This is a genomic window from Pedobacter sp. AC190 (assembly GCF_979258025.1).
This window is the reverse complement of record NZ_OZ409824.1, coordinates 1,211,104-1,268,774: the sequence shown is the minus strand read 5'-3', so window position 1 is coordinate 1,268,774 and position 57,671 is coordinate 1,211,104. Positions and strand designations below refer to the sequence as shown.

General features: G+C 35.7%; 46 protein-coding genes (2 of these 46 only partly in view). 19 read left to right on the top strand and 27 right to left on the bottom strand.

All coding sequences use genetic code 11. The features are described from left to right. Positions 1-2,777, top strand: the 3' portion of a protein-coding gene (gene leuS / locus ACZZZI_RS05505) for a leucine--tRNA ligase (protein WP_463488888.1). Its footprint begins 10 nt before the window's first position; the window shows 2,777 of its 2,787 coding nt (coding positions 11-2,787); its start codon lies beyond the left edge, outside the window; its stop codon occupies positions 2,775-2,777. 164 nt (positions 2,778-2,941) lie between these two features. Then, positions 2,942-4,435: an NAD(P)H-hydrate dehydratase gene (locus ACZZZI_RS05500; RefSeq protein ID WP_463488887.1), complete on the top strand. Its 1,494-nt coding sequence runs from the start codon at positions 2,942-2,944 to the stop codon at positions 4,433-4,435. 151 nt (positions 4,436-4,586) lie between these two features. Here the strand turns inward: ACZZZI_RS05500 and ACZZZI_RS05495 are convergent, their stop codons facing one another. The 4 genes from ACZZZI_RS05495 to ACZZZI_RS05480 form a co-directional block, all read right to left on the bottom strand. After that, positions 4,587-5,447 (bottom strand): anti-sigma factor, encoded by an 861-nt coding sequence (locus ACZZZI_RS05495; protein ID WP_463488886.1) that lies wholly within the window; start codon positions 5,445-5,447, stop codon positions 4,587-4,589. Between the two features lie 2 nt (positions 5,448-5,449). Beyond that, positions 5,450-6,001, bottom strand: a complete 552-nt coding sequence (locus ACZZZI_RS05490) for an RNA polymerase sigma factor (protein WP_316763353.1) — start codon at positions 5,999-6,001, stop codon at positions 5,450-5,452. Positions 6,002-6,129: 128 nt separating this feature from the next. Next, a complete protein-coding gene (gene lipA, locus ACZZZI_RS05485; RefSeq protein ID WP_344765358.1) occupies positions 6,130-7,023 on the bottom strand; it encodes a lipoyl synthase in 894 nt (297 codons plus the stop codon). A gap of 269 nt (positions 7,024-7,292) precedes the next feature. Beyond that, the gene (locus ACZZZI_RS05480) at positions 7,293-8,588 is read right to left on the bottom strand and encodes a hypothetical protein (RefSeq protein ID WP_463488885.1); all 1,296 of its coding nucleotides are present in this window, start codon (positions 8,586-8,588) and stop codon (positions 7,293-7,295) included. A gap of 389 nt (positions 8,589-8,977) precedes the next feature. On the opposite strand from ACZZZI_RS05480, the gene ACZZZI_RS05475 reads away from it, so the two are divergent. After that, a complete protein-coding gene (locus ACZZZI_RS05475; RefSeq protein ID WP_463488884.1) occupies positions 8,978-10,486 on the top strand; it encodes a malate:quinone oxidoreductase in 1,509 nt (502 codons plus the stop codon). Between the two features lie 71 nt (positions 10,487-10,557). Here the strand turns inward: ACZZZI_RS05475 and ytxJ are convergent, their stop codons facing one another. From ytxJ to ACZZZI_RS05445, 6 genes are all read right to left on the bottom strand, one after another. Continuing rightward, positions 10,558-10,920: a bacillithiol system redox-active protein YtxJ gene (gene ytxJ / locus ACZZZI_RS05470; protein ID WP_344765354.1), complete on the bottom strand. Its 363-nt coding sequence runs from the start codon at positions 10,918-10,920 to the stop codon at positions 10,558-10,560. 59 nt (positions 10,921-10,979) lie between these two features. Further along, complete coding sequence (locus ACZZZI_RS05465) at positions 10,980-11,102, bottom strand: hypothetical protein (RefSeq protein ID WP_255352363.1); 123 nt, start codon at positions 11,100-11,102, stop codon at positions 10,980-10,982. A gap of 52 nt (positions 11,103-11,154) precedes the next feature. After that, a complete protein-coding gene (gene ribH / locus ACZZZI_RS05460) occupies positions 11,155-11,646 on the bottom strand; it encodes a 6,7-dimethyl-8-ribityllumazine synthase (protein ID WP_316763339.1) in 492 nt (163 codons plus the stop codon). A 64-nt stretch (positions 11,647-11,710) separates the two neighbouring features. Further along, positions 11,711-12,385, bottom strand: a complete 675-nt coding sequence (locus ACZZZI_RS05455) for a LytR/AlgR family response regulator transcription factor (protein WP_344765349.1) — start codon at positions 12,383-12,385, stop codon at positions 11,711-11,713. Between the two features lie 277 nt (positions 12,386-12,662). Next, entirely contained in the window at positions 12,663-14,162 is a 1,500-nt protein-coding gene (locus ACZZZI_RS05450; RefSeq protein ID WP_463488883.1) for a S41 family peptidase, read from the bottom strand. 39 nt (positions 14,163-14,201) lie between these two features. Continuing rightward, positions 14,202-15,701: a sensor histidine kinase gene (locus ACZZZI_RS05445; RefSeq protein WP_344765346.1), complete on the bottom strand. Its 1,500-nt coding sequence runs from the start codon at positions 15,699-15,701 to the stop codon at positions 14,202-14,204. A gap of 239 nt (positions 15,702-15,940) precedes the next feature. Here ACZZZI_RS05445 and ACZZZI_RS05440 point away from each other — a divergent pair, with 239 nt between their 5' ends. The 3 genes from ACZZZI_RS05440 to ACZZZI_RS05430 all read left to right on the top strand — a co-directional run bounded on the left by ACZZZI_RS05440 (position 15,941) and on the right by ACZZZI_RS05430 (position 19,203). Next, complete coding sequence (locus ACZZZI_RS05440) at positions 15,941-16,288, top strand: Spx/MgsR family RNA polymerase-binding regulatory protein (protein WP_463488882.1); 348 nt, start codon at positions 15,941-15,943, stop codon at positions 16,286-16,288. A 68-nt stretch (positions 16,289-16,356) separates the two neighbouring features. Further along, positions 16,357-17,100, top strand: a complete 744-nt coding sequence (locus tag ACZZZI_RS05435) for a hypothetical protein (RefSeq protein WP_463488881.1) — start codon at positions 16,357-16,359, stop codon at positions 17,098-17,100. 102 nt (positions 17,101-17,202) lie between these two features. Further along, positions 17,203-19,203, top strand: a complete 2,001-nt coding sequence (locus tag ACZZZI_RS05430; RefSeq protein ID WP_463488880.1) for a M1 family metallopeptidase — start codon at positions 17,203-17,205, stop codon at positions 19,201-19,203. 152 nt (positions 19,204-19,355) lie between these two features. Here the strand turns inward: ACZZZI_RS05430 and ACZZZI_RS05425 are convergent, their stop codons facing one another. The 9 genes from ACZZZI_RS05425 to ACZZZI_RS05385 form a co-directional block, all read right to left on the bottom strand. Next, positions 19,356-21,107, bottom strand: coding sequence for a HAMP domain-containing sensor histidine kinase (locus tag ACZZZI_RS05425; protein WP_463488879.1), 1,752 nt, complete (start codon positions 21,105-21,107; stop codon positions 19,356-19,358). A gap of 78 nt (positions 21,108-21,185) precedes the next feature. Further along, positions 21,186-22,304 (bottom strand): sensor protein KdpD, encoded by a 1,119-nt coding sequence (locus ACZZZI_RS05420; RefSeq protein ID WP_344765339.1) that lies wholly within the window; start codon positions 22,302-22,304, stop codon positions 21,186-21,188. A gap of 94 nt (positions 22,305-22,398) precedes the next feature. Continuing rightward, a complete protein-coding gene (locus tag ACZZZI_RS05415; RefSeq protein ID WP_344765337.1) occupies positions 22,399-23,469 on the bottom strand; it encodes a porin in 1,071 nt (356 codons plus the stop codon). Between the two features lie 183 nt (positions 23,470-23,652). Then, positions 23,653-24,213, bottom strand: a complete 561-nt coding sequence (locus ACZZZI_RS05410) for a K(+)-transporting ATPase subunit C (RefSeq protein ID WP_316763313.1) — start codon at positions 24,211-24,213, stop codon at positions 23,653-23,655. A gap of 167 nt (positions 24,214-24,380) precedes the next feature. Next, positions 24,381-26,408 carry a potassium-transporting ATPase subunit KdpB gene (kdpB, locus tag ACZZZI_RS05405; protein WP_344765334.1) on the bottom strand — a complete coding sequence of 676 codons (2,028 nt, stop codon included), beginning with the start codon at positions 26,406-26,408 and terminating at the stop codon, positions 24,381-24,383. Between the two features lie 124 nt (positions 26,409-26,532). Continuing rightward, positions 26,533-28,251 carry a potassium-transporting ATPase subunit KdpA gene (kdpA, locus tag ACZZZI_RS05400; RefSeq protein ID WP_463488878.1) on the bottom strand — a complete coding sequence of 573 codons (1,719 nt, stop codon included), beginning with the start codon at positions 28,249-28,251 and terminating at the stop codon, positions 26,533-26,535. A gap of 68 nt (positions 28,252-28,319) precedes the next feature. Next, a complete protein-coding gene (locus ACZZZI_RS05395) occupies positions 28,320-28,397 on the bottom strand; it encodes a potassium-transporting ATPase subunit F (RefSeq protein WP_082468366.1) in 78 nt (25 codons plus the stop codon). Positions 28,398-28,741: 344 nt separating this feature from the next. Then, complete coding sequence (locus tag ACZZZI_RS05390) at positions 28,742-30,322, bottom strand: M1 family metallopeptidase (protein ID WP_463488877.1); 1,581 nt, start codon at positions 30,320-30,322, stop codon at positions 28,742-28,744. A 66-nt stretch (positions 30,323-30,388) separates the two neighbouring features. Next, positions 30,389-31,726, bottom strand: coding sequence for a sigma-54-dependent transcriptional regulator (locus ACZZZI_RS05385; RefSeq protein ID WP_463488876.1), 1,338 nt, complete (start codon positions 31,724-31,726; stop codon positions 30,389-30,391). A 120-nt stretch (positions 31,727-31,846) separates the two neighbouring features. Here ACZZZI_RS05385 and ACZZZI_RS05380 point away from each other — a divergent pair, with 120 nt between their 5' ends. The 5 genes from ACZZZI_RS05380 (at position 31,847) to ACZZZI_RS05360 (ending at position 37,583) form a co-directional block, all read left to right on the top strand. After that, positions 31,847-34,315 (top strand): PIG-L family deacetylase, encoded by a 2,469-nt coding sequence (locus ACZZZI_RS05380; protein ID WP_463488875.1) that lies wholly within the window; start codon positions 31,847-31,849, stop codon positions 34,313-34,315. Between the two features lie 101 nt (positions 34,316-34,416). Beyond that, positions 34,417-36,108 (top strand): sodium:solute symporter family protein, encoded by a 1,692-nt coding sequence (locus ACZZZI_RS05375; RefSeq protein ID WP_344765322.1) that lies wholly within the window; start codon positions 34,417-34,419, stop codon positions 36,106-36,108. A 35-nt stretch (positions 36,109-36,143) separates the two neighbouring features. Then, positions 36,144-36,674, top strand: coding sequence for a DUF2911 domain-containing protein (locus ACZZZI_RS05370; RefSeq protein ID WP_316763288.1), 531 nt, complete (start codon positions 36,144-36,146; stop codon positions 36,672-36,674). Between the two features lie 234 nt (positions 36,675-36,908). Further along, positions 36,909-37,100 carry a hypothetical protein gene (locus ACZZZI_RS05365; RefSeq protein WP_316763285.1) on the top strand — a complete coding sequence of 64 codons (192 nt, stop codon included), beginning with the start codon at positions 36,909-36,911 and terminating at the stop codon, positions 37,098-37,100. Positions 37,101-37,388: 288 nt separating this feature from the next. After that, entirely contained in the window at positions 37,389-37,583 is a 195-nt protein-coding gene (locus ACZZZI_RS05360) for a hypothetical protein (protein ID WP_463488874.1), read from the top strand. Between the two features lie 189 nt (positions 37,584-37,772). Here the strand turns inward: ACZZZI_RS05360 and ACZZZI_RS05355 are convergent, their stop codons facing one another. Together ACZZZI_RS05355 and ACZZZI_RS05350 are read right to left on the bottom strand one after the other, a co-directional pair. Next, the gene (locus ACZZZI_RS05355; protein ID WP_344765316.1) at positions 37,773-38,150 is read right to left on the bottom strand and encodes a DUF779 domain-containing protein; all 378 of its coding nucleotides are present in this window, start codon (positions 38,148-38,150) and stop codon (positions 37,773-37,775) included. 64 nt (positions 38,151-38,214) lie between these two features. Then, the gene (locus tag ACZZZI_RS05350) at positions 38,215-39,720 is read right to left on the bottom strand and encodes an aldehyde dehydrogenase family protein (RefSeq protein WP_344765314.1); all 1,506 of its coding nucleotides are present in this window, start codon (positions 39,718-39,720) and stop codon (positions 38,215-38,217) included. 154 nt (positions 39,721-39,874) lie between these two features. On the opposite strand from ACZZZI_RS05350, the gene ACZZZI_RS05345 reads away from it, so the two are divergent. After that, on the top strand, positions 39,875-40,801 hold the full coding sequence (locus ACZZZI_RS05345; RefSeq protein WP_344765312.1) for an AraC family transcriptional regulator: 927 nt from the start codon (positions 39,875-39,877) through the stop codon (positions 40,799-40,801). On the opposite strand, the gene ACZZZI_RS05340 is transcribed toward ACZZZI_RS05345, so the two are convergent. After that, positions 40,793-41,893 (bottom strand): DNA alkylation repair protein, encoded by a 1,101-nt coding sequence (locus ACZZZI_RS05340; RefSeq protein WP_463488873.1) that lies wholly within the window; start codon positions 41,891-41,893, stop codon positions 40,793-40,795. The genes ACZZZI_RS05345 and ACZZZI_RS05340 overlap by 9 nt on opposite strands. 98 nt (positions 41,894-41,991) lie before the next feature. On the opposite strand from ACZZZI_RS05340, the gene ACZZZI_RS05335 reads away from it, so the two are divergent. Next, complete coding sequence (locus tag ACZZZI_RS05335; RefSeq protein ID WP_424059701.1) at positions 41,992-42,849, top strand: NAD(P)-dependent oxidoreductase; 858 nt, start codon at positions 41,992-41,994, stop codon at positions 42,847-42,849. Positions 42,850-43,138: 289 nt separating this feature from the next. On the opposite strand, the gene ACZZZI_RS05330 is transcribed toward ACZZZI_RS05335, so the two are convergent. Together ACZZZI_RS05330 and ACZZZI_RS05325 are read right to left on the bottom strand one after the other, a co-directional pair. Continuing rightward, positions 43,139-44,506: a hypothetical protein gene (locus ACZZZI_RS05330; RefSeq protein ID WP_316763262.1), complete on the bottom strand. Its 1,368-nt coding sequence runs from the start codon at positions 44,504-44,506 to the stop codon at positions 43,139-43,141. Between the two features lie 90 nt (positions 44,507-44,596). Next, the gene (locus ACZZZI_RS05325) at positions 44,597-45,619 is read right to left on the bottom strand and encodes a glycosyltransferase family 2 protein (protein ID WP_463488872.1); all 1,023 of its coding nucleotides are present in this window, start codon (positions 45,617-45,619) and stop codon (positions 44,597-44,599) included. A 128-nt stretch (positions 45,620-45,747) separates the two neighbouring features. Between ACZZZI_RS05325 and ACZZZI_RS05320 the strand changes: the two genes are divergently transcribed. From ACZZZI_RS05320 to ACZZZI_RS05305, 4 genes are all read left to right on the top strand, one after another. Continuing rightward, positions 45,748-46,140, top strand: coding sequence for a BlaI/MecI/CopY family transcriptional regulator (locus tag ACZZZI_RS05320; RefSeq protein ID WP_316763256.1), 393 nt, complete (start codon positions 45,748-45,750; stop codon positions 46,138-46,140). Positions 46,141-46,168: 28 nt separating this feature from the next. Further along, a complete protein-coding gene (locus ACZZZI_RS05315) occupies positions 46,169-48,118 on the top strand; it encodes a M56 family metallopeptidase (RefSeq protein WP_463488871.1) in 1,950 nt (649 codons plus the stop codon). Positions 48,119-48,155: 37 nt separating this feature from the next. Continuing rightward, positions 48,156-50,609 carry a TonB-dependent receptor gene (locus ACZZZI_RS05310; RefSeq protein WP_463488870.1) on the top strand — a complete coding sequence of 818 codons (2,454 nt, stop codon included), beginning with the start codon at positions 48,156-48,158 and terminating at the stop codon, positions 50,607-50,609. Between the two features lie 354 nt (positions 50,610-50,963). Continuing rightward, entirely contained in the window at positions 50,964-51,287 is a 324-nt protein-coding gene (locus ACZZZI_RS05305; RefSeq protein ID WP_344765299.1) for a hypothetical protein, read from the top strand. A gap of 14 nt (positions 51,288-51,301) precedes the next feature. Here the strand turns inward: ACZZZI_RS05305 and ACZZZI_RS05300 are convergent, their stop codons facing one another. Together ACZZZI_RS05300 and ACZZZI_RS05295 are read right to left on the bottom strand one after the other, a co-directional pair. Next, complete coding sequence (locus ACZZZI_RS05300; protein ID WP_463488869.1) at positions 51,302-53,848, bottom strand: ABC transporter permease; 2,547 nt, start codon at positions 53,846-53,848, stop codon at positions 51,302-51,304. Beyond that, a complete protein-coding gene (locus ACZZZI_RS05295; protein WP_463488868.1) occupies positions 53,841-54,530 on the bottom strand; it encodes an ABC transporter ATP-binding protein in 690 nt (229 codons plus the stop codon). Before ACZZZI_RS05295 ends, ACZZZI_RS05300 begins: the two co-directional genes overlap by 8 nt. Positions 54,531-54,634: 104 nt before the next feature. Here ACZZZI_RS05295 and ACZZZI_RS05290 point away from each other — a divergent pair, with 104 nt between their 5' ends. Beyond that, complete coding sequence (locus ACZZZI_RS05290) at positions 54,635-55,315, top strand: arylesterase (protein WP_463488867.1); 681 nt, start codon at positions 54,635-54,637, stop codon at positions 55,313-55,315. Positions 55,316-55,393: 78 nt separating this feature from the next. Here the strand turns inward: ACZZZI_RS05290 and ACZZZI_RS05285 are convergent, their stop codons facing one another. After that, the gene (locus tag ACZZZI_RS05285) at positions 55,394-56,584 is read right to left on the bottom strand and encodes a glycosyltransferase family 87 protein (RefSeq protein WP_463488866.1); all 1,191 of its coding nucleotides are present in this window, start codon (positions 56,582-56,584) and stop codon (positions 55,394-55,396) included. A gap of 273 nt (positions 56,585-56,857) precedes the next feature. Between ACZZZI_RS05285 and ACZZZI_RS05280 the strand changes: the two genes are divergently transcribed. Next, on the top strand, positions 56,858-57,671 hold the 5' portion of the coding sequence (locus tag ACZZZI_RS05280; RefSeq protein WP_463488865.1) for a GAF domain-containing sensor histidine kinase. 389 nt of this gene lie beyond the right edge of the window; 814 of the gene's 1,203 nt are visible here — the first part of the coding sequence; the start codon lies at positions 56,858-56,860; its stop codon lies off the right edge, out of view.

The window sequence follows — 57,671 nt, the reverse complement described above, 5'->3', positions numbered from 1 at the left end:
AATTCAAAGAAATAGAACAAAAGTGGCAGAAATTTTGGGCCGATAATCAAACATTTAAAGCCGAAGGTAACTCTGAAAAACCAAAATATTATGTGTTAGATATGTTTCCATATCCATCGGGAGCAGGTTTACACGTTGGTCATCCACTGGGTTACATTGCATCCGATATTTTTTCAAGATACAAGCGCCTTAAAGGTTTTAACGTTTTGCATCCAATGGGTTACGATTCTTTCGGTTTACCTGCAGAGCAATACGCTATACAAACGGGTCAACACCCAGCAATTACAACTGAAGCTAACATTGCAACTTACCGTCGTCAGTTAGATCAAATTGGTTTTTCTTTCGATTGGAGTCGCGAAGTTCGCACCAGTGAACCATCTTATTACAAATGGACGCAATGGATCTTCATGCAACTTTTTAATTCATGGTATAACATCGAAAACGATAAAGCAGAAGATATTTCTACCTTAATTGAGAAATTTAATGCATCGGGTTCTGCAGATGTGAAAGCGGTTTGCGATGAAGATGTGAAATCATTTTTACCAAGCGATTGGGCAACTTTTACCGAAGAAGAAAAACAAGAGGAATTATTAAAATATCGTTTAACTTATCTACGCGAAAGTACAGTAAACTGGTGCCCAGCTTTAGGAACTGTTTTGGCTAACGATGAAATTAAGGATGGTTTTTCTGAGCGTGGTGGTTTCCCTGTTGAGCAAAAGAAAATGATGCAATGGAGCATGAGAATTACCGCTTATGCCGATCGGCTTCTACAAGGTTTAGATACCATCGACTGGCCAGAGCCAATAAAAGAAATGCAACGCAACTGGATAGGGAAGAGTGTTGGTGCGAGTGTAAAATTCCAGGTTGAAGGCAACGATAAACAAATTGAAGTTTTTACTACCCGCGTAGATACCATTTTTGGTGTATCTTATTTGGTTTTAGCACCAGAACACGAATGGGTTGCCGAACTAACAACAGCAGAACAAAAACAAGATATACAGAATTACATCTCTCAAACTAAAAAGAAATCGGAATTAGACCGCATGGCGGATACAAAAACCGTTTCTGGAGCATTTACTGGTACTTATGTAATTAATCCTGTTAGTGGCGAACGCGTTCAACTGTGGATTGCCGATTACGTACTTGCAGGTTATGGAACAGGAGCGGTAATGGGTGTACCTAGTGGCGATCAACGCGATTGGTTATTTGCAACGCATTTCAATTTACCAATTATCCAGATTTTGGATGCTCAGCGAGAAATCGAAACACAAGCAGATCCAACCAAAGAGGGTAAATATATTAACTCTGGTTTTATCAATGGATTAACTTATAAAGAAGCTGTTCCGTTTTTAAATAACTGGTTAGAAGAAAAGAAAGCTGGCAAAGCTAAAGTTAACTTCCGCCAACGCGACGCGATTTTCGGTCGCCAACGTTATTGGGGAGAACCAATTCCAGTTTACTTTAAAGATGGTTTGCCATATTTGGTAAAAGAAGAAGAATTGCCTCTAATCTTACCAGAAATTGATAAGTATTTACCAACTGAAACTGGAGAACCACCTTTGGCAAGAGCCGAAAACTGGACACCAAAAGATGGCGACCATTACGAATTAAGCACAATGCCAGGTTGGGCTGGAAGTAGTTGGTACTGGTACCGTTATATGGATGCGAATAATAATAATGATTTTGCATCAAAAGAAGCTATTGAGTACTGGCAAGCAGTAGATTTATATATTGGTGGCTCTGAACACGCAACTGGTCACTTATTATACAGCCGTTTCTGGAATAAATTTTTGAAGGATTTAGGTTACACTAAAGAAGAAGAACCTTTCAAAAAATTGATTAACCAGGGGATGATTCAGGGTAGGAGTAATTTCGTTTATCGTATTAATGATGAAAACGGAAAGCCTACGAATACTTATGTTTCGGCTGGATTAAGAAAAAATTATAAAACTACAGCTTTGCATGTTGATGTAAACATTGTAGAAAACGATACGCTTGATTTAAATAAATTCAAAACCTGGAGAGAAGAATATTCAAACGCTGAATTTATTCTTGAAGGTGGAAAATACATCTGTGGTGTTGAAGTAGAAAAAATGTCGAAATCAAAATTCAACGTGGTTAATCCAGATGATTTGATTGAGCGTTATGGAGCAGACACATTACGTATGTACGAAATGTTCTTAGGTCCCTTGGAGCAGAGCAAACCTTGGAATACCAATGGTATCGAAGGTGTGTTCAAGTTCTTGCGTAAATTCTGGAGGTTATTCCATAACGAAGCCTGGGAATTCACCGTTTCTGATGCAGAACCAACAAAAGCAGAACTAAAATCATTGCACAAAATCATCAAAAAAGTTCAGGATGATATTGAGCGTTTCTCGTTCAATACTTCTGTTTCCAGTTTCATGATTGCCGTTAACGAATTAACGGATTTAAAATCAAACAAACGCAGTATTTTACAAGATATGGTGGTGATTTTATCGCCTTACGCACCACACATTTGCGAAGAACTTTGGATTCAGTTAGGTAACGAAGCAGGATCCTTATCTTATGCAGAATTTCCAATTTTTAATCCCGAACATTTGGTCGAAGATGAATTTGCATATCCAGTTTCTGTAAATGGTAAAATGAAAATGAACTTAAATTTGAGTTTAACTTTAGCGCAACCAGAAGTAGAAGCAATTTTATTGGCAAACGAGCAATTTCAAAAATTCTTGGATGCTAAAGCGCCTAAGAAAATCATCTTTGTAAAAGGAAAAATTATTAACGTAGTTATTTAATCTGAAAGGATAGATACCAAAGCGGAAAGCGCTTTACAGGATTTTATAAAAGAAACCCCCGAGTTACATATTCAGTAGCTTGGGGGTTTTGTTTTAGACATCTTTATTGATCGAAAACCTTACGGATCACTTTTTTGTTTTACCTAAAACCTTATCTTAGTTAAATGCAAACACTGCTTACTTCTACTCAAATGCGACTTGCCGATGAATTTACCATCGCATATAAGCCAATTGCTTCTATAGATTTAATGGAAACAGCGGCCAGGGCATTTGTTAAAGTTTTTCTGCGAAACGAATTCGATACCAACAAAAGCGTAGCTATTTTCTGTGGAAAAGGTAATAATGGTGGCGATGGTTTGGCAATTGCCCATCTTCTGCTTAATAACGGTTACGAAAATATTAAGGTTTATGTAATTAATTTCAGTAAAAAGAAAAGTGCCGATTTTGCCATAAACTTACAGCGATTAGATGAATCAAGATGTAAGAAAGTGGTAATTGATCGAGCTACTGATTTCAAAAATATTAAAGCAGATATAATTATTGATGCCATTTTGGGATCGGGCTTGAATAAGGCTTTGGAGGGTGAATACGCAGAATTAGTAAAGCAAATTAATAACCTTAATAAAAAAGTTTATTCGGTTGATGTACCCACAGGTTTTTTTGCAGAGGGTAGGTTAACTGCAGATTATAATGGTATAGTTGCCTATAAAACTATTTGTTTTCAAAGGCCAAAAATCAGCTTTTTTTTTCCTGAAAGTAAGTTGGCCACCAAAAGTTACGAAGTTGTTGAAATTGGATTAGATGAAGACTTTATTCAAAAGCAGGAATCAGAATTTTATCTGGTTGAAAAAAAAGATATTGAAAAAATATTAAAACCAAGAGAAAATTTTAGCCATAAAGGCACTTATGGGCACGCATTAATTATTGCAGGTAATTCCAATACAATGGGTGCGGCTTTACTTTCGAGTATGGCTTGTTTACATACTGGAGCAGGTTTAACAACTGCATGTATCCCGCAAAGCGGATTAATTGCCCTAAATGCAACTTTGCCAGAAGTTATGGCTTTACCCAGAGATGAGTACACCCGAATAGAAAACCCCACAAAATATCAAGCGATTGCTATTGGACCAGGTTTAGGTATTTCGGCAGAGCATGAACGATTACTGGAGAGCTTATTTGCAGCAAATTTGCCTTTAATTATTGATGCTGATGCCTTAAATATTTTATCTGAAAGGCCAGACTTGATTGAGAAAATTCCTGAACAATCTATTTTAACCCCACACATGAAAGAGTTTGATAGATTATTTGGCGAACATTCGAACTGGTGGGATCGGTTACAAACAGCAAAAAACCAATCGGTAAGACTAAAAATAGTTATCGTCCTTAAAAATCAGTACACCTTCGTTTGTAGTCCAAATGGTAAAGTTTACATCAATCCAACTGGTAACCCTGCAATGGCGCAAGGTGGAATGGGCGATGTTTTAACTGGTGTAATCGCAGCATTTGTTGCACAAAAATATTCTTCGTTGAATGCTGCAATCCTAGCTTGCTTCGTGCATGGGCAAACAGGCGACCAATTAGCTGATGATAAATTTGTGATAACTGCTTCGCAAGTGGCTAAAGAAATTTCTGGAGTGATTAAGACAATGGTGCCTTAATTTTAAGGTGATTAGGACAAAAATTTGGTATCATCAAAATGAATCGATTTTTGCAAATGATATTTATGTTTTGATCTTTAAAAACGCATCAAAATAAAAAAATCCTGATCGTTTTAATTATCAGGATTTGTATTTTAAAGTCTTGTATATTTTAAACGCCACCCATTACGGTAAGTTTTTCCATTGTTGGATTAACACTTCCGCCCATAGGCTCCAATGTTACTGCAAAGGCTTGTGCTTCTTGTATGGTTTGCATTTTCAAGAGAGCCTCGTTCGATGTTGAATCTGCCTTACCAAAAACACCCAAACTAACTGGTTTACCATTTACCAAAGCCCAAAGTTGATATTCGTGTTCTGCATCGGCTTTTGGTAAGTCCATAGCCACATAGTTAATTAAAACACTTTTATCCTTTTTGTTCCAATAAACATTCATTTTAGATTTAGGGCTAATTGCCTGGCCTTGCATCCTAATAGTTGCCCATTCTTTGCTATCTGCCATTTCAGCCATATTATTCAAACCCTTATTATCATATTCTAATTTGCTAACTACACCAGCAAATTTCTGCTTATCAAGATTTAAACTTGCAATCTGCGAATGCGCATCATTTAACTTGTTATAAGTAATAAATAAAGCTGCAACACTCATCACTAATAAGGCTACACAAGCAACCAAAGCATAACGTAAAGTTCTTACTTTACCGTCACTTCCATCTAAGCGTATAATTTTAGGCTCTTCTGTATAAACAGGTTGGTTAGAAACAACTTCTTCCTGTTCCTCAAGATCACTAAAACCTAACTTTTCAAATAATCTTGTTTCTACATCTGCAGATGGTTCTACAGCATTTTGCATAGCATATTGCTCCATAGCCTGCTCAATTGCATCTATTTCAGCTCTTACTTCTGCGTAGCGAGCAGCCATTTCTTCGACCTGCAACGTCTCTTCAGATGATAAATCACCTAAAACGTACAACTCAAGTACTCCAGATTCGATATATGCTTTTAAATTTTCCACGCTCAATTAAAGTTCCTTCTCAATTCTATAATAGCCAGTCGAATTCGGGTTTTAACCGTTCCTAAAGGCAAATCTAATTTCTCTGCGGCTTCTACATGCGTAAAGCCCTTGTAATAAACTAAATCTAGAACCGACTGTAAGTCTGGTTTAAGGTTTTGTACAAGTTGTTTAACACCAAGTATATCGGGGTTAAAAGTTACCTTGTTTTGTTCATCAACGAAACTTACGTTATTTTCTATATCTTGGTTTTTGAGTGAGTTCTTGAAATCTTTGGATCGAAGTTTATCAATTGAAAGATTACGGGCAATATTCATCATCCAGGTAAATAAACGACCTTTAGTATTATCATACTGCGATGCAGATTGCCATATTTTTACAAAAGTTTCTTGTAAAACATCTTCAGCCAACTCTGTATGTGTTATAATTCGGGAGATAACACCATATAAAGCAGACGAATACATGCTATATAACGTTTTTAATACCGCTTGATCTTTCGATTGCAATGCTAAAACGAGTTCAGGCTCTGTTAAGGTTGATTTTTTTAATGCAGTCACTATTGGTTACTAAGATACAATACTCAACAACAAAACCAAAAAAATGTTTTAGCGATACATTCTTAATTGGAGTTCGAATTTTTGTAAAATGAAAAAATACTTAATTTTCTATTATAGAATAAAGAAATTTATGCAATTCCTTCAATCGGGAAAAGATGTTTTTCTGCATGATACGAGGAACGAACCAATGGCCCGCTTTCTACATATTTTAATCCTTTAGCCAAACCAACTTCTTTATACATTGCAAAAGTATCTGGATGGATCCAATCTACAACGGGATGGTGATTGCGTGTAGGTTGTAAATACTGACCTAAAGTTAAAATGTGAACGCCATTAGCAACCAAATCATCCATTGCTTCGAAAATATCTTCTTCGGTTTCGCCTAAGCCAAGCATAATACCTGTTTTAGTTCTCAAACCAAATTCTGAAATCCTTTTCAAAGCCTCTAAACTTCTATCATACTTTGCCTGAATTCTAACCTGTCTGGTTAAGCGTTTAACCGTTTCCATGTTATGAGAAACCACCTCTGGTCTTTCATCTAGCACCCTGTATAAATTATCCCACTGCCCTTTAAAATCAGGAATTAAAGTTTCTAAAGTTGTAATCGGACTTTCTCTACGGATTGCTTGCAAAGTTTCAGCCCAAATAATCGAACCACCATCTTTTAAATCATCACGATCTACTGAAGTAATTACGCAATGTTTTACACCCATCAATCTTACCGAATCTGCTATCCGATTAGGCTCATCAACATCTACAGCTAATGGGCGACCAGTTGCTACTGCACAAAACGAGCAACTACGTGTACAAATGTTGCCTAAAATCATGAAAGTTGCTGTACCTGCACCCCAACATTCGCCCATATTCGGACAATTTCCACTCTCGCAAATGGTATGAAGTTTATGTGTATCAACTAAACTGCGAACTTGCGCATACTCTTTTCCAACAGGCAATTTTACACGTAACCAATCTGGTTTACGCTTAACTTCAGTTACAGCAGGTACTACAGGTAAATCAATCATGATGCAAAGTTAAGGATTAGGATTGAAATGTTGTAACGATGAAATGTTTGAAGGTTGTAATAATAACGATTGCTACATTAAAAATCACTTGGAAAGATACTGAAAGAGGAAATATTGAAGGTTCGGTCCGTTTTTACGCTGTACCTCCGATAAAGTCCGTGCAAACTAGCAAGCTAACAACAAAAAAAGCTTGTTCAAAGGCTTAAATCGGGGTATGCCGCTTCAATACGGTTTAACTGGCACAAGCTAGTACACTAATTTAAGTGTTCTTACCAAACTGATTTTGCTTTTTTTAACAACTCACTTCCTTTTTTTGTTATTTCGTTTTTGCCATTTTCAATCGTAGAGGGTTGAGTATATCGGCTTACAGAATTCGACATTACTTTAAATTTATTAATACCAGCAAAAATTTCTTTTGTATGCGGAACATTATTTTCTTGCATAACTTTCTCCCAATCAATTTTTGCTAAAACCGAAATCATATATTTCGATACTAATTTAGCCATAAAAGCTTTATCGTAAACACCTTTCAAAGTCTCGTCAGATTCTCTTTCTTTCACATAATCTATTGTTTGTTGAATCGCTTCGCGTTCATTATCCGAAAACAATGGACTTGTTATTAGTTTTTCTAATGCTGGTATTGCCTTTTCAGGATTTTCTCTTTTTAGGTTTAAATAAGCGTCAACAATCCAAACCAACTCATTTTGAAGGCCAAGTTTGTTCATATCCTTTACAAACAAATCAAAATCTTCTAACGAACGCTCTTCATCAATCTTTCGCTCCATCCGCATTCGATCGAAACCTCTAAACAGATAATTCATTCCATGAAATGCAGTGTGCGTTTGCTCATCGCTTAAATTTCTCCAGCCAAAAAAAGCTTTTGTGTAGGGTAGCGGAATTTTCTCGTTTTTATCTAACCATTTAATGTTACGAGATAGTCCATCTTCAGAAAGATAAAATAGATTATTTCCAAAAAACAAAAAACCACGAACAAACTCCAGCAAAGTTTTAATTTCTGAGTCTTTTAAAAGTTCTGGTTGAGTTTTGGAACATTCGTATAAGGCAAAGGGTTGGCCTAAATCTCTGGTGGTTAAAACGGCCATACTTAAAATGGCATGTTCTATATTTTGATAACGAACTTTTTCTTTTGGGTCAACAGTTTTTAAATCTATTTTCGGAGCACCGTAAAGCACATTAAAACCTTCAATTATTCCAGGGAAAACATCTTCGTCAGTTTCTTTTACTAAATTTTTAACTTTTCTATAGTCACTATAAAGCTGCAAGGCCTCAACAACTGAAATACTTTTTTTATTAGTATCTAACTGATGCATTGTCGCTAAAATATTTTGAGTTTTTGATGAAAATTTTTGGTATTCAGCCATGTTTGTGTCTAAAACAGCATTTGAACGAACGGCGATTTTAGCGAATTTGTAGAAAATAATTTTATCGTAATTGATGTTTTCTTCAAGTTTTTGCTTGTCGAGCGCCAGTAAAACTTCGTCTGTTTTTTCGTTCGAACAGGCCGAAAATAAAATCGCACAGATCAATAAAACTAAATTTTTCATCTTTAAAACATAATTAATGAAGCAAAGGCTCCAAGCTATAATTAATAAAAATATACTTTTTGAGTGGGATGTTTTTGTTAGATGATTATTCGTTGCTAATATCTAATTTTTCGCAGTACTTATTCTATTATTCGTTGCAAATAGCCTGTTGTTCTATTAATCCAGTTCTAAAAAAAGGTGCAATAATTACTAAACTCAATGTTTCTAATATCATCTTAATGAAGATTTAATAATTTCAACTTAAAATTTGACCTTTTGGATTAGATTTTGCTAATTAGTTCTATCAGAATTAAACAAAAATACATTTTTTAGCAATTTTTTAGTTTTCATATGCGAAAATTCGTTTCATGTTTAAAATCATTCTAAATTTGTAACTCCTTTGATATAAGATGACAAAAAAGAAAAAGACAGTTGGTAAAACTGACGCAGATGTAATTTTAATTGGTGCTGGGATAATGAGTGCAACCCTCGGCGTTTTACTTAAAGAATTAGAACCAAATTTAAGCATAGAAATTTACGAACGCCTTGATATTGCAGCAGCAGAAAGTTCTGATGCATGGAATAATGCAGGTACAGGACACTCTGCTTTTTGTGAACTAAATTACACCCCCGAGAAAAAAGATGGAACAGTAGAAACAACGAAGGCGGTACAAATTGCCGAACATTTCGAGGTTTCCAAACAGTTTTGGGCTTATCTAATCGAAAAAGGATTGATCTCAAATCCTGAAAATTTTATCAGGAAAATCCCCCATATGAGTTTTGTTTGGGGTAAAAAGAATTCAGAATATCTTAAAAAACGTTTTGAGGCATTAACTAAATGTGATTTGTTTAGCGATATGCAATTTACAGAAGATGCAGAAACCATAAATACCTGGGCGCCATTAATTATGGAAGGCCGTAAAAAAGGCGAAAAGGTTGCTGCAACAAAAATGGATTTGGGGACGGATGTAAATTTTGGTTCGCTAACTCGCGATATGTTTAATTATTTAAAGGAACAAAGCAATGTTAGTCTCTTTTTTAATCACGAAATTCGTGATTTGAAAAAAAATAAAGATGGCAACTGGATTATAAAAGTTAAAGATTTAGAAAGCGGCGATAAACGTAAAAGAGTAGCCAAATTTGTTTTCATTGGTGCTGGTGGCGGCTCTCTTCCGTTGTTAGAGAAATCAGATATTCCCGAAGGAAAAGGTTTTGGTGGTTTCCCAGTAAGCGGGCAATGGTTAAAATGTACAAACGAAGAAATTATTGCCAAACACCATGCGAAGGTTTATGGTAAGGCTTCAGTTGGTGCGCCGCCAATGTCTGTACCTCATTTGGATACCAGAATGATTAACGGTAAACAAGCTTTGCTATTCGGACCATACGCTGGTTTTTCTACCAAATTTTTAAAAAATGGTTCATTTTTAGATTTACCTAAATCGATCAAGTTTAATAACATTCGCCCGATGATTTCGGCTGGACTTCATAATCTTGATTTAACAAAATATCTGATTGAACAAGTTAGACAATCGCCAGAAGATAGATTAGACGCGTTGAAAGAATATTTACCAAAAGCCGAATTAAAAGATTGGGAATTGGAATATGCTGGTCAGCGTGTGCAGGTTATTAAAAAGGACGAGAAAAAAGGCGGTATTTTAGAATTCGGAACAGAAGTTGTAAGTGCAGGAGATGGTTCGATTGCCGCTTTATTAGGCGCTTCGCCTGGTGCTTCTACTGCCGTTTCGATTATGATTGAGCTATTAAACCGTTGTTTTGAAGCAGATTTAGCTACACCAGAATGGCAGGCAAAAATTAAAGAAATGATTCCAACTTATGGAAAAGCTTTAGCACAGGATGCAGAACTTTGTAAAGCAACCAGAAGCAGAACATCTAAAATATTAAAAATAGAAAAAGATTAATATTTATTTCAGTTATAAAAGGAAAGGTCATGATTCTCATCATGACCTTTCCTTCTTAACCGTATTTTTTATTAAGCAGCAATTACTTCAGCAACTTCTTCTGCAGAAATATCACTATGTGATGATTCTAAAACACAATCGCCATTTTTGATTAATAAAATTTGAGGTGATTGATGTGCTACCTGAAAAATTTCTGCAATTCGATTCGAAATATCGCGATAGCTGATTAAATCTAAAAAGTACAATTTTGTATCAGCTGGAATAACATCCCAGTCAAATTCAAAATTTTTTTTCGCCATCAAACTAATTGAACAACGTGTACTGTGCTTAAAAATAAGACTAAAACCATCTGCGTTTTTAATCTCATCAAGCTGTTCTATTGAAGTTAAGTTAACCCAAGCCATGATTTTATAAAATTGTTTTATAGGTAACATAAACAAAAATATAAAGTTCTGTAAATGACCTAAAAATGAAAATTCTTTGTTTGAAGATTTTAGTTTCTTCTACGTTTACCTTCAGGATACGAGCTGTACGCTGGGCAAAGTTTAGAAGAGCAAGACTCTAAAATTGTAATGGTGCAAAACACCGCCAATAACAAAATGGCTACTTTTTTCATTCAGATTTTGATTTTAAAGTCCTAATGTACAAATAATTATTAATACGCAATATTAAATGTTCGCAGAAAAATCGGCCATTTTAATTGCTGTAATCGCTGCTTCATCTCCTTTATTGCCATGTTTACCACCAGCACGGTCTTGAGCCTGTTCCAAATTATTAGTAGTTAAAACGCCAAAAATAACTGGTTTACTATATTTAATGCCAACATTTGTAACACCTTGAGCAACAGCATCACAAATAAAATCGAAATGTTTTGTATCGCCTTGAATTACGCAACCTAAACATATTACTGCATCAATATCACTTCTCTTGCTCAGCAAAATTTCGGCTCCACCTGTTAATTCAAAACTTCCAGGTACGGGCAAAGAAACAATATTATCAGCTAAAACCCCGTTTTCTAAAAGCGTTTTTAAAGCACCATTATATAAGGCACCTGTAATTTCCGCATTCCATTCGGCCACAATAATTCCGAATTTATAGTTTGCCCCATTAGGAACCGTTGTGTGAGAAAAATCAGATAGATTTTTTAATTGACTTGACATATGGCAAAGATACTGCTATGTACCGAATGTTAAAAGAGGATAATGTTTAAATGTTGTAAGTTTATCAAACCAACTGTATGTTTCCATAAGTGGCGCCAATTGGTATAATTTTTTCTCCAATCCAAATTTGGCTGCGGTCGAATTTATATATTTTACTTTTTGCAACAATAAAAGCCCTGTGGCAACGAATAAAATCAGCTTTGGGCAATAGTTCTGCCAAATCATTTATGGTAATTCTCGAACTTAACAACTTATCCGTTAGTTGAATTTGCGTATAATTTCCAGAAGCTTCGATATACAGGATATCATTCAACTCAACCTTAATCTGTTCGTAGCCATCTTTAACAAAAATATATTCCGATTTAGCATCTTGTTTATTATTTCTGAAGTTAAAGAGTTCATTTGCTTTATTGCAAGCTTTTAAAAATCGCGAAAGCGAAAAAGGTTTTAAAAGATAATCAACAGCATCGAGCTCGAAACTTTGTACAGCGTGTTCGGTATAAGCAGTTGTAAAAATCACCATCGGTGGGTTACTTAAACTTTTCAAAAAATCAATTCCGCTAATATCTGGCATTTTTATGTCGAGAAATATTAAATCAACCTTGTTGTGCTGTAAATAAGTAATTGCCTCAAAAGCGTTTGTAAAAGCTGCATTTAATTCAACAAAAGGCACTTTCGATGCGTGAGACCGAATAATATCTAAGGCTATGGGTTCATCATCTATCGCGATTGCAATCATTTTTAAAGATACTATTAGATTTATACTCTTTTAAATTTCCTTTCTAAAATTGTTTTTCAGAAGCGCAAAGTTTGTAATTCTTGGCAGATTATGGTCCCGCCAATAATACAATCTTTTGGTTAAAGTTTTCTGCTGAATTAAAGTTCTGCTGCCAAAAGTATTTCCATTTATGTAGGGGCTATTGCACAATGTTTTTTTGCTTTCGGCCAATCACGCCATTATTTATAAAACCGACTAAATCAAATAGTTCAAATTGTGATACAAACGATATCTGGAACTATTTCTGTTTTATTATTTCTATCAATTTCTTAAGTTGATAATCTTCCTTCAAGAAAATCTGGTTTAAGCTTCTTTCAATAACAATATCAGGTTCTGTACCAATGCCATCCAATATTTTTCCTTTTTTTTGAAAAGATACCATTGTACTTATTTTTCCACGTAATCCTGAATTTGGTAATTCAAAATTTTCGCTATTTCCACTCGAACCATCAGTATTAACCCCAACTATTTTGATATTGGGTAATCCTTTAAATACAGAAACAAGAACGGAAGCAGCACTAAAAGTCCTTTCGTTGGCCAGTATATAAATAGGCTTATTGTAATGAAATTTATTTTTGGTTAACTTCTTACCAGTAAGTATATAATAATGGTATTGGCTAAATTTCTTACTGTCCAAATCGTACATTGGTTTAAATGAAACCATAAACTTGTCGATTGCTTCCTGTTCTTTATAACCTAATTCGTCTTTCGAAAATAAAAACCTACTATGTAAACCTTTTTTTAATTCTTCGCTTAGCGGTAATTTTGCTCGTTGTTTTGTTGCGTTAACAACATAAATAGAGTCGGGATGGATAAAGTAGCCTGCTAATTCTTGAATTAAATCACGAGTTCCGCCACCATTATCTCTTACATCTATAATTAGAGCATCACTTTGCTTTGCCCTGGTCATAAAATTATCTAAGTATTCAAAAAATACAGGACAACTCTCTTTCTCGATCATGTCAGAAATTTTGATGTATCCTATACTGTTCTCCAGCGTAAAAAACTTTTCTATGATTGATTTATCGTTGAATTGTTCTTCTTTTAAACTAAATGCATTATTGTAAAATCGCTCGTCCCAATACTTTGCTTTTTGTTTTGCTTTTACTAACTCCATCATTACTTCTTTATCAATACCTTCATCATTAGTCAGTTTTAATGAAATTGGATTTGGTAATTCTAAGCCTAAAGTATTAAAAATCAATTCGATATCTCTTAACTCTCTAACTGCATTAGTAAAATATGAAGCTTTTGGTGCGAGTGTTTCTGCGGGAAGAACCTGCGATAATAACTTTTCTATCGGTATATTATTAATAGATTTAAGATAAGGGAATTCTGAATTCCAAAATTGATATTGTTTTTTTTCTGCTATGTAGTTAACAACCAGAATTTTGCTTTGGTATGGCGAGAATGCAATCGGAAAATAAAGAGAATCACGTAATTCATAATCCTTTATGTAAGCATGTCTATCTCCAATTTTTCCTACGGTTTTAGATAAAAACAATCCAAAATCATATTTAGTAAATTGCTTTTTATCTAATTTCCCTAAAAATTGATCAAAATCTTTTTGGTATTTGTACCCGTTTAATCCCTGGTACGAAGATTTGTTTTGAAGGACTTCGTTAAGTAAGGCTAAGTCGTTTTTAATATCACTTTTCGTTAAATATTTTATTTCGTTTTGAGCATAGCAAAAGCATGAGAATATTGTTGCTAAAATTAGTATTATGTGTTTTTTCATTACCAGAAGGTGCTTTCATTCAAGGTTAAAATGTATAATCTAATCCAGTTGTATGGTTAAATGAACAAAGAATTCTTTTGCGCTTTCGCGGATAATCAATTCGTGTTTGCCATGGTAAAGATGTAACAGACGTTGCCTTACATTTTCTAAACCGATGCCACTTTTTAATTTTTCAGGATCGTTATCGGCCTTTAAGTGAATGCTATTGTGTACATCGAAGTACAGCGTTTTTTCTTTAGTTTGAAGTGTAATTTTAATATGCGATGCTTGTTGCAAGCTGATTCCATGCTTAAAAGCATTTTCTACAAATGGAATAAGCAACATTGGTGTAATTTGCAGGTTGTTTAATTGCTCGTCTATTTGTGTTTCAATTTTTATATCGGCAGAGCGTGATGTACGAAGCTTCTGTAAATCGATGTAATTATTTAGATATTCTACTTCTCTGGTTAGTGAAATTTTATCCTGCATATTTTCATGCAACATAAAACGCATCATATCGCCAAGTTTCTGTATGCCTTCGCCTGTTCTTTCTGCATTTTCTTGCAACGCTGTACCAAATAAGGTGTTTAATGCATTAAATAAAAAATGCGGATTAATTTGCGATTGCAAAAAGCTAAGACTTGCATCTGATTTACCTAATTTGGTTTTTAGTGCTGTAATTTCTGTGCTACTGGCAAGCCTGTGTTTATAAAGATACCAGGATAAAGGCACGCTAATAATTAATTGGGTTGGCATGTGGAACATGCAAACAACAAAAAACATTTCTATTCGCCACACAAATAGGGTTGATATTAATCCCAATGGAACAGCTAATAAGATGGATATAAAAAATATTTGCCAGAAATAAACTTTGAAGGGCTTTCCCTCAGCCTGATTTTCTGGCAGAAGTTTATAAATAGAATATATAACAATGCCAATCGTCGAAAAAATAACTAAAGTCCAGCAAATGCTAATTTCAATTCCCGACCTGGTTGTGATCCATAAAAGTAAACCTACAAACCAAAAGGCAAGTCCGAAACCTACGTCAACCTTAATTTGAGTATTGCGATCGGTACTTTTATCTTTATTGTCGCTTAAAAAACTTGCAAAAGCTTTTAGTAAGCCATAAGCCGAAATAATAACAATAGACCAAATGCTGTAAACAAAACCTTTAAAAAACAAATCGTTATAACCGTCTTGTAAATCATCATTCTGAACCAAAATGTAAGCTTCGCTGTAAGTTTTGCAAACACTAAAAACTAAGCCACCAAATAAAAATAAACCCAAAAGTAAAAAGCTATTGGCCACAACATTTTGCTTTTTAATAAATGCAGGGATTATGCAAAAGTTTATGGCTAAAAAACTAAGGTATAAAATCGAAAAACGGAAAATTTCGGGGATTAAGTAGTTAGAAATGTAAGAAAATTCTAACTGTTGAGCTTTAAAACTATGACTTGGGCGCCCTCCATTATCTGCACCAGAAATTATTAAAATTATAATTAAAACATAGAGGCAAGTTGAAACCCAGAATTCTATCTTTTGTAAATCTTTATTGTTCATTTTGTTTAGTTTGATACTGCAATTTTACTTAGCCGCCACTAAATTATCTTTAAAATGTGATGGATGCTTAAATAAATGTGACGAATTACAGTATGGCTGGATATTTTCGAAGATTTAGGTTCATCACATAATTATAAATTATGCTCTTATTCAAGATTCAATTAATCAAAATTCAAAACGACTGCTTACATTTGAATCGAAAAACAAATGCTTAAAAATTTATACATACAATAATCAAAATGACAGTTTACGGAATTCCAAATTGCAATACAGTTAAAAAATCTATCGATTGGTTAAAAGCAAATCAAATAGATTACGAGTTTCACGATTTTAAGAAAAAAGGAATTACTGCACAGAAACTGAATGAATGGTGTAAAGTTTTCGGTTGGGAAACTGTTTTAAACCGTAAGGGTTTAACCTGGAAAAAATTATCGAAAGAGGAGCAATCTGCTATCGATAATCAGGAGAAGGCGATTGCTTATCTAATTGAAAATACAAGCGCTATTAAACGCCCGATTGTAGAAAAAAATGGTCAGGCTATTTTAATTTCTTTCGATGAAAACCGTTATGCTGAAACACTTGGCTAATCTTGTTGTTTTAATGTTAAACTTTGTTAAATGATGCTTTTCGCATTTAAACTAATCTATTTTTGAATATGTATAAGCTGATCATAATTTTATTACTTGCCCTTCCTTTCGGAGCGCTTGCTCAAACGGTAACTACTGGTGCCGTTTATGATTTTTCGAAAAAATCAACCTCATTACCTGGTGTTACTGTAAGAAATTTAAGCAGCAAAAAAATAACCAGTACTAACGCTGCTGGGAAATTTACAATCGGTGCAAATAATGGCGATTTACTAGAGTTTTCGCTGGTGGGCTATCGTACAGATACGCTTTATTTAACCAATCTTTTGGGAAAAACGGTTTACATGGTTGACAGAGTTAATGCCTTGAATGATGTGAACATTCAAGGGGTAAAAATGAATAAATCAATTACTTCTCCCGATCCGATGGCTGAAAAATATAGTTTGTTGAATACTGGTGGCAATCTGGAGCGTAAAAAAATGACGGATAAAGTTGGGGGCTTGAATTTGAATCTAGGTTATGGTAAGTATAGAAGGCAGCAAAGAAAAGAAGCCGAATTGGAAGAACGAGATAAATATTTAGCGGAGATAGATAATAATTTTAATGAAAAAACAATTAATAATCTTATTAAGTTGGAAGGAGAGGATCTTAAAAACTTCATGATCATTTATCGTCCTTCTTTTTTGAAAATACAAGAGGAAAGACCATTTAGATATTCTTTTTACATTGTTCAAAGCTATCATGCCTGGTTAAAACTTTCTCCGAAAGAAAGAAAGCTGCAAGATTTACCTGCTTTGAAAAAAACAAATCAATAATAAATTTTTTAGTCGCTTAACTGTTTGTAAAGTAACAATATAAGCACAAATAATTCTGCACGAGCTTATTTTTTATATTTGCCGCCGAATAAAAACTTCAACATGAATATCAGAATAAACAAACTAATCGCTATGTGCTTGGTTGGTTGTGCATTTGCATTTACTGCTTCAGCACAGCAAGCGACCACAACAGCTACAGCACCACTTGCAACCAATTATAGCTCATCAGAAGCATTTGGACCATTATTTTACACGCAAAATGGTAATGAATTTCGTTCAGCAAACGGCGCTCCAGGTGCTAAATACTGGCAAAATAGGGTAGATTATAATATTACCGCGAGCTTAGATGAAACTAAAAATACGGTCAGCGGAACAGTAACCATCACTTATAAAAATAATAGCCCTGATAAACTACCTTACTTATGGTTGCAATTAGATCAGAACACATTTAAGGAAAATTCTCGTGGTGCTCAAATTACGCCAAGCCGTAGTCGTTACGGTGCGCAAGGCGAAAAATTTGATGGTGGTTATAAAATTAACAACATCAGCGTATCGCAAAAAGCGGCTGCAGTTAAATTTACATCAATTGTTGAAGATACACGTATGCAAATCCGTTTAAACCAGCCGATGGCTGCCAATGGCGATGTTGTAACCGTAAAAATGGATTATTCATATATTGTACCTAAAGAAGGCTCGGATAGAACAGGCCACTTAACTACTCAAAATGGTGAAATTTTCGCCATTGCACAATGGTTTCCACGTATGTGCGTGTACGATGATGTTTTAGGATGGAATACTTTACCTTATTGGGGTGGTGGAGAGTTTTATTGCGAGTATGGCGATATTACTTACGCAATTACGGCACCTGCAACACATATTGTGATGGGTTCTGGTGAATTGTTAAATCCGCAGGAAGTTTTTACGGCCGAGCAATTGAAAAGATGGAATGCTGCAAAACTAAGTGATGCAACCGTTCATATCCGTTCGGCAGAAGAAGTTACAGATCCTAAATCTCGTCCTGCAAAAGATAAATTAACCTGGAAATTTAAAATTGCAAACGCCAGGGATGCGGCTTGGGCTTCATCAAAATCTTTTGTTTTGGATGCAGCAAAAATAAATTTCCCAAGTGGAAGAAAAGGTTTAGCCGTTTCTGCTCAACCAATCGAAAGCAATGGTAAAGATGGTTATGGCAGAGGTGTAGAATATGTAAAATCGACAATAGAATATTATTCAACAAAATGGTTCGAATATCCTTATCCAATGGCTGTAAATGTTGCTACTAATGTTGGTGGAATGGAATATCCAGGTATTGTTTTTTGTGGATGGAAAGCTAAAAATGGTTCTGCATGGGGTGTAATCGATCATGAATTTGGCCACAGTTGGTTCCCAATGATCGTTGGTTCAAACGAGCGTAAATACGGTTGGATGGATGAAGGTTTTAATACTTTTATCAATGGTTTATCTGGTCAGAATTTTAACAATGGCGAATATAAACCACGCATAACCGATATGAACCGTGTAGGCAAATCAGCAATTGGCAATCCTGCTTTAGACAATATTATGCTAATGCCAGATGGTATGCAAGAAAGAAATATTGGTGTTAACTTATACAGTAAGCCAGGATGGGGTTTAAATATTTTAAGAGATCAGATTTTGGGCGAAGACAGATTCGATTATGCTTTCCGTCAATACATTAAAAACTGGGCCTTTAAACATCCAACGCCTTTCGATTTTTTCCGTTCGATGGAAAATGGTGCAGGTGAAGATTTAGCATGGTTCTGGAGAAGCTGGTTTATAAATAACTGGAAAATGGATCAGGCCGTTGCAGGTGTTGAAGCGGTAAAAGTTGATGGAAACATTTCAAGCTATAACATCAGAGTTAACAATCTTGAAAAAATGCCAATGCCAATTATCCTTCAAGTTAAGACGAAAAGCGGTAAAACCGATATCGTAAAAGTTCCTGTTGATGTGTGGATGAAAAACGCAACCTGGTTGGTGCGTTATCCTACAACCGAAGAAGTAGTTTCGGTAGTTTTAGATCCAAATAAAGTATTACCGGATTCTAATCCTGATAATAATACCTGGACAGCTCCAGCAAATTAATTGAATTATAATTACATTGAAAAGTCCTTAATCGGTTAGATTAGGGACTTTTTTAGTTACAGTATGGTTTCGTTTATTTTTAATGTGTTTTTGGAGTGAGAATTAGATTATCCTATCGCTCATAATTAATCTGCTATAATTTGTTGTTAAGATTACTCAGCAATAGGTAAGTTGAAATAAAACTTGCTGCCTTCTCCAATTGCACTTTGTACTCCGATTTTTCCATCTTCGGCTTCGATAAAATCTTTAGAAATTGCCAAACCTAAACCCGAACCCGATTTGTTTTGCCCATCTGTTGGTACTTGGAAATACCTTTCGAACAATCGTTTTTGGTATTTTTCATCAATACCTTTTCCAAAATCCTGAACTGAAAACTGAACAAATTTATCTTGCTGAACAACATTAATTTTTACTGTCGATTTTTCTGAGCTGTAGCGTAAAGCATTTGATAGAAAATTAACTAGTACCCAAGCGGTTTTCTGAATATCAGCATTAACCTTCGGTAGATTTTTATCGCAATTTAATTCAAGCTGAATTGATTTCTGTTCTGCCTGAAACTTAACCGCATCTATTGCGTATTGTACAATATCTTCGGGTTTAGTAATGGCGAAAGTAAGTTTTAAATTCCCAGTTTCCACCTGAGATAAATCGAGCAACTCGCTGGTAATTTTTAGGAGTCTGTCGCTATCTTCTTTAATGTGCGTTAACAGCTGACTTTGCTCTTCATTCATATTACCAACCCGTTCATCACTTAAGAGTTTTAAACTCATTTTTATCGATGAAAGAGGCGTTTTTAATTCGTGGGAAACAGTGGCAATGAAGTTGGTTTTCGCCTCATCCAACTCCTTAAACTGCGTAATGTTTTTTAATACATAAACACTTCCAGCCGATTTTGAAGATTCGAATAAAGTTTTGTCTTCAAGTGTTTCGTAATTCGGAATGATGATTTCACGATTCTCCAACAAAAAGTACGATTCCTTCTCGTCAGCATAAATTTTGAGCGTTTTATCTTCCGTTTCTGGTTCGATAATTCTATTTAAAAGCTCATTCTTTTTTATCAATTCTTTAACATTCTGTCCGATAACTTTCTCATCGTCGAGATTCATCAGCTTTGCTGCCAAATGATTTAAAAACAGAATTTCGCCCTTCTCATTTAAACCAATAATGGCGTCTTGCATTTGTGCAATAATGGCTTCAATTCTTGATTTTTCTGATTTTATTTTAGAGAGATTACTGTTTTCCCATTCATTTAATTTAACAACCATTCCATTAAAAGAAGTCGCAAGTTCCGTAAACTCATCATCATTTTCAAAGTTTAGCCTTTGCTTGTAGTTTTTCTTGCTGATTTGTTTAATGGCTGAACTGAATTCGGCTAGTGGGTTAGCTACAAAACCTGGAAAATTAACAATGAACGTAAACAAGATCATAAAACTAAGGGTAGCGGCAATCATGATGTATAAATTTGCTCTTCCTGATGCTTCATTCGCCATTTCATTTTTGGAGTAAATGGCTTTCATGTTGACTTCTTCAATGTTTTGAAGCGAAGAGCGAACACTTTTAATGTCGGTTTCTCTAATCGCCTTTGCAGATGAATTTTGAAGTGCTCGATAAGCTATTTCAAGTTGCTGAAAGGCTGCCTTTTCTCCAGTTTCGGTTAGGTTTTGTGCTTCGTTTTTTAAGTTTAGCTCAAAAATTTTTGCCGTTTCTGCGTTTAACGGAAATGAATTTTCATCAACCACGTTTCGCATGGCTGAAACATATTTCAACGATTTGTAATTGTCTTTCAGAATAACTTTCGATTTGTCTGAAAGTTCATTCAAAAAGAAGAGCGCAATTAGGCCGAAAGATAGGACGATTATAAAGAGAAACCCGAATCCGAGGCGGAGCTTGGTTTTTATTTTCATGATGATGTTGTGTTAGAATTGTTGTCACATTGAGCTTGTCGAAATGTTCTTCGGCAAGCTCAGCATGACATTTTGAAATTACGATAGTACTACCAAATCGATTTCTTTTGCGGCTAAATTACGCAACAATTGATTAAAAATTGCCGTTCGCATAATCACTTGAAAAATAGTTAAATGCGGCTTGCCGATACAAATCGTTGTAATTTCTTTTTCTGTTGCCATGTTAATAATGGTTTGGGTAATTTGATTGCTTTTAACTTTAATGAGCTCGGCACCTAATTCGGTTGCTAGCTTGAAGTGATTAATCAAATGTCGTTGTTTATCGAGCTTTATTTTATCGAAACTTTCGGCATCACTTTGTACATATAAAACAATCCACGGAGAGCGATAATACGATGCCAATCGGGCAGTTTTTCTAATCACAACGCCTGCGGTTTCAACATTGGATGATATACATGCTAAAAACCTTTCTGGACGTAATTTTATGGATTTCGGTATCTCTGTCTGGATTTTTCGCTCCACCTGATGCACAACTTCCTTCAAAGCCAATTCCCTTAATTGCAGAATTTTATCCGCCTGAAAGAAGTTTTGTAAAGCCCTTTCAATTTTTGTCCTATCGTATATTTTTCCTTCCTTCAATCGGGTTACCAATTCGTCGGCTGTTAAATCGATGTTTACAATTTCATCGGCAATTTCAAGAATTTTATCTGGAATCCGTTCGGTAACCTTAATGCCTGTAATGTGTTCAATTTCTTCGTTTATGCTTTCTAAATGCTGAATGTTAACGGCCGATATCACACTAATTCCAGCCTCCAATAAATCAAAAACATCTTGCCAACGCTTCTCATTTTTACTGCCTTCGGCATTGGTATGTGCCAATTCATCAACCACGACGATTTCGGGATGGCGATTTAAAATACTTTGCAAATCCATTTCATCAATTTCCTTACCTCGGTAGAAAATATTTTTTCGTGAAATTAAAGGTAAACCAGCAACCAACGCTTCAGTTTCTGCTCTTTTGTGGGTTTCTACATAACCAATGCAAATATCGATTCCGTTACGCAAAAGCGCATGAGATTCTTGCAGCATGCGGTAGGTTTTGCCCACGCCAGCGCTCATCCCAATGTAGATTTTGAGTTTTCCTCGCCTCGATTTTTTAATGAGATTGAGGAAGTTTTTAACTGAATCGTCTTTCATGTTATATGTAAAATGGATGATGCAGAATGTAGTAAGTAAAATGTATGATGGAACTTTGCACATCATCCATTTGACATCTTCCCTTATCCATCAATTAAAATGCTACCGCTATACTTGCTGTTAAAGTTGTATTCGCATTCAAAGCGCTATTTTCTCTTGTAAAAATTTTATCCTTGCTATCATATGTTTTACCTTCTAAACGGATAATTGCGTTTGAAATTGGCGAATAATCAAGGTTTAAGGAATAGCCTTTTGTTTTGAAACCATTTGGCGTTCCTGTTGAAATAAAAATACCATTTTTATCTTCATAATATTCGAATCTACCAGCAACGGCCCATTTCGGAGCGAACTTATATTGAGCAATTGCGACAGGTGATAGAATTTCATTTTTCTCGCTGCTGCCTTTAACTTTTTGCTGCGTTCCATAATCGAAACCAAGGGTTATACCAAATTCGTTTGTGAGTTGAAATACACTATAAATATTGTGGTATAATCGGTTCACGCGTACAGAATCTGCACCTTCAGTTCCTAAATAATTGCTGTAATTTACCGTGATTTTATCAGTTGGTTTCCAGGCTAATTGTAAACCGCCAGCGGGTTTGTTATTGCCATCTACACGGGTAATTCTTTGCCATCCATTTAGGTAGAGTAGGGTCGCTGTTAATTTTCCATCTTTTGTGCCATAGGTAATTTTTGCTCCAGATTCATAATATGGTGTATTTTCTGATGCGATATTTCGGGTTAATACCCAGCAATCTTTAGAAATTGCCCCTTCAAAACCAATGTGCGATGAAAAAATACCAGCATCTATCCAAAGATTTTCTGATTTGGAAAGTTTAACACCTGCATTTGCTTCAAAAATATTCTTTAAGACGCCAGGCTCAGCGGCTAAGTTCGCGTTGGCATAAGTTCCAGCCATTACGGCCAAATTCGCACGGATTGAACCACTATCATAAGCCGCTTTGATGAAACCTAAATTTAAGTTTACTTCGTTCGCACGGTTGTGAGAATAAATAAAGCCTGGGCGATTATGGTCAGCGGGTTTATTGAAATCGTAGCCGTAATAAGTTTCTAAATAACCAGAGAATTTTACTTTTGGCTCTTCTTGAGCGAATGCGGTTAAGCTTGCTGTTAATGTTGTTATAATTGTGATTAGTTTTTTCATGATGTTATTAATGTTTGTTATTCTGAGGAACAAAGAATCTGCAAACGATTAGTAGTACTAGGTTTTCTGTAGAAACTTCGGTTAGGACGGTGTCATTGTGAGGCACCAAGCAACCCTACAACGATCGCTATAATACCAAAAGCATTAAGATTGCTTCATACCTCGCAGTGACGACTTATCGAATTACAAATTATCAAGTGCTAAATTCAGTTTCAATACATTTACTGATGATGGTCCAAATAAACCCATTAATGGTTTTAAAGTATTCATCGCTACTAATTCTTTAACTTTCTGTTCGTTAATTTTACGGGCTTTTGCCACTCTTGTAATTTGAATTGCCGCACCTTGCTCAGAAATATTTGGGTCTAAACCACTTCCTGAAGCGGTAACCATATCGGCAGGAATTTCAGATTTTTTTAACCCTGGGTTGTATTTCAAAAGGGTATCAATTCTCGATTGAACCTCTTTTAGATAATCTGGATTGGATGGGCCTTTGTTAGAACCAGCAGAACCTGCTGCATTGTAGCCAACAGCCGATGGACGACCCCAGAAATATTCAGGTTTGTTGAACGATTGACCTAGTAATTCGTAGCCGACGGTTTTTCCGTTTCTAGTGATTTTTTCTCCACTACCTTTTCCGTTAGAAAGTTTGCTTGCTAATGCGATGCTAATCGGGTAGATGATGCATAATAGTACGATTAAAACTAAGGTTAAGCGTATCGATTGTATGATGTATTTTTTCATGATGATATTTTAATTTTGTCATTTTGAGCCTGTCGAAGAATCTTAATTTGCTTTTCAACAGGCTCAACCTGACATTTAAGTCTATGAAGGATTTATTCTTTCCATTTTTTTATTCTGAGCTTGTCGAAGAACCTATTCATATTTCGATAACTCAATTTGAAGTTCATTTAAACAAACAACCCAATTACTAAATCAATTAATTTGATGCCGATAAATGGAGCGACAACACCTCCGATGCCATAAATAAATAAGTTTCTACGTAGTAAAGCAGTAGCGCCAATCGGTTTATAAGCCACACCTTTTAACGCCAGCGGAATTAAAATGGGAATGATAATCGCATTGAAAATAACCGCAGACATAATTGCACTTTCTGGCGTATGTAAACCCATAATATTTAAACTTTGCAAAGCTGGAATAGATGCAATAAACAATGCAGGAACGATTGCGAAATACTTAGCCACATCATTCGCGATGGAGAAAGTAGTAAGCGTACCACGGGTAATTAAAAGTTGCTTCCCGATTTCTACAATCTCAATTAATTTGGTTGGGTCGTTATCCAAATCAACCATGTTGCCTGCCTCTTTTGCAGCCTGCGTTCCGCTGTTCATAGCCACGCCAACATCTGCCTGGGCAAGTGCAGGGGCATCATTTGTCCCATCGCCCATCATGGCAACCAGTTTTCCTAAAGCCTGCTCATCTTTAATGTAATTCATTTTATCCTCAGGTTTTGCTTCGGCGATAAAATCATCTACACCTGCTTTTTCGGCAATGTATTTAGCGGTTAAAGGATTATCGCCAGTTACCATTACAGTTTTTACACCCATTTTTCTTAAGCGTTCGAACCGTTCGCTAATACCTGGTTTAATAATATCCTGTAACTCGATCACGCCTAGAGCTTTTTCATTTTCTGAAACCACTAAAGGTGTTCCGCCATTCGTTGCAATGGATTTTACAAGGTCTGCAATATCTGATGGGAAAATATTTCCAGCTTTTTCAACGATATTTCTGATGGAATCAAAAGCACCTTTCCTAATGCGCCTTCCATCGGCCGTATCCAATCCGCTCGAACGGGTTTCAGCTGTAAATTTGATAAATGTGGAACCTTGTGGCGTTCCTGAATTTTTGAAACCTTGTTCAGACGCTAATTCAATAATTGATTTTCCTTCTGGCGTTTCATCCGCTAAAGAACTCAACACGCAAGCATCGGTAAAATCTTTAATAATTACGCCTGCGGTGGGGTAGAAGTTGGTTGCCTTACGGTTTCCGATGGTTATCGTTCCAGTTTTATCCAAAAGTAAAACATCAATATCGCCAGCAGTTTCTACCGCCTTACCCGATTTGGTAATCACGTTTGCTCTTAAAGCTCGGTCCATTCCAGCGATACCAATGGCCGATAATAAACCGCCAATAGTTGTCGGGATTAAACAAACGAAAAGTGAAATTAAAGCCGCGATGGTAATCGGTGTGTTGGCGTAATCAGCAAATGGTTTCAACGTAACGCAAACGATAATGAAAACCAAAGTAAAACTGGCTAAAAGGATGGTTAGAGCAATTTCGTTAGGTGTTTTTTGACGAGAAGCCCCTTCAACCAAAGCAATCATTTTATCTAAAAAGCTTTCGCCAGGAGCAGTACTCACTTGCACTTTTATCTCATCTGATAAAACTTTTGTTCCGCCAGTTACCGAAGATTTATCGCCACCAGATTCGCGAATGACTGGAGCAGATTCGCCCGTAATCGCCGATTCATCTATGGTTGCAATACCTTCGACAATCTCTCCATCTGTTGGAATGGTATCACCAGTTTCGCAAACAAAAACATCGCCTTTTTTTAATTGATTTGACGAACGGATTTCAATCGTTCCATTAGCTAAAAGTAGTTTCGCAGGCGTTTCTTCTCTCGTTTTACGTAAACTATCTGCTTGCGCTTTACCTCTTGCTTCGGCTATTGCTTCTGCGAAATTGGCAAACAAAACCGTTAACAAAAGCACTAAAAAGATGAAGAAATTATACAAAGGAGAACCTTGCCCGCTGTTGCTAAAAGAGTACACGGTAACGTAAGCCATTACCAAAGTACCAATTTCAACGGTAAACATTACAGGGTTGCGAACCATTACCCGTGGGTCGAGTTTGATGAAAGATTGTTTTAATGCAGTTTGCACCAAAGCGGGTTCGAATAATTTATTATTGGGTTTCATTTCTATTTTTAATTAAGTGATTTCACAGATTAAAATGATTTCACAGATTTTTATCTTGCAATTTGTCATGCTGAGCTTGTCGAAGCACCGAATCATTTCGACAGGCTCAATGTGACAGCTGTATCTATTTGAGCATTGAAAAGTATTCCGCCAGCGGCCCCAAAGCCAACGCTGGAAAGTACGATAGTGCATTGAGTACTAAAATCACAGCAAAAGTCATGAGTGCAAAGGTTTTGGTATCCGGTTTTAAGGTTCCTGCAGACTCTGGAATGAATTTTTTAGCGCCTAATAAACCTGCAATGGCAACCGGACCAATGATTGGCAAGAAGCGACCTAAGAAAATAATCACACCGGTAAGCACATTCCAGAATACACTGTTATCGCCTAAACCTTCAAAGCCAGAACCATTGTTCGCATTTGAAGAAGTGACTTCGTAAAGCATTTCTGAAAAACCATGGAAACCAGGATTATTTAACCAGTTTTTAGGTTGGGTAGCCCAAGCTGCATCGCCATGATTGGTAAATACATAACTTGCAATAGCCGTTCCCGCTAAAATTAAAAACGGACTTAACAAAGTGATAATGGCGGCGATTTTAATTTCCCTGGCTTCAACCTTATGACCTAAAAACTCAGGCGTTCTGCCCACCATTAAGCCCGAAATAAATACAGCGATAATCAGATAGATGAAATAATTTAATAAACCAACGCCGCAACCGCCGTAAATGGCGTTTATCATCATGGCCAATAATTGCCATAAGCCTGTTAATGGCATGGTGCTATCATGCATTCCGTTTACCGAACCTGTAGAAATTACTGTGGTTAATGTACTCCAGTATGCTGTGGCAGCTGGTCCGAGGCGTACTTCTTTACCTTCCATTGCACCAGTAGTTTGCGATATGCCCATTTTGGCTAAAGCAGGATTCCCGCCTAATTCTGAAGTTAACGTCGGAATCATCAGCATAAATAAACCGATTGTCATTACCCCGAATATTGTCCAGGCTAATTTTCTCCTGCGGATGAAATAACCAAAGGCAATAATCATGGCCATTGGAATAATGGTTTGTGCAATGATTTCAACCATGTTGGTCAAGTAACTCGGGTTTTCGAATGGATGGGCAGAATTTGCACCAAAGTACCCACCACCATTCGTTCCCAAGTGTTTTATAGCAATCATTTGTGCTGCAGGGCCTCGAGAAACATTTACGGTGTCACCTTGAAGAGAAATAAATTGGTCTTTCGCATCATAACTGGCTGGCGTACCATTAAAAGTTAAAATCAATGCGATAATAATTGATAAAGGCAACAACAAGCGAGTAATTGCTTTTACAAAAAACTCCCAGAAGTTGCCCAACTGTGTAGCTGTTTTATCTCTGAAAGTTTTAAAAAACACCACAGCTGCTGCAATACCTGTTGCTGCGCTCACAAATTGTAAAAACATGAGTACAAATTGCAACGTTAAATAACTCACGCCGCTCTCGCCTGAGTAATGTTGCAAGTTGCAATTGGCAACAAAGCTAATGATGGTGTTAAAAGCTAGGTCTGGTGTCATTCCAGGGTTTCCGTCAGGATTTAAAGGCAGCTTATCCTGAAAGATCAATACAAAAAAGCCATAAATCAACCATAAAATATTAATGGTTAATAAAGCTTTTAAATGTTGTTTCCAGTTCATCTGCTCCTTAATATTGATGCCAGAAAGTTTATAAATTATTTTCTCAAGCGGTTTTAAAAAATCAGTCCAAACTTTTTCCCCTGCAAAAACCTTTGCCAAATATTTACCCAAAGGGATGGCTATGATTAAGGTGAGCAGGAATGTGGCGATAATGCCTGTTAATTCAGTGTTCATTTTTTTTGTTTTTTACAAATGATTGTCGTTGTGCTTAATGTTTCGACAAGCTCAACATGACAACTGCGTTAAAATTTTTCTGGTTTAATCAACACGTAAATCATATAGATAAATACGGCGATTGCGATGATAAATAGTGCTAACATTTTCTTTAGATTTTTTCAAACCAATCGATAGATCGGTAAGTTGCCCAGCAAAGCAGGATTAGGATTAGAAACAGGATTATGATCATAACTTATTGATTTATGAAATGCCTATTCCCAACTCTTGTGCCGATGAAAATTTGGTTTTCGTAAAATCTTGTTTTACAGTGTTTTGAGTTGTTTCTGGTGCTGAATCAAAATTTTGGACAAAAAAAAACCTTTCCATTTTGGAAAGGTTTTTATCGTTTTGGGATGATGTGCTAAATGGTATTCGAAAAGTTGGGCGGCTTTTCTTTTCGCCTTAAGTTTTGGTCTTTCAGCTTTAATCTTTATTCTTTTCTGCTTCTTTAAAACTTCCCTTTCTGATTTAACAATTCAAAATACTTATCTAAATTAACCCCTAAAGATTTTTCAAAAGAAGCTTTGAAATCGGCAGGTGTAGGGTGTTTGTTTTTCCATTCACTAAAATATGCCTGAAATGCTTTATCAAACTTTTCCTGACCAATCTGTGATTCTAGGATATAAAGCCATAAAGCGGTCTTAGCATAAGAAATCAAACCATATTCTTCTGAAGTTTTAAAATCAGCAGCTGGAATATCGATAGCCGATTCCATTGGAACATTAGTTAAAGCACCGTAAATACTGGCCAAAAACTTATCTGCTGGTAATTCTTTAATTTTAGCTGGAATCGCATCTCCAAAAATAGAATTCGACCTGTATTTTTCAGCTTCGTATCTAAACTGGTAAAAGGTATTAAAACCTTCATCTTGCCATGTATGCATTCTTTCGTTATTACCCAACATACTCATAAACCAATTATGACCAACTTCATGTGTAATTACGCCATCTAAAGTTTCTTTTTTCGCATCTGGACTCGTAATCAACGTAATCGTTGGATATTCCATACCGCCACTCGAATTATTTTTAGGTCCTTCAATTGCTTGTACAACTGGGTATTCATACTCGCCAATCCACTGACTATATTTCTTTGTCGCGTCTTTTATGTAATCTATGCTGTTTACCCAAAGCGTATTTTTTTTGTTGTGATAATAACTAAAAGCATCAACCACTTTTCCTGAAGCCAGTTTTACCGTATCGTATTGAATGACCAAATCTTTATCTGCAAACCAAGCAAAATCAGGCACATTACTTATCGAATAAGTTAATTTTTTGGTTTCAGACTTACTTACTGGAGCATAAAGTGTAGGTTTACCTGCTCTCATTGAGGTATTTTTTGCGCCAATGGTTTTGTATGCACGAAGTTCATCAGCATTTTGCAAAACGCCCGTTGCACCAACAACGTAAGAAGATGGAAGCGTGATGTTCACTTTGTAATCTGCATATTCGCTGTAAAACTCGCCCATGTCCAAGTATGGAAATTCATGCCAGCCGTCTTTATCAAAAACAGCAGGTTTCGGGTACCATTGAGTAACCATAAATTCGGTTTCAGCGTAGCCAGACCGAGAAAAATAACTAGGCAGTTTCACATTAAAATCAGTCGAAATCGTGATAGAGTCGCCAGGTTTTAAAGCCGTTGGAAGTAGAACCTTCACAATATCAATATATTGAGGATTCGGGTGAGCTTCTGTTTTAGCAATTTTGCCATCAACCTTAAAATTTAAACCATCAATACTTCCATACGCAACATTTTTAAGTTTTTCCTTACGTGAAGTATCATTTCTAATCTGCTGAAATAATGCCGTCGATTCGTTTTTGTAGGCGTTTGGCCAGATGTGAAACCAGATAAATTCTAAACTTGACGGGGAATTATTCTTATAAACAATCGTTTCAGCACCTTTAAGCGATTTGTCTTTATCGTTTAAAGTAACATCAATATTATAAGTTAAGTGCTGTTGAAAATAATTTTGCTGTGCAAAAATTGAAATTGAAATGAGGGATAGTAAAATCGTTAGAAAACTTTTCTGCATATTTAATTTTTTTGAAAGATAATTATTTCGCCTAATTGGCATTATATGTAAACGGATTTTTTAAGATTAAATTTCTGTAAATCCATATTCTTCTATTTTTCGGTAAAGCGTTGTCAAGCCAATTCCCAATAATCTTGAAGTTTCGGTTTTGTTACCTTTAGTATGAATTAAAACCTTTTGAATGTGTTGTTTTTCAACTTGCTGAAGATTGTAATTATCGTCTAAAGGCGTAAACTCGAAAAATTCTGGTGGCAAAGCCGATTTACTCAACTGATTTCCATCTGATAAAATAACCAAACGCTCAATTACATTTTTAAGCTCACGGATATTGCCTTTCCAATGATGTGCAGCTAAAATTGATAATATATCTTCACCAATTTTAATTGCTGATCGGTTTACCTTATCAGAAAATTCTTTTAGATAATGTTTTGCCAAAGCTGGAATATCTCCTTTTCTATCGCGTAGCGGAGGTAAAATAATGCTAAAAACCGAAAGTCTGTAATACAAATCAGAACGGAACTTTCCGCTAGTTGCATCAGCTTTTAAATCTTTATTTGTAGCGGCCAAAATACGCACATTAACCTGTTGTGTATGGGTATCGCCAACTTTGATAAAACTCTGATTTTCTAAAACCCGCAATAGTTTTGCCTGTAAATCGAGGTTCATTTCCCCAATTTCATCCAAAAATAAAGTGCCGCCGTTCGCTTCCTCCAGTAAGCCCTTTTTATCTTTATTTGCGCCTGTAAATGCGCCAGCCTTGTAACCAAAAAGTTCACTTTCTAATAATTCTGCACTAAAACCACTGCAATTTAAAGCTACAAAAGGCTTTAATGCTCTGGGACTTTCGTAATGAATGGATTGTGCAAAAACTTCTTTCCCTGTCCCAGTTTCGCCTAAAAGTAAAACAGTTGTGTCAGTTTGGCTTACTTTTTTGGCTAAATCTATCGCTTCTTTTAAAGCTCTCGATTGGCCAATTATCGTATCAAAATTATGCTTGCCAGTAATTTTATTTTCTAAATCGAAAACTCTTTGTTGCAGGTTGGCTTTTTCCATTGCTTTGTATAGCAGCGGAATAATTTTATCGTTGTCATCGCCTTTAACCAAGTAATCGAAAGCACCGTTTTTAATGGCTAAAACACCATCTGCAATTGTTCCGTAAGCGGTAAGGTTAATAATTTCTACAAATGGCTTAATTGCTTTAATGTCTTTAACCATTGCAACGCCGTTTACATCGGGTAGTTTTACATCACTAATTACCAGACTAACGTCATTATTTTTAAGAAGTTTTATGCCTTCTTTACCTGTATTGGCTTGTAAAGTTTTAAATCCTTCAAGCTCGATAATCCTCGAAAGTAAACTGCAAATCTTCTTTTCATCATCAATGATGAGGACAATTCCATTCATAGGGTTTATTTATCACGCAATATTAAGGATAAAAAATTATTCTTTGTTTGTACCTTTTTCGTTTCCGAGTAGATGAAATATAACCTTTTTAAGCATATTTGATGCAACAAAGCAAATTGTATGATTAAAGTAATTAGTGCCATTCTTACGTTTGGTTTTTTTTCTATGGCAAGTTCTGCTCAACAAATCAGACCTGCAAAATCTTCAGAAATTTATCGTGACTTAAAAACGCTTAAACATATCCCAAAAGTTTTATATCTGGCTGCTCATCCCGATGATGAGAATACGGGCTTACTTTCTTGGTTAATAAACGAGCAAAATGTAGAAACTGGGTATTTATCTTTAACCAGAGGTGATGGAGGACAAAACTTACTTGGAACTGAGCAAGGCGCAGCTTTAGGTTTAATCAGAACTCACGAACTTTTAGAGGCGAGAAAACTTGATGGTGCACAGCAATTTTTTACCCGTGCAATAGATTTTGGCTTTTCTAAAAATACAGACGATACTTTTAAACAGTGGGATGCAGATAGTATAACTGCTGATGTAGTTTGGGTGATCAGAAAATTCCGTCCTGATGTGATTATTTGTCGTTTCCCACCAACTGCTGCGGCTGGGCATGGGCAACATGCTGCCTCTGCAGTAGTGGCCGAAAAAGCTTTTAAGTTGGCGGGTGATAAAAATGCTTTTCCAAGCCAGTTAAAATATGTGGATGTTTGGCAACCTAAAAGATTACTTTGGAACACCTTTAGATTTGGTGCTACAAATACCACATCAGAAAGCCAGTTAAAGGTAAATGTGGGCCAATATGATGCTCAATTAGGAATGGGCTATGGCGAATTGGCGGGTTTAAGCAGAAGCTTACATAAAAGTCAGGGTGCAGGAACGCAGTCTGTAGCGGGTTTAAGAACAGAGTATTTTTCTCCCGTTTTGGGCGATGTGGCTAAGATATCTTTGTTTGATAGAATTCCGATGAATTGGTCGGAAAAAGGTGTTGGCGATATTGATGAATTGATTGATATTGTCCTCTTATCTTTCGATTACAATCATCCTGATAAGAGTTTACATAGTTTGTTAATGCTTCGCAAAAGAATAGCTGCGCTGCAAGATGTAAACTTGAGAAAAGATAAACTTGCAGCCATTGATAAAATTATTTTAAGCTGCACAGGTTTTATGGGGGAGGTTGTTACCAACCAAGCTGAAGCCATTGCAGGTAACAGTTATAATTTCCGCCTGAACGTGATTTCAAGGTCATCAGAGCCTGTAATACTAGAACAAGTAAACTGGATTAATCAAACCGATAATTTGAATAGAAGAGTTTCTGGCGATTCTTTGTTAACGATAGAACGTAAAATTCAAATCCCTGCAAATTCATCAATAACGGAGCCTTACTGGCTAGAAAAACAAGCTAAAAATGCGGCTACTTTTAGTGTTGCCAACGATACTTTAATTGGTTTAGCTGAGAATGAATCTGCGCTTAATGTTTCCTTGTTGCTTAAAATTGAAACCGAGAAGTTTACAGTTAAGTTGCCACTTTCTTTTAAGAAACTAGACCCAGTAAAAGGAGATGTGGTAGAGCAACTTAGAATTGTACCAGCATTAGATTTAAGCTTTGCAGAACCTGTTTATTTTGCTAAAGAAAAAGAGGCATTGTCGGTTACAATGCGTTTAAAAGCCAACAAAAATATTAATTATGGTAAAGTGAGTTTCAAAATCGGTAATACTGAAATCAAATCCTTTACTGGAATTAACCTGGCTGAAAATACAGTAGCCATTAAAAATTTTCTGATCCCTGCTGAAGATTTAGCTAAAATAAAAACTAGTCAAAATAAATTAGAAGCGGTTTTTTCATCAGAGAGCAATGAGTTTAACAAAGGACAAGTATTAATTCAATACCCACATTTACCATCATTACAATATTTTGTACCAGCGACAACCTGGTTAATAAAAGGTGATGTAAAAGTATTGGCTAAAAGAATTGGCTATATTCAAGGTGCTGGAGATTTAATTCCCGAATTTTTAAGACAGGCAGGTTTGCAAGTTGATGTTTTGAGTGAAGCTGACATTTTAAATCCGACCAAACTGGCTTCTTACGATGCTGTTGTAACTGGCGTTCGTGTAATCAATACCGAAAAGAGAATCAAAAACTGGCAAACGGCTTTAAAAACTTACGTGGAAAATGGCGGTACTATTGTTATGCAATACAACACCACGCAAGATATGGCTTTGCAGGATTTTGGAATTTACCCTTTCAACATCGGTGGTAAAAGGGTTACCGAAGAAAATGCTACAGTTAAATTTTTAGTGCCAAATCACAAACTTTTAAACTATCCAAATAAAATCACAGCCGAAGATTTTAGTAATTGGGTGCAGGAACGCGGCGCTTATTTCCCAGATAAATGGGATGATCAATACGAGCCACTTTTTGAAATGAATGATACAGGAGAAGAACCGCTCAAAGGCTCAACATTATACGCGAAATATGGAAAAGGTAATTTTATTTATACGCCATTAGCATTTTTCCGTCAATTACCGGCGGGTAATGTAGGTGCGGCAAGGTTGTTTTTTAACTTCATATCAGCTGGCAAATAAATGAAAAATCAGCTCAAAAATTGGAACACCTGGTACGTTTTACTTGCGTTGGCTTTACTATTTCAAATCGTGTTTTATTACCTGTTTACTAAATTTTGGGCATGAGTAATATCGATTGGTTTGTTCTCGTTTTCACCCTTTTTGCTGTTGTTGCTTACGGCGTTTTTATTGGTCGCGGGCAAAAAAGCAATGAATCTTATTTAAAAGCAGATAGCAAAATGCCATGGTACATTGTACTGTTGGGCATTATGGCTACGCAAGCTAGTGCAATTACCTTTCTATCGGCGCCTGGGCAGGCTTATACCGATGGTATGCGTTTCGTACAGTACTATTTTGGTTTGCCGTTGGCGATGATTGTAATTTGCATAACCTTTATCCCAATATTTCAGCGATTAAACGTTTACACTGCTTATGAATATCTGGAAAATCGTTTCGATAAGAAAACAAGAGTGCTCACGTCCCTGCTTTTCCTTTTTTCTCGTGGATTGTCGACTGGAATTAGCATTTATGCACCAAGTATTATTTTATCAAGTGTTTTAAACTGGAACATTTATTTAACCAATATTTTAACTGGCGGAATACTTTTAATTTATACCTACGTAGGTGGGGCTAAAGCCATTGCACATACGCAAAAGCTGCAGTTTTTAATTATTTTAGGAACTATGGCCTTTGCAGGTTATCTGCTCGTTCAAAATATGCCAAACGGAATTGGTTTTAAAGATGCCTTATACCTTGCAGGAAAATCTGGAAAGCTAAATGTAATCACTACAAATTTCGATTGGAAAGATAAATACAATATTTGGAGTGGAATATTTGGTGGTTTTTTTCTGGCGCTTTCTTACTTCGGAACAGACCAAAGTCAGGTGGGGAGATACATTACCGCCAAAGATAATACCAATGCCAAAATGGGTTTGTTGCTAAACGGTTTGGTTAAAATACCGATGCAATTTGCCATCCTTTTAATTGGAGCATTACTTTTTGCATTTTTCTCGCTAAAGCCAGCCCCAATTTACTTTAACGAACGTTCTTATCAATATTTAAAAGAAACCAAGCCAGCGCAGGCGGCTGTTTTCGAACAGGAACACCAGGCTTTGCAACTAAGATTTAATAAAGAATCCAAAGAAATTCTGGCAAAAAAAGAAAATCATTCATCTTCATTAAATCAATCAATAGAAAGTTTTAAAGCCACACAAAAAGAAGTTGCGGCATTGCATGGCAAAGTAGAGGAGGCGATTAATAGTTCAAATTACAATGCCGAAAAAACCGATACCAATTACATTTTTCTCTATTTTGTTAAAAATACACTTCCCGTTGGGATGATTGGTTTACTTTTCGCGGTCATATTTTTGGCCAGTTGGGGCTCTATTTCTGCGGCCTTAAATTCGTTGGCATCGAGTTCTTTAAAGGATGTTCATTTAATTTTCAATAAGAATAAACCCGATGATGAACTCGAACTTAGATATAGCAGACTACATACACTTGCCTGGGGAATTTTCTCTATTGCAGTTGCTATGTTTGCTACGCAAATGGGTTCGCTTATCGAAGCTGTAAATGTTTTAGGTTCTTTATTTTATGGGCCAATTTTAGGTATTTTTCTGGTTGCTTTCTATTTCAAAAAAATAAAGGGACCAAATGTTTTTATTTCAGCCATACTATCAGAAATAGCTGTTATTACCGTTTATAAATTGGATATCGTTTCATTCCTTTGGCTAAACATTATTGGCGCAGTTGCAGTAATAATTTTTTCGACAATTGGATTATTATTTTATCCTGCTAAAGAATTAGATTCGTAAGATTTAAACAACAAATTCAAATAAGAAATAATACTATGAGAACAATTACAAAATCTATTGCATTGCTATTTACAGCAGTTACAATTTCGGTAAGTGCTTTTGCACAGGAAGCTAAAAAACCTGCTGCTCCACCTGCAAGTCCAGCGGCAACAGCAACTGGCAAAGTTAAAGATGCAACAATCACAATTGCTTACAGCAGCCCATCAGTAAAAGGACGTAAAATTTGGGGTGGACTTGAAAAATACGATGCAGTTTGGCGTGCAGGAGCAAATGAAGCAACAACTTTCGAAACAGATAAAAACATTACTGTTCAAGGTAAAGCTTTACCAGCAGGTAAATACAGTTTTTTCTTAATCCCTAAAGAAAGTGGAACGTGGACTGCTATTTTTAACAAAGAACCAAAACAGTGGGGTGCTTACAAATATGAAGAGGCTAAAGATGCTTTACGTGTAGATGTAAAAGTTAAAGCTTTAAAGGCAACGCAAGAAACTTTAGTTTATAGAGTTAATAAAGGTGGTTTTACAATGGATTGGGACAAAGTTTCAGTTCCAGTAGCTATAAAATAATTTCAATTCTTTTGAAAGGAAAATCCCGATTTATCGGGATTTTTTTTTGCCTGAATTTTTCCCCAATTTCTATGGCGTAATTTTTAATGATTTTATTGGTTTTCATAAAAGTAAAGGCTAAATCGATACTATAAACTATAAGATTGTAAATTCTGAGTAAAAAACTATTTTTCTTTCAATAACAAAAACCTTATTTAATTAACCGTGTTATTTAATTGTATAAAACATTAAGTCATGGCACCTTTGAAAATAGAGCAAATCGAGAATGATACGCTAACTCACAAAAACAATTTAGAAACGGAAGAACATCTACCTTTGGAAATGCATCCTGAAGCTTACAAGGTTAAGGGGCCTTTACCAGAAAAAATGAAATCTGTTTCTGCTTCATTGCGTAATTATGCGCACGGCCTGTATGGTTTACTATAGTAAATCTTAGCTCGGTTTTGATTTGAGATAGCAGACCATCAATGAATAGTATTTAGCCACCATGAATTTTCATGGTGGTTTTTTTGTTTTTTTGTGATTTTTCGAAATACACGTAATAATCTTTATATCAGATACCTAAGTCAATTTGCGTGTTTTCGAGTATAGGGATTATCGCAGTTATTTACGCATTGTATGTTCCTTTGTATCAATAGAACCAAGCTAATTAATTGTAAATGTTATTAGGGCAATAATTAAAATATTCAAAACAGGTAAAAACTAATGATTAAAATGTCTGCTTTTTCTGAAAATGAAGGAACACGTTATTATGTTGATGCTACAAACGTTTACGTTAAAGTAAAAGAAGCGGAGATTTTAATACCGAATTTATTTGTTCAAAAAAGTAAAGAATTAAATCACAGTTTCGAAATTTTTGGATTAGAACAATTTGCCGATAGTAATTTATACATTTTTTCGTTGGGGTAAAGAAGTTTACAAAGCAAGAAAATATAAAAATAACTGGACTCCAGAGGGACTTGAAGAAGGTATTATTATTTTATTGATGACCGAAGAAACAATAAATAGCGATTGGAAAACCTATAAAGGCTATATAACCCAAGTATCAGCATAGAAATACCAGATACGGTTTACCCTTCTAAATTTAGCAGAGATTTTTTAAACTTCTTCCTCGGTAATTAAAGGTTCTAAATCTTTAAGTTCGTTATCGGTAAATAATCTAGAATCAATAAAAAAGCCAACATCCAGTGTCGATTCTAAAGAAAAACTTGCGGCTCTACCTTCCATCGCATCTAAGGTAAGTTGGGTGTGTTTCCAATACTCAAACTGATCGCCTGCCATATAAAACTTACAACCTTCTATTTCGCCGATACAAACATCATTCGAGCCAATTAGAAAACCACCTTTTTCGAAACAGTGCGGATAAGAGCCTTCGCAACAACCACCACTTTGATGAAACATTAATGGTCCGTATTCAGTCTGAAGTTTTTTTATAACCTCAGCTGCTTTTTCAGTTACTAATATTCTTTTAGTCATGTTTTTTAAATTTAAATATTTAAAGTAGGATATCACAATCGTGATATCCCTAATAAACCCAGACCTAAAAGAAACCTAATTTATTTTTATCGTAAGAAATTAACATGTTTTTAGTACTGCGATAATGGTCTAACATCATTTTATGATTCTCACGACCAAAGCCAGATTTTTTGTAACCACCGAACGGTGCATGTGCAGGATAAGCGTGGTATTGGTTAACCCAAACACGGCCCGCCTGAATCGCTCTTGGAACTTGATAAAGCTCGTGTGCATCTCTCGTCCAAACACCTGCACCTAAACCATACAGCGTATCATTTGCGATTTCTATTGCTTCATCAACAGTTTTAAAAGTAGTTACACAAACAACAGGCCCAAAAATTTCTTCCTGGAAAACCCTCATTTTGTTGTGCCCTTTTAAAATGGTTGGTTCGATATAATAGCCAGTAGATAAATCACCTTCCAGTTTATTTGCTTCGCCACCAACTAATACTTCTGCGCCTTCTTCTTTGCCTATTTTTAAGTAAGAAAGTATTTTTTGATACTGCTCGTTCGAAGTTTGTGCACCCATCATGCCTGTTCTATCCAACGGATGTAGGGTTTTAATAGCTTTAGTGCGCTCAATTACTTTAGCAATAAATTTATCGTAAATACTCTCCTGGATTAGTAAACGAGAAGGGCAAGTACAAATCTCTCCTTGATTTAAAGCAAACATTACAGCACCTTCTATGGCTTTGTCAAAAAATTCATCATCCGCATCGGCAACAGATTCAAAGAAAATATTCGGCGATTTACCGCCCAGTTCCATCGTAGAGGGAATAATATTTTCTGCTGCGTATTGCATAATTAATCTCCCCGATGTTGTACTTCCAGTAAAGGCAACTTTCGAAATTCTTGATGAAGTAGCTAAAGGCTTACCCACTTCGATACCATAGCCGTTAACAATATTTAGCACACCTGGAGGCAATAAATCGCCTATTAATTCCATTAAAATAATAATTGACACTGGAGTTTGCTCAGCGGGTTTTACAACGGTACAGCAGCCAGCAGCCAGGGCAGGTGCAATTTTCCAGGTTGCCATAAGTAAAGGAAAATTCCATGGTATAATTTGAGCCACTACACCGATTGGTTCGTGTAAAGCAATACTTACGGTATGCTCGTCATGTTCAGAGATACTTCCCTCATCGCCTCTTATTACGCCAGCAAAATACCTGAAGTGATCAACAACTAAAGGTAAGTCAGCAGCTAATGTTTCGCGGACAGCTTTTCCATTATCAATGGTTTCTACCGTAGCTAAATATTCTAAATTATCTTCGATTTTTTGAGCGATTTTTAATAAGATGTTACTGCGGTAAGTAGGTGCACTTTTGCTCCAGGTTTTGAAAGCCTCATGTGCGGCATCGAGCGCAAGCTCTACGTCTTCTTTGCTTGATCGGGCAGCTTTTGTGAATACTTTTCCATCGATAGGAGAAATGTTATCGAAGTAAACTCCCTTTACTGGCGCTACAAATTTACCGCCTATAAAATTATCGTAATGGGTTTTAAAGCTAGGTTTGCTTATTAAATTTTCCATGATTATGAGATTTGGTTAATACAAACCTAAGGCCAAAGGCCAGCCGATAGATAGTGAAATCGTAGCAAGTGATAGCATTATTGTTTCAGACTTTGTAACCTTGTCGAAATAGACTTATATTTGAATATCAAGTAAATAATCTAACCAGATTGATATGCAACATATATTAGATACCGTTAGCTTAAGCAAAACGGAAAGTTTACAAACGCTTGTTGAAAACAGAACATCTTATACTTTAGAACGCTGTGAATTAAACGTTTTTGAAACTTATACCCGCTCTTATATGGTTCCATTAACTTTTAACGATTTTGTAATTACAAGTATGCTAAGGGGAAAGAAGGTTATGCATTTGTTTGATAAGCAAGGTTTTGAATATAATCCAGGTCAAACCGTAATTGTTCCTGCATCGGTTACAATGAAAATAGATTTTCCAGAAGCAACAGATCAAAATCCAACACAATGCATTGCGTTAGCTATTGATCAGGATCAGATAAAAAAAACAATAAATTATTTAAACGAGTTTTTTCCGAAAGAAGGAACGGTAGATAAATGGGTGCTGAACTATGATCAATACCATTTTCAAAATAATCAGGAAATTGCCTATCTGATTAACAAGGTTGTTAAAATTTGTTCGGAGAAATCGGTTGAGAAAGATGTGCTAGCCGATTTAACATTAAAAGAATTGCTGGTTAGGATTATGCAGAGCCAGAATTTATATGCGTTGAATAATGCGCCCGATAATATTAACCAAAATCCAATGGCTTATATTATCGATTACATTAAATCAAATCTGAATGAAAAAATAAATATTGATGGTTTAACCGATAAGGCTTGTATGAGCCGTGCAACTTTTTATCGACTTTTTAAGAGAGAGCTGGGTATTAGTCCGAACGATTTTATTTTAACAGAAAAGATTAGCAAAGCCAAAGAATTGCTTGCAAACCCAGCAGCTAAAATTACTTCGGTGAGTTATGAACTTGGTTTTAGCGATGCCAATTATTTTATTCGAGCATTTAAAAAACTCGAAGGTATTACACCAGGAACTTATCAAGCTAAAATTCTAAGTTCTGTTTTACACTAATTCAAAAATTGAAATGTCTTTTTCTATTCCGTTAATAATGATAGAAATTTGGTGTTTGCCCAAGTAAAACTTTCTGGTTGTTATCAATACAAATTTCTGTTTACGGTTAACATTAATTTTCGTTCCTGGTGGATAAGGTCTTTCAGAAACTTTAAATACTTTTTTAGCAAGTTGGCCATTTTGTTTCATATAGTAAATGGCATATTCTAATCTTACTTTTTGCTCGGTTTCGTTTGTGTTTTCAATAGAAAAGGAAAACTCTAAATTCGCTCCGATTTTAACTTCTGGTGTTAAAACTTTAAAATCTGATAAATGAATTCCCTTATCATCTAAACCATAATGTTTTAAAATTTCTGCATGACCTTGTTTTAAAAGGGTTCGACTGCCATGTTTTACAATTGCATCGGTTTCTTTGCTCAATCCCGACCATCGGCTTGCTAGATCCAAAACTATTGAAGGGTGGTCTTTCGCAATATCGTTAATACTATTTGCTACACTTCTTCTTAAATATTCAGAGTCATCACACTTTAGGTTTTCTAATATTGGCAGTATTGATGATGGATCTTTCTTTAAAAGCGGAATTCCCATTGCCCAAGGTAAGCGTGGTCGGCTTCCTTCGCTGGCCAATCTCCTCACTTTGTGGTTTTCGTGTTTCGACCATTTCTGCATTTCGCTAATCATATCCAGTTCGTATTTTAAAATAAAAGGACGAACCGCGAACTCACAGCTGGTGAATTGTGTAGTGAATTCCAACGCCTTAACCGAATTTTCAAAATCGTTTAAACCATAGGTTTCGATGTAATCGGGAATGAACATATAAGGCAAAGAATCTTCGCCAATTCTTTCCATTCTTAACTGTGCAATTATTTTTTCAATCAGTTTTACGCTTTCTGCATAATCGGCAGGCATAAAATTATTTAAAACTCTTGTTGTATGCTTCATTCTTTCCTTTAGTTCCTTCGCATCAAATTCGGGAACATAAATTAGTCTGATGAATTTTTGTTCGTCAAAAGCAGGAATAGTTTTCCCTAAAACTGACGATAATTTGTCGTAAAATAAAGGAGAATAAAGGTCTTTTAGAAGGTAACTCATACATCAAAATTGAAACACAAATTAAATGATAATTTTTAGCGCTTAATAAAAAGCTTTTGCACATTTTGATTACGATTCAGATTACTGATATTTGCCTTATGCAGAACTTAAAAATAGGGTGGATTGGTCTTGGTAAAATGGGCATTCCAATGGCAGAACAATTAATTAACGCAGGATATGCACTTAGTGTTTACAACCGAAGTAAAGATAAAGAAGACAGTTTAAAGGCAAGAGGTGTAGAAGTTGCCTCAACGCCATCATCTTTATTAGCCGAATGCGATTTGGTATTTCTAATGGTGTCTGACGATGAAGCTGTAAAACAGATTTTTACTGCTGAAAATGGATTGTTTGCCAATGAATCTACAGGAAAAATCATCGTTAATATGAGTACGGTTTCGCCAGGTATTAGTAAAGAAATGGCCGCTTTGTGCGTAAGGAAAGGAAATGCTTATCTCGATGCGCCCGTATCAGGAAGTGTTAAGCAAGCTGAAACTGGCACATTGGTAATTATGGTTGGTGGTGAAGAAAATGCCTTTGAAAAAGTAAAACCTGTTTTTGAGAAATTAGGTAAGCTTTCGATGCGGGTAGGAGATAATGGCGCAGGAAATAGCGCAAAACTGGCAATAAACTCTTTATTGGCGTTGCATGCACAGGGTTTAGCCGAAACTGTTCTTTTTGCGCAGGCTAATCAAATTAATACCGAAGATTTATTAACCCTGATTGGTAACAGTGCAATAGGTAATATTTTTGGTAAAATTAAAGGCGACGCCATTGTTGCAGATAATTATTCAGCAGCATTTGCGCTTAAACATATTGTAAAAGATTTAAAATTAGCTAAAGCAGAAGGGCTTTCTGCCCCGTTGGCCAATGCGGCTTTAGCAACATTTCAAAATGCCGAAAATAAATATGGCAATGAAGATATTATAGCGGTTTTAAAAGCTTTAAAAGAAAAATAAGAGCATTTAACGACACATTTTAACAATACATCGATTCATTAGAAATTGCTAAGCATAAAGTTTTTTACTTAGTACTAGTAAATCGATGTATTATGAAAAATATGTTCGCAACACTTTTGTGTCATCACGAATATCAAGATGTTTTTTCAACTAAAATTATCAAATTTAGTATCTTAAAGTACGCTTATTTCAACAAGTATGTTTGCCTTAAATGTGGAAAAGAAAAGTATGTTCCTGCTAAGGAGCAAGAATTTTTTACACTTTAATACCAGCGATCGAAAGTTAGAATCTACATTTTCATTAATGCAGGGTATATTCTAAAGAAAATCTGACCGCCAATTGGGTTCTTTCCGTAAAGCGGGTTTAATGCATTGTTAGTGTTGTATAATGAAGCCTGAGCACCAAGAGCTCCTTTAAATTTTTTCAGATTTAATACGTCGTAATTTAAGCCGAGAGTTAATGCATTTACGCCAAAAAGGTTAGTGCCGTAAATATTCTCGTTTAAATTTAATTCCTCAGTCGATTTCTGAACCCATTCATACCGACTATAAGCCGAAAGTTTTTTTACGCGATAAGCTGCCTCGAGCAAAGCTGCATTTTCGCCTTCATGTCCTTTGGTTTTATTTAATCCCCACAAAACTGTAGCATTAAAATTTTGCTCATCGCCAAGCGGTAAGGCATAAATTGCCGAAGCAATGGTTCGCTCTACGTTTTCGTTTGAATGTAAACTTTCTGGGCTTTTAATCCATCCATGAGAAACCTGTAACGCCCAGTTTTTATTTGGATTATAAGATAATCGAGCAGAATAAGAATCAAATCTTGGTTTATCAAAGTCGAAACGGTTTTCATCAGGCTCTCTACCAGTAAATGATGAAGCTTCGACCTTAAATTTGTCATATCTGAAGCCAATGGTTGCCACGCCAAAGGTAATGTGTGTCCCGTCATTCCAGTGGTGCGAAATAGGTGCATCTGGATTAGCCAAAGCCGAAGGACGGTGCATAAAAGCTACCGAACCCAAAGCAGGCTCGCCTGGGTAACCTAGGTAGAAAGTAAGATCAGTTTTTTTAGAAAAGGAATAAGTATAGGCAACCGAAAGTTCGGAAAATAGATCATGAGGATGTTGTCGGTCGACCAAAGGATTTCCTTTCCAGCTTTCGCCAGTTTGAAAAAGTAGGGGATAACCGTTTCCGCCTTCAGTAAAACGATCTAAAGATAACATGGCGCCAAAATGAAATAGTCCTTTTTCGCCAACTTTACGTTGCCCCATAGCCATAAACCAGTTCGGGGCATCAAATTTTTCGCCACCTCTACTGCCTTTACTGCCGATATCCTGCTTGGTGTAACGTAATGCAACGTTTCCATGTAACATGTACATCCACTTTTTTGAATGAAGCATTAAGCCATACATCGGAGCAGCATCGGGCAACCACGAGGTGCCAGAACCATTTCTGCTCATAGGAAGATTTAAAGAGTAAGCATGACTCATCGGGGTGACCGTGTTCATGTTGTGCATCGAATGGTCTGTGCTTTTTATTGTGGTATCAGCTTTGCCTTTTAAGGTATCTTTTTGCGCAGACATGTGCATTTCATGTTGCGCTTTTGCTGTAAAAGAACCTACAAGAGATAAAAGCAATAATGATTTAAACGCCTTATTCATAATTTCAGTTTGTATGGGTAAATAAACTGACGCAAACTTCGAAGATATTAGGGTTTAAACTTTATACCATTTTAGTAAAGATTTATATAATTATAAAGGTGGTAATTTATAATCCCAAAAACTGCTGCGTAAAACCCATTTCCTAATCTGTTCATCATTTTTAAATTCATTTTGATGAAAGTTGTAACCAGCCTTATTTTGAATGTCAAGAAGTTTTTTCATCTCTTTAACTTCTTTGGGAATAGCTTTGCTTTTGATCGATTTTAGCGAAATCTTTAGAAGATAATAATATGGCCAGATTTTATCTTTCAAAACCTGTAACAATGATTTATTAACGGTATTTTGGGTAGAAGAAATTCTGAGATCGGTAAAAGAGTTAGCAACGCCTTCAAAATAGGATCTTTTTTCAAAGTAATCTAACGTTAATCTTTCTTTATTTACATAATGTTTAAGCAACAAATTAGGAACATAAATTGCTGTTAAATTACTTTCAACGGCTTTCATTGTAAGTCCTGTTTCACCATCTCCTTGGTATTTTTGTAACTTTGTTGGAAACGAATCGGGATGAAACCCTCCTAGTTTTAACACAGTTTCTTTTCGAACACAGAAATTTAAGCCAAACACCAAATTTGGATCGATAGTTAATTTTTGATCACCTAAATCTAACAAACTTAGCCAGAAACAATATTTTCCTTGGTTAATATAAACCCAAAAATAATCTAACCAGTAAGGAGGTGTAACTTCATATTCTGGCAAACATGGGCCAGTTGCAAAATGTACCTCTGAGTCTGTGCTAAAAACATCAAAAACTCCCTGAATGTATTTATCGTTTAATTCGACATCATCGTCCAAAAAGCAAAGAATTTTTCCTGTTGATAATTCAATTCCTTTGTGGCGACCAGTTAATAAACCAGGCTCATCATCGTAAAAATAAATTAAATTATTTACAGACTCATTAAATGATTCGCATACTTTTTTTGTAGAATCGGTTGAGCCATTATCAACAACAATAACTTCGAAATCGGTATCTGTAATTTGCCTTTCAATACTTAGTAAAGTTCGGGCAAGCATAGTTGCCCTATTTAAAGTTGGGATTATGAGCGATATTTTCACAAGAGATTAATTTTGATATAGTAGATGATTTTGCTCTAAATATAGGTCAATTATCTAATAATGTGCAAGCTGTAAAAAAAAATAATCATAATATTTGTTTCGTACGAAAACTATCGTACCTTTGGTTCATGAAAAGTATTAAATCCGAAAATAATTTGCCCGAACCAACTAAAGCCGAACTGGAAATTCTACAGGTTTTATGGGAATTCGGACCATCTACTGTTCGCTTCGTTAATGACAAATTAAACGAGCAACGTGAGGTAAATTATACTTCTACCTTAAAACAAATGCAAATCCTTACTGAAAAAGGAATTTTAAAACGCGACGAAAGCCAGATGAAACACATCTATATACCAGTAGAAGCCGAGTCGAAAACTAAAGATCAATTACTTGATAGGTTTGTTAACACGCTTTACAAAGGATCGGCCTCATCCTTAGTAATGCAATTATTGGGTAACCAAAAAACTTCGAAAGAAGATATTGAAGAAATAAAAAGATTACTAGATAAGCTAGAAAATTAAAAATATAAATCCTTAAACGTACCACATTATGGAATTTAATTTAACAAGATTTTTGCCTTCAAACTGGCTTCATGCTTTCGGGGCAACCTTATTTCACTCATTATGGCTGGGTATATTGTTATCGCTATTAGTTGCGGTAATTATGTTTTCTACCCGTAAAGCAGCTGCTTCATTAAGATATAATCTATTAACTGGTAGTTTACTTTTATTCGTTATAGCAACAACAGTTATTTTTTGTAAATCTTTAGGGCTTCAGGATGGTGCAACAGATACAAACTTAATTGTAGCAACTGCCAATGTGCCTGCCCAAATATCTCCATCGGTAGCTGTTTTGCAAGATAACATGCTTTCGGGCGTAAATAATTTATTAGCAGTTTGGAATACCTACGCAGCGCAAATTGTACTGGTTTGGTTTTTAATAATCTGCGCTAAAAGCATTCAACTTTTTGTTGGCCTAAATGGTGTTTATCATCTCCGTAGTACTAAAGTATATGCGGCAGGTAACCGATGGGATGAAAAAATAGGTGTACTGGCAAACAGGATGGGTGTTAAACAAACCGTAAGCTTACTGCAATCAGGTATTGCTCAGGTGCCAATGGCAGTTGGGTACATTAAGCCGCTGGTTTTAATTCCTTTGGGTTTGTTAAATGGTTTATCCGATTCGGAGGTTGAAGCCATTCTTTGCCACGAACTGGCACATATCAAACGAAGAGATTACCTTATAAACTTACTCCAGAGCTTTATCGAAATTGTGTTCTTTTTCAATCCAGCGGTGTTATGGGTTTCAAAATTAATTAGAAATGAACGAGAAAACTGTTGCGATGATTTAGCCGTTTTGCATATGGATGATAAAAGGAATTATGTAAAAGCTCTAATTACCTGTCAGGAATTTCAGTTAAACGCACCAAGATTTGCAATGGCTATAACGGGGAAAAAAAACCATCTTTTTCAGCGCATCAGCCGTATGTTATTCGATACTAAAACCACTTTAAATAAAATGGAAAAAACAATATTAACTATCGCACTGGTATCTGTTGTAATAGGTTCTGCCGCATTTAAAAACGTTACTGAATCAAATAGAAAACCTATTTCAATTACGTCAGCCATATTACAAGAACAAAACTTTCAGGATACACTAAAAAAGAAGGCGGCGATACAAAAAGCCAAAAAAGAAAAAAGTGTAGCCAAAAAAGATGTTAATATAGATCAGCTAAGCATGGAGGATGAGATAAATTTAAAGCAAGAGCAACAAGCTAATGCAATTAAGGCTGAAATGGATGCTAAAGAACAAGACGAGAGGTATAAGCAAGAACAAAAAAGATACGATGCTGATCAGAAACGCTATAACGCTGAACAGGTTAGATACAAAAACGAACAAAAGCGATATAACGCTGAACAGAAACGTTATGATTTAGAGGCTAAAAAATATCAGGCAGAATCTGATAAATATCAACAGCAATCAAAACGGTATAATGCAAACGAAAACTATAGTAACGACGCCAATAGGAATTTTAATACTCTTCCACCAACAACACCTATTCCACCTGTACCTTTAAGTCCTGTAACCGCAACACCAATGGATCCAATAACGCCGATAACGCCTGTTATTCCAATTAATGCATCTTTGACAGTTTTAAATCCTGTTCATGTAGCGCTACCGCCTGCCATATCTATTCCAAAATCTAATAATCAAAATCGAAGCAATTCCAAAACTACAAGTAAAACAGGTACACAAAGAACGGTTGAATCGGTAACCAGTACCGATGCCGACGAGCATGATTATAAAAATATTATTAAAGATTTGCTTAAAGATGGAATTATCAAAAATGATAAAAAACTATCTTACAAACTCGATAAAAACAGTTTAATAATCAACGATGTCAGGCAAAACGAAAGCTATCATCAAAAGTATAAAAACAAATATTTGCAAAGAGAGAATACTGCTTTACTTTACAAGTATGAAACCAATTCGAACTAAGTAAAGCTGGCTTAATCTAAAATTCTTTCTCGCATTTATGAAATCAAAAAAACTGGCTTTTTTAGCCTTATGGATATGTATTGCCTTTAATTTCGCTCAGGCACAGCAGCCTGGAACAAAAATTTACGGTCGCATTTTAGATCATGCTACCAATAAATTAGAATTTGCCACAGTTGCCCTTTATAACTCTAAAGATTCCACTCTGCTAAAAACAACTTTTAGCGAAGCTGATGGAAGCTTTAGTTTCAATGGAATTAATTATGGCAAATACCAGTTGCGTATTTCATCAATGGGTTATTCGGTTTATAGAAGTCAGCTTATCGATTTGAGTGCTTCAAATTCTGAAGTAAATTTGAACGATATTAAGCTTATTGGAACGGAAACAAATCTAAATGAAGTTAATGTAAGTGGTAAAAAAGCTTTCGTGGAGCAAAAAATCGATAGAATGGTGGTTAATGTTGATGCACTTATATCGAATGCAGGAACCACGGCTTTAGATGTGCTTTCTAAATCGCCAGGTGTAAATGTCGATCAAAATGGAGCAATTAGTCTTAAGGGTAAAAGTGGTGTAAATATATTTATTGATGATAAACCAACTTATCTTTCAGGTTCAGATTTAGAAAGCTACCTGCGTTCGCTCCCATCTTCCTCATTAGAACAAATTGAATTGATGACAAATCCTCCTGCCAAATATGATGCAGCTGGAAACGCGGGTGTAATTAATATTAAAACCAAAAAGAATAAAGTAGCAGGCTTTAATGGCGGGATTAACCTAAGCATTAACCAGGGCCAGTTAACGCGCTCGAATAACAGCGCCAATTTTAACTACCGCAAAAACAAAATAAATGTATTTGGTAATTTAAGCTACAACCTTAACAACAGCTTTACCGATTTAGATTTAAACCGAACGTATAAAAATGCCGATAATTCGCCTAAATATTTCTTTAACCAAAACTCCTATTTCAGAAGGCATGGAAATACCTTTAATGCCAAAGCAGGTGTAGATTTTTATCAAAATGAAAAAACAACCTGGGGTTTTGTATTTACTGGCATGAGCCGTGTTTCAGAACAGGTAAATAATAATACCAGTAATTTGCTAAATGCCGTAAAGCAACCCGATTCTATAATTAAAGCTATAAATACCGATAACATCAACTATAAAAATGCGGCCTTTAATTTAAATTACAGGCATAAATTTGGAAAAGAAGCTGGAGATATTACATTCGATGCCGATTATTTAACCTATAAAAATCAAACCGATCAACATTATTTTAACTATAGCTATTTTCCGAATATGCAGCTTAAGTCGCAGGATTTACTGACAGGCGATTTACCTTCGAATATTGATATTTATACTGCTAAAACTGATTATACAAAACCGATTAACAAATTTTGGAAACTCGAAGCGGGATTAAAAACCAGTTATACCAAAACCAATAATGGAGCAAATTACCTTTATACGGCAAACAATAAAACTGTTGTCGATTACGATAAAACCAACCAGTTTGTATATAAGGAAAACATAAACGCCGCTTATATCAATATGAGCATGGAAGGTAAAAAACTATCTTTACAGGCGGGGCTAAGGTTCGAAACTACAGTTTCCGACGGGCACCAACTTGGCAATTTAGTTAAACCCGATTCTGCTTTTAAACGAACTTATAATGGCTTCTTTCCCACCGTTTATCTTTCTTATAAATTAGATACTGCTGCTAACAATCAAGTTGGTTTAAATTATGGCCGCCGTATAGATAGACCTTATTATCAGGATTTAAACCCATTTTATTCTCCGTTAGATAAGTTTACTTATTATGTTGGTAATCCATTTTTGCGACCTGCCTTTACCCAAAGTGTAGAGCTTTCTCATACTTTTAAAAGTAAAGTTACCACAATACTTGGCTACAGCTGGATAAATGATGATGTAAGCGAAACCATTGAAATAATTAACGGAACTTATTATAGCAGGCCTGCTAATATTGGTAAGGGAACTGTTAAAAATATTTCTGTAAATGCCGATTTAAACTTAAGCAAATGGTTAAGCACGCATATATACATGGAGTTTGCTAGCATTGTATCTAAAACTGATTTTTACACTGGTTACCTCGTTACCCGCGGAAGTTATTTCCGAACCAACCCAAATCTTCAGTTTAAAATAAGTCCAACCTGGAATGCCGAAGCTAATTTTCGCTACCAAACTAAATTCTCTAGTGTGCAATTTCTAATTGGAGAAGTACACGAGTTCGGCGCAGCCGTACAGAAAAAACTATCACCAAAAAGCACCTTAAAACTATCGGCTTCTGATATTTTTCGCAATAGGGTATTTGTTGGCGTGATTAATAATCTTGCGGCAACCGAAGCAAATTGGACAAACCGCCAAGATTCGAGAAGTTTTATTTTAAGCTATAGCTATCGTTTTGGTAAAGCTTTTTCTACTCCTGCAAAACACGAGTCTTCTGGTGCCGATGCAGAGAAGAATAGAGTGAAGAATTAAATATTTGTTGATCTTCACTGTTTGCATAATTGCTTAAGTTATTCAATTCAATCTAGAACAAGTATTTCTTCTATTCTAGATTGAATTGAATTTGAAGCATAATTTTAGTTTCGAAATTAATTTTTCAGCTTTAATCTTTTCTCCTCGAATTCTTCTCTTTAACCTTCCTATCTAATAAGCCGTTTATTTTAAGTAAATTTGGAAAAATCACAATAAGGTCGCATTCTCCCGACCAAAAAATTAAATCTGATAGGGCGGCAAACAGCTTGCTTTTTTAACACAAGATTTTCTTTAAAAATCAGGATTAAACAAAAGCATGGGCTATAAATTCGAAGCCTGTGGTTAATTATCATTATGGAAAATCAAACAATAGAATTTCAGGCAAAAATGTATGCCTTTGCTTTAAACAGCGCAACAAAAGAACACGGCTTCAAAAAAGACGAAAACTGGAAATTAACCATAGCCAATGCGCAAGAGAAAGCAGAAATTGAGCAAAAGTATTACCCTACAGTTTCTACACAAATAGAAGCTGCGTTTTTAACTAGATTATCAGAAATGGTTAAGGTCGTATTAAATCGTACGCCTGCTTTCGCTGCAGAACCAATTAACGATTTAGGCATAAAACACGATAACTCGGAATATATTATTGCTTATAATCCAATTAGGGTTCATCGTTAAAAAAGATGAACCTTCTAGTTTCCTTCGTTCCTTAATATTTGTAGTGGTGGTTTGTTTAAAATACTTCTACTGCTTAACACGCCTGTAATTACAACCAATAAAACCACGCTGCCAAATAACAGAAGCGTTGGTAAAAGTGGTGGAATAAATGAAGCATCGAAACTAAATCTGGCCAAAGCCCAGCTGCCACTTAAAGCAAGTATTAATCCAGCAGCTGCGGCGAAAAGTCCTAAGAAAAAGTATTCTATTGCATTTATAGCCAGAATCTGATTTCGGCTGGCACCCATCGTTCGTAGTAAAATACTTTCCTTAATGCGTTGGTTTTTACTCGTTAACACAGCAGATATTAAAACAATCCATCCAGTTATCATACTAAAGCCAGCCATAAACTGAATTACAAAGCTTATCTTTCCAAGTAACTCATCCAAAAGTTTTAATGCAAGCCCCAAATCAATAACCGAAATATTTGGAAATTTACGAACCACAGCACCCTGAAAACTTGCTGATGTTTCGCTGTTTGGTACTCTGGTCATTAAAACATGAAATTGAGGTGCCTGCTCTAAAACACCAGATGGAAAAACGACCCTGAAATTTGTTTGCATCCTGCTCCAGTTTACCTCACGCAAACTGCCTACAACAGTAGGCAAAAGCATTCCTTGTACATTAAAAACAATCTTGTCATTCAGTTTTACCTTAATGCTTCTGGCGAAATTCTGATCCAGTGAAATGTAGACAACCTCGTTAGTACCACTTACTTTATTAATCCATTTACCATCAACAATTTTCTCTGCTGCGGTTAAAGTATCCTGATAAGTTGCACGGATTTCATTTCTAAAAGCTCTTTTATTTGTACTATCAGCACCCGCTTTTTTGCCATTAATTTCCTCAATACGCATGGTAATTACTGGAACCTGATTCATCAGTGGTAACTTGTAAGATTTAGCAAGATTATTAACCTCATTTTTTTGAGTGCCTTGAATATCAAACAAAACCATATTTGGCTGGCTCGAACCAGAAGAAAGTGTAACTCGTTTAATCAGGATGCCCTGCACAAAAAACAATGTACAGATAAATGCGGTAGATAAACCAATAGAAACCGTAAGCATTAAAGTTTGATTGTTGGGGCGGTATAAATTTGCAAAACCCTGACGCCACAAATAACTCAATGACGCAGGCATTAACTTGCGTACCAAAAACATTAATATGCCAGAGAAAGCCATTAACAGTAGAAATGCTATAAAAATTCCTGCTGTAAAAGCCAGGGCTTGTATCCATCCCTTCATTTGAAGGTAAGTAAAGCCAACAATGAAAACCACCATCAAGAAAAAAACTAACCCTTTAAGTAAGTCGAATTTTTTATTGCTATTTCCTTCAAAGGTAGCCCGAATAGCATTAAGCGGAGAAATTCTTCTAACCGAAAGTAAAGACGGTAGTGCAAACAATACTGAGATAATCAGACCCAATAACAATCCCTGGCCAATAGCCGACCACGAAATTTGCATCGTAATTTCAAAAGGAAGAAAATCCTTTAAAACTATCGGTAATAGAAACTGGATTAAAGTGCCTAGAACGGAACCGATTAGTGCTGCAATCAGTCCGATAAAGGAAACCTGTATCAGATAAATTAAAAAGGCATCCCAAGCTTTTAAGCCCATGCAGCGTAAGGTTGCAATTGCCCCAAGTTTTTCTTGTATATAAACATGAATTGCACTGCCTACGCCTACGCAACCAAGTAATAAGGCAATAAAACCAGTAAGCGCTAAAAAGCGGTTTAAATCTCTAAAAGAACGTCCTGTTTGCTCTTTTCGATCAGCAACCGTATCTAAATCCAAGCCTTCCTGATCTAGTTTAGGTTGAAGTTTTTTTACAGCCGCTTCCAAACCAGCAGGATTGTCGAACTTGTAATAATATTTGTAATTAATGCGACTTCCTGCTTTAACCAAACCTGTTCTGTCGAGATACTTTAATGGAATATATACAATGGGTGCAATGCTCGATGAGATGCCTGTTTGGCCTGGTGCTTTGTCTAAAATACCAGCGATTTTAAAGCTTAAATCGCCAACCTTAATCGAATCGCCAGTTTTTGCATTAAATTGAAGCATTAAAGTTTTATCTACTAAAGCTTCTCTTCCACTAGAGAAACTCTTCGCTGCGGAAGTGGGAGTGGTTTCAATAGAACCATAGAAAGGATAATTTCCTTCAAGAGCTTTCATTTGTACCAAACGACTTCCGCCACCTTTTACAAAATAAACCATCGAAGCAAAAGTGTTTTCAGTAGCTCGCTCTTCGCCAATAGTTTTAAGCATTTTTAGTCGCTTATTACTAACTGCTTTCCTACTTTCTACAATTAAATCGGCTCCCGTAAGTTCTTTAGCCTGCTTATCAATATCCCTTTGTAAATTATCTTTAAAAGAATAAACCGCAACTAAAGCGGCTATACCTAAAATAATGGAAGATATAAATAAAAGCAAACGAGAGCGGTTTTTGCGACTATCCCGCCAGGCCATTTTAAAAAGCCACGAAAGTGGAACACTTTGCTTAGGAACAGAACTTTTAAACATAACTTGGATTTTCGTCAGCGATAATTAAGCCGCCTTTCATTTTAATAACACGATTGGTTCTGGCTGCCAACTCTGGGTCGTGGGTTACAATTACTAAAGTAGTACCTGCATCCTTGTTTAAATCGAAAAGCAATTTGATAATCTTTTCACTGGTTTCAGCATCCAGGTTTCCTGTAGGTTCATCAGCAAATAAAAGGGTAGGTGTATTAGAAAATGCCCTCGCTAACGAAACTCGTTGCTGCTCGCCGCCAGATAATTGTACAGGATAGTGATGACCTCTATCTGCCAAACCCACTTTATCTAACAATTCCATCGCATGTGCTTTTATGTTTTTAGCTCCTCTCAACTCAAGTGGAACCATTACATTTTCTAAAGCGGTTAAAGTTGGTAATAACTGGAAGTTCTGAAAAATGAAGCCCACATAACGGTTTCTAACTGCTGCACGCTCGTCTTCTGATAAATGATCTAAAACAATACCATTAAGTTCAACTGTGCCCGAACTTGCTCGGTCTAAACCTGCACACAAACCAAGTAAAGTGGTTTTTCCACTCCCAGAAGGGCCCGTTATGGCCAAGGTAGAACCTGATGAAACAGAGCAGTTAATGTTATTTAACACAGTTAACTCGCGACCTGCACTTTGATATATTTTACTTACATTTCGAATGTTTAGTATGCTTTCCAATGGCTAAATAATTTAATTTTTTAGGTAATTTGTATTAAAACATAATGCAGCCTTATCCGTTAAAGATAATGGCTTTTTGATTTTAAGAGATAGAAAAAATAGATATGTTACGAAAACGCTTGATGGCTTTAATTGTTTTGACAGGAATATTACAAGCCTGCTCAAATTCAGGTAATAAGGATAAACAAGGAGGTGCAGATATTGCAAACACAACAATAGCACAAAGCACTAAGACAGTAAAAAATATCCTCTTTTTTGGTACAAGCTTAACGGCTGGTTATGGTTTAGATCCAAGCGAAGCTTATCCTGCATTAGTTCAAAATCGAATTGATTCTTTAAAATTACCTTATAAAGTTATTAACGGTGGTTTGAGTGGCGAAACATCGGCCGCTGGGCAAGGCAGAATAGATTGGTTGCTGAAGCAAAAAGTAGATATTTTCGTGCTCGAATTAGGTTCTAACGATGGCCTTAGAGGCGTGCCCGTTGCCGAAACTACTAAAAATCTGCAAAATATTATTGATAGTGTAAAGACTAAATATCCGGATGTTAAAATGATTATGGCTGGTATGCAAATGCCGCCAAGTATGGGTACTAAATACGCTGCCGACTTTAAAAATATGTTTCCAGAACTGGCAAAAAGGAACAATATGGCGTTAATTCCATTTCTTTTAGACAAGGTTGGAGGCATTCCAAAGCTCAACCAGGCCGATGGTATTCACCCGACTGCCGAAGGCGATAAAGTTCTGGCAGAGAATGTGTGGGCAGTTCTAAAGCCTTTGTTATAAACTATTCTATAACCCTATTGGTTTTATGCCTTCCTAACGCATATCATTTATTCTAAATAAGCTTCAATTAAATGTCGTTTACGCAAGCATAGGGGTGCAAATGTGTTCTTCCTTCTCGACAAATATGGCTTTGTATCGGTAAGCTTTGTATAAAACACGTATCCACACTAAAAAGTAAGGAAAACTAAGCATAGATAACATAATGCGATGGCTCTTCGAAAATTCTGGAAAGAAAAGTAAAGGGAAATCGCAGGCTGTAATCAATAAAACAGGAAGCAGGATGTTTTTAAGCAATTTGTTTTTCTCTAGCACATACCAGATCCCAACACCTGCTATAGATATAATGAAAGTACAATCTTCTGCACCAGTGCTAAATAATACGGGAAATAATAAAGCAGAAGAAAGAATTAGAAGCTGAAACCTTTTCTTTTGATAAAACTTATAATTGATATAAGGAATGAGAAACAATAAAGCCCCAGTAGCAATGCAAATAGAGTTCGTTAAAATTTGTGTTCGGAAAATCTCTCTGAAAAAGCCCATAATAGACATGTCTATGCCAACGCCCGAAACATTTGTAGCATTTTTCTCTGCTAAAGAAGAGAACCAGTCAAAATAAGATTCAGTTACGAAAAGGGGAGAAGAAAAAATCATTGGTAGAGTGAAAAACACAAGTGCCCAAAAAAGTGAATATAAAATATAACGAGGCTTATCTTTACAAAAAAAGAAAAATGCTAAACCAATAATGCCATACAGTTTAACGAAAACGCCCAGTACCATAAACATGGCTGAAAAGAACCCCTTAGACTTATTCAGCTGAGTATAATTTAATATAATTAATGCGCCTGCAGCAGCATTAAACTGTTGGTTTAACATCGATTCGATTAAACAAGGGATGGCGATGTAGCAAAAAATCAGACGATCTTTTTGACTTACGGGTAAGGTTTGAACGGCTTTAAATAAAAAAACACAATTAAAAAGATTCCAGAAAAGTAAGCCAATAGAATTGGGCAGTGCTGCAAAAGGAGCAATAATTAAACTGAAAATAGGGCCATAATGATTTGCATCTTCATGAAAATCGGGATAGGCTGCATAAAAAGATTGCTGATGCAGGAGGTTTCTGAAAGTGTTTTCAAAAATCAGGTAATTATTTAATCGATTGGTAATCCACGAGTCAATTACAAATATTAAAGTTACACAGATCCATAATATAAATACAAAGCGCTTATCTTCGTAAAACTTTGGGGCAAAATGATTAGTTTGGTTAGTCACAATAACGGGATGAATTGTAATATTATTATTACACAATAATAGGCCAAAAATTTAATATTCCAAATTTTGGAAATGAATTCTTTAATAAATTCTCATTCTTTTAAGTTGTAATATTTTTACCTCCAAATTTGGATTAGTGATTATATTTGTTGGCTAAATTTAAAATCCTTTGTCAGTTAATCGTTGCAACATTAACCTATTTCGAAACTTCAATTTCTTAATCACAATCAAAAGTTATAAATTGGCAAACGCTCCCCTCAGAAAAAATAATTTATGACTTCTACGACAAATCACATTCGTCCTATGCCGACAAATGAAGCAGAGCGATTACTTGAATTATCGGAATTTGATCCCGACTTTACCGACCTCCAGAGTGATTTTGAAAATATTACAAGATTAGCAGCAAAAATTTCGGGGAGTAATATTTCGTTAGTTAACCTTATCGATTCCTTTACGCAGTGGTCAGTTTCAAATTATGGTTTGGAATTAGATCAAATGCCGAGGGAAGAATCTATCTGTCAATATACTATTGCAGGAAACGATCATTTCGAAATCAGCGATCTTTCTCTAGATGTTCGTTCTAAAGATTTTTTTTATGTTAAAAGCCCACTAAACCTCAGGTATTATTTCGGTGTACCGCTTAGAACGCCAGGGGGACATAACATTGGGGCACTTTGTGTTTTAGATCAAACAGCAAAAACGTTAACTGCTGATAAAATTGAGCTTTTGAAGTTGTTAGCAAAGGAAGTGGTCGATAAGTTAATCAACCTTAAACTTTTACAAAAAATAAGACTTGAGCTTGATGAAGCTAAAAAGAATCAGCGGAAAGCAGCTCATGATATTCGTGGACCCCTGTCAGGCGTTACTGGAATTATAGATATTATTCGTAGAAATAGTGATAAAAATCGATTTGAAGATTTAATGGATTACGTTTTTATGATAGATAAAAGCGCAAAGACTGTTCTTGAACTCACTGAAGAAATTTTATTGCAAGAAAAGGTTATTGCAGGAGATGCTTTTGATATCACAATTTTTAAAGATAAACTAGAAAAATTATATATGCCTCAGGCCAAGGCAAAAAATATTT

Coding starts and splice junctions, on each gene's coding strand:
- ACZZZI_RS05500 (WP_463488887.1), top strand. CDS start 2,942: ATGCAAACACTGCTTACTTCTACTCAAATGCGACTTGCCGATGAATTT.
- lipA (WP_344765358.1), bottom strand. CDS start 7,023: ATGATTGATTTACCTGTAGTACCTGCTGTAACTGAAGTTAAGCGTAAA.
- ACZZZI_RS05480 (WP_463488885.1), bottom strand. CDS start 8,588: ATGAAAAATTTAGTTTTATTGATCTGTGCGATTTTATTTTCGGCCTGT.
- ACZZZI_RS05475 (WP_463488884.1), top strand. CDS start 8,978: ATGACAAAAAAGAAAAAGACAGTTGGTAAAACTGACGCAGATGTAATT.
- ytxJ (WP_344765354.1), bottom strand. CDS start 10,920: ATGTTACCTATAAAACAATTTTATAAAATCATGGCTTGGGTTAACTTA.
- ACZZZI_RS05465 (WP_255352363.1), bottom strand. CDS start 11,102: ATGAAAAAAGTAGCCATTTTGTTATTGGCGGTGTTTTGCACCATTACA.
- ribH (WP_316763339.1), bottom strand. CDS start 11,646: ATGTCAAGTCAATTAAAAAATCTATCTGATTTTTCTCACACAACGGTT.
- ACZZZI_RS05455 (WP_344765349.1), bottom strand. CDS start 12,385: ATGATTGCAATCGCGATAGATGATGAACCCATAGCCTTAGATATTATT.
- ACZZZI_RS05450 (WP_463488883.1), bottom strand. CDS start 14,162: ATGAAAAAACACATAATACTAATTTTAGCAACAATATTCTCATGCTTT.
- ACZZZI_RS05445 (WP_344765346.1), bottom strand. CDS start 15,701: ATGAACAATAAAGATTTACAAAAGATAGAATTCTGGGTTTCAACTTGC.
- ACZZZI_RS05440 (WP_463488882.1), top strand. CDS start 15,941: ATGACAGTTTACGGAATTCCAAATTGCAATACAGTTAAAAAATCTATC.
- ACZZZI_RS05435 (WP_463488881.1), top strand. CDS start 16,357: ATGTATAAGCTGATCATAATTTTATTACTTGCCCTTCCTTTCGGAGCG.
- ACZZZI_RS05430 (WP_463488880.1), top strand. CDS start 17,203: ATGAATATCAGAATAAACAAACTAATCGCTATGTGCTTGGTTGGTTGT.
- ACZZZI_RS05425 (WP_463488879.1), bottom strand. CDS start 21,107: ATGAAAATAAAAACCAAGCTCCGCCTCGGATTCGGGTTTCTCTTTATA.
- ACZZZI_RS05420 (WP_344765339.1), bottom strand. CDS start 22,304: ATGAAAGACGATTCAGTTAAAAACTTCCTCAATCTCATTAAAAAATCG.
- ACZZZI_RS05415 (WP_344765337.1), bottom strand. CDS start 23,469: ATGAAAAAACTAATCACAATTATAACAACATTAACAGCAAGCTTAACC.
- ACZZZI_RS05410 (WP_316763313.1), bottom strand. CDS start 24,213: ATGAAAAAATACATCATACAATCGATACGCTTAACCTTAGTTTTAATC.
- kdpB (WP_344765334.1), bottom strand. CDS start 26,408: ATGAAACCCAATAATAAATTATTCGAACCCGCTTTGGTGCAAACTGCA.
- kdpA (WP_463488878.1), bottom strand. CDS start 28,251: ATGAACACTGAATTAACAGGCATTATCGCCACATTCCTGCTCACCTTA.
- ACZZZI_RS05395 (WP_082468366.1), bottom strand. CDS start 28,397: ATGTTAGCACTATTTATCATCGCAATCGCCGTATTTATCTATATGATT.
- ACZZZI_RS05390 (WP_463488877.1), bottom strand. CDS start 30,322: ATGCAGAAAAGTTTTCTAACGATTTTACTATCCCTCATTTCAATTTCA.
- ACZZZI_RS05385 (WP_463488876.1), bottom strand. CDS start 31,726: ATGAATGGAATTGTCCTCATCATTGATGATGAAAAGAAGATTTGCAGT.
- ACZZZI_RS05380 (WP_463488875.1), top strand. CDS start 31,847: ATGATTAAAGTAATTAGTGCCATTCTTACGTTTGGTTTTTTTTCTATG.
- ACZZZI_RS05375 (WP_344765322.1), top strand. CDS start 34,417: ATGAGTAATATCGATTGGTTTGTTCTCGTTTTCACCCTTTTTGCTGTT.
- ACZZZI_RS05370 (WP_316763288.1), top strand. CDS start 36,144: ATGAGAACAATTACAAAATCTATTGCATTGCTATTTACAGCAGTTACA.
- ACZZZI_RS05365 (WP_316763285.1), top strand. CDS start 36,909: ATGGCACCTTTGAAAATAGAGCAAATCGAGAATGATACGCTAACTCAC.
- ACZZZI_RS05360 (WP_463488874.1), top strand. CDS start 37,389: ATGTCTGCTTTTTCTGAAAATGAAGGAACACGTTATTATGTTGATGCT.
- ACZZZI_RS05355 (WP_344765316.1), bottom strand. CDS start 38,150: ATGACTAAAAGAATATTAGTAACTGAAAAAGCAGCTGAGGTTATAAAA.
- ACZZZI_RS05350 (WP_344765314.1), bottom strand. CDS start 39,720: ATGGAAAATTTAATAAGCAAACCTAGCTTTAAAACCCATTACGATAAT.
- ACZZZI_RS05345 (WP_344765312.1), top strand. CDS start 39,875: ATGCAACATATATTAGATACCGTTAGCTTAAGCAAAACGGAAAGTTTA.
- ACZZZI_RS05340 (WP_463488873.1), bottom strand. CDS start 41,893: ATGAGTTACCTTCTAAAAGACCTTTATTCTCCTTTATTTTACGACAAA.
- ACZZZI_RS05335 (WP_424059701.1), top strand. CDS start 41,992: ATGCAGAACTTAAAAATAGGGTGGATTGGTCTTGGTAAAATGGGCATT.
- ACZZZI_RS05330 (WP_316763262.1), bottom strand. CDS start 44,506: ATGAATAAGGCGTTTAAATCATTATTGCTTTTATCTCTTGTAGGTTCT.
- ACZZZI_RS05320 (WP_316763256.1), top strand. CDS start 45,748: ATGAAAAGTATTAAATCCGAAAATAATTTGCCCGAACCAACTAAAGCC.
- ACZZZI_RS05315 (WP_463488871.1), top strand. CDS start 46,169: ATGGAATTTAATTTAACAAGATTTTTGCCTTCAAACTGGCTTCATGCT.
- ACZZZI_RS05310 (WP_463488870.1), top strand. CDS start 48,156: ATGAAATCAAAAAAACTGGCTTTTTTAGCCTTATGGATATGTATTGCC.
- ACZZZI_RS05305 (WP_344765299.1), top strand. CDS start 50,964: ATGGAAAATCAAACAATAGAATTTCAGGCAAAAATGTATGCCTTTGCT.
- ACZZZI_RS05300 (WP_463488869.1), bottom strand. CDS start 53,848: ATGTTTAAAAGTTCTGTTCCTAAGCAAAGTGTTCCACTTTCGTGGCTT.
- ACZZZI_RS05290 (WP_463488867.1), top strand. CDS start 54,635: ATGTTACGAAAACGCTTGATGGCTTTAATTGTTTTGACAGGAATATTA.